A 44767-nucleotide genomic window follows, 5' to 3' on the forward strand; every position below is an offset into this window, starting at 1 on the left:
CATTAATTTAGGACTCGGTAGAGCGCAAGGAACCTATCAAGGGATAACTAGAGAAGGGTTGTATTGGTATAATGAGCAAGGAGAGCGTTATTTAACTCCAGAAGAGCAATTGTTATCAGCAAGGCAACAGATAGCACAATTAACCGAAAAACTGAGGGAATTGGGAATCGATCCCAGTAGCTTGGATTCATGACCACTCACTCTTAACTGACATTAACCCATTCCCGATCGCCTATGACTGAAGACAATACGATCCGCATCCGAGGAGCGAGACAGCATAATCTCAAGAATATCGATCTGGAATTACCGCGCGATCGCCTCATTATCTTCACTGGGGTGTCCGGATCGGGGAAATCTTCCCTCGCTTTTGATACCATCTTTGCCGAAGGTCAACGGCGCTATGTGGAGTCCCTGAGTGCCTATGCGCGGCAATTTTTGGGTCAGGTGGATAAACCGGATGTGGACAGTATCGAGGGGTTGAGTCCAGCTATTTCTATCGACCAGAAATCAACCTCCCATAACCCCCGCTCTACGGTGGGGACAGTGACCGAAATTTATGATTATTTGCGCTTGTGGTTGGGTCGTGCGGGAGAACCCCATTGTCCTATTTGCGATCGCTCCATTGCTCCCCAAACCATCGATCAAATGTGCGATCGCATCATGGAGCTTCCCAACCGTACTCGCTTCCAAATTCTCGCTCCTGTGGTGCGCGGTAAAAAAGGAACCCATAAAAAACTGCTCTCTAGTTTAGCCTCCCAAGGATTTGTGCGGGTGCGCATTAATGGCGAAGTCCAAGAATTTTCCGATACTATTGAACTGGAGAAAAACCGCAAACACGATATTGAAATTGTCATCGACCGACTCATCATCAAACCCGGATTAGAAGAGCGATTAACCGACTCCTTAAGTACCGCGCTCCATCACGGGGAAGGGATGGCGATGATTGAAGTTATAGGAGATTCAGAACCCGAAACTATCCTATTTTCGGAAAACTTTGCCTGTCCCGAGCATGGCGCTGTCATGGAAGAATTATCCCCGCGATTATTTTCCTTTAACTCTCCCTATGGCGCTTGTCCCGACTGCCACGGTTTAGGAAGTCACCGCCAGTTTTCCCCAGCGCTGCTGATTCCTGATACAGATGCTCCTTTATTTCGCGCGATCGCACCCTGGTCAGAAAAAGAAAATACCTATTATTTATCCCTACTCGACAGTGTGGCAGAAGCCTATAATTTTGAATTAACCACATCGTGGAAAAATCTGACTTCTGAACAACAAGAGATCGTTCTCCATGGCACAACCGAAGAAATCTATCTCGAACCCCAATCCGACTATCGGCAAACTTCCGGTTATTATGCTCGCTTTAAGGGAGTTCTCCCTATTTTAGAGCGGATTTACCATGAAACCGGCTCAGACTTACAAAAACAGAAGCTCGAACCTTATCTAATTGATAAAATCTGTACATCTTGCCAGGGAAAACGGCTGAAGCCAGAAGCCTTATCCGTCCGCTTAGGACAATATCATATTCACGATTTAACCCAGATTTCCATAGCCGATTGTTTGGATAAAATTAAGCAACTTCATCTATCCGAGCGCCAAGCGAAAATCGGCGAACTCGCTCTCAAAGAAATTCAAGCTAGACTGAAATTTTTAATCGATGTCGGTTTAGACTATCTCACCCTAGACCGTGCTGCCATGACCTTATCTGGAGGAGAAGCGCAACGCATCCGGTTAGCCACCCAAATTGGAGCTGGGTTAACGGGAGTGTTATATGTATTAGATGAACCCAGTATTGGCTTACATCAACGGGACAATTCTCGCCTCCTGCAAACCTTAACCCAATTGCGCGATTTAGGCAACACCTTAATCGTCGTCGAACATGATGAAGAAACGATTCGCAATGCCGATCACTTAGTGGATATTGGCCCCGGTGCAGGGGTTCATGGTGGCGAAATTATCTCTCAAGGAACGCTACAATGCTTACTCAATAATCAGCTATCCTTGACGGGGGCATATTTATCCGGTAAACGAACAATTGAAACGCCAAAACAACGCCGAGAAGGGAACGGGCGATTGCTCCTAATCAAAAATGCCCATAAAAACAATCTCAAGCATATCAATCTAGAAATTCCATTAGGTAAACTTGTCAGCATTACCGGAGTCTCTGGTTCCGGGAAATCCACCTTAATTAATGAACTGCTTTATCCCGCACTCCAACATCATTTAAACCGGAATATTGCCTTTCCCCAAGAATTAGACAAAATCACTGGGTTAGATGCCATTGACAAAGTGATTGTCATCGATCAATCTCCCATTGGTAGAACCCCAAGATCCAATCCTGCCACTTATACCGGTGTTTTTGATTCCATTCGTGCTATTTTTGCTGAAACCATTGAAGCCAAAGCCAGAGGATATAAACCCGGACGTTTTTCTTTTAATGTTAAAGGTGGACGCTGTGAAGCCTGCGGAGGACAAGGGGTAAATGTGATTGAAATGAACTTTTTACCCGATGTTTATGTGCAATGTGAAGTGTGCAAAGGAGCCAGATATAACCGAGAAACTCTGCAAGTGAAATATAAAGGGTATTCCATTGCAGATGTTTTAAACATGACCGTTTCTGAAGCCTTAGAAGTCTTTCAAAATATCCCCAAAGCCGTTAACCGCTTGCAAACCTTAGTCGATGTCGGATTAGGATATATTCATCTCGGACAACCGGCTCCCACCCTCTCTGGAGGAGAAGCTCAACGGGTGAAATTAGCCACAGAATTATCCCGCAGAGCCACAGGAAAAACCCTCTATTTAATTGATGAACCCACCACCGGACTCTCATTTTATGATGTCCATCAACTGCTGAATGTTTTACAGCGCTTAGTGGATAAAGGTAATTCTATTATTGTGATTGAGCATAATTTAGATGTGATTCGTTGCTCTGATTGGATTATTGACTTAGGCCCAGAAGGAGGGGATAAAGGAGGGGAAGTCGTGGTAACGGGAACTCCAGAAGAGGTCACACAATGTTCTCTGTCCTATACAGGGTTTTATTTGCGAGACGTTCTAGGCTAGAACTCGTAAAGTGAGCCATTCCATATTGAGATTTTAATTGATTTAATAGCGGGGAACGGAAGGATCAACTAAATAAGAATAGGCATCAATACCACCAGATAGGTTTTTAAGATCGGTAAATCCCTGATTTATGAGCCATTGGCACATTTGTTGGGATCGCATCCCATGATGGCACATCACCACCGTTGGCTTATCTTTGTCAAATCGGGCATGAATTGCTTCTGACCATTCCCGAAACTGACTTAAAGATAGCACTTCAAATCCTTCAATCTGAGCCAGATCGACTTCCTGTGGTTCGCGCACATCAATAAATTGCCAGTTGGCTCGCTCTTCGTCGCTCAAGTTCGCTAATTTTTCCACACTAAATTCTTCAATCATCATAGGTTGGTATTCCTAAAACTGACTTAACTATTCTCGTGGGAAGATTCCCGAATTTGCCGTCGAGTTGGAGAACGTTCATCTCCAATGATATCAGAAAATAAAGCAATCCGCTCAGACATCTGTTGTTGCACATTTTTGGCTTCTTCTTCTGATTCAAAGGGCGAAGATGACCGAGAAAAAGACGGGGAACGCTGCGTTTGAGCTGCCTCTTTTTCTGCTTGCCATTGTTTAAGACGTTGCTGAGAAACCTGCTGATGGTTTTTCATATACTGAGACCAGAATCCAGTATTTAGTTCATCCATCGTGCGTACAATTGACCAAAACTCCATTAACATTAAGTTATGGAGCATTTGATCGTTACGTTTCAAAACCCGGATGGATTCAGTAATTTGTCGGTAAAAATCCCGTTGGGAGTCTGAAGACTCATTCTCTCGACTCAATCTCATTACCCACCTTATTCCCTGATACTTGGGATTATCATAGATCAGAATTCGATCGCCGTGCAGTGGGAAGTTTGCAAGAATATGGCAAGATAGGGAAAATGCTGGTGAACTCGACACGCTCGATCCCTCTATGCTTATTCCCTTAAATCGCAGCCGGTTTGAACAACTGATTCCTCTTATCGGGACAGGCAATCAATACAAATACTGCTGGGGTAAGTTTCCTGACCTCCTCAGACGCTTACTCGCCTCAGTTTTGGGCGCTCTGGTGATCTTCTTTGGCCGGCTCTCAGCTTTGGGAGATAGTTTTGAGTTACTCTTATTTTTGATTGGGATTACGATCGGAACCTATTGGTTATGGGGGCCGATTTTCTGGGCTAGTCGCCGCAATGCTACATACCGAAGATTTCCCTATAGCGGATTCTGGCGCGGTCAAGTCTTAGATGTGTTTGTGACTGATGAATTAATTAATACAGAAGAAACGGTAAATAATCGTGGAGATTTAGTGATTGTCGAAAACCGGGAACGGCGTTTAAATCTGGATTTAGTTGATGAAACTGGCTTTGAAACCCGTTTTCAAGTGCCTATCCGTCGCCAATACCGAGCTATTGATGTGGGTATGATTGCGGAAATGGTGGTGATGTCTAATCAACGGGATTTAAGCCGGATTAATCGCATATCTGATGTTTATATTCCTCAGCTTAACTTGTGGGTGAGTGACTATCCCTATCTACGCCGTGATGTGTTTTTAGATGTGAGCAAAACCCTACGCCGGCAGTCTATGCGCTCGGAAACTCGCCCGATGCGCCGTCGGCCTATTCCTCAACAGCGCAATGATGAGTACGATCTTTAGTCTGGGCTTTTGAGCTGTTGAGAGCGCAAGGTTTGTAAATCTCGAACTTGTTCGGTTACATGGATTAAAATCTGATTTAAGCTGGTTAGGGAGTCTAACTCTTTTCCGGAAAACTGAGTATCTCCATGGGCTTGATCGCGGATCTCATTTAATTTCTTCTGTAATTGTTGGGCGATGGTTAATGCGTCTCTGCCCATGGTGGTTAATTGCTGTCGTTGGTGAAACTTTAAAGCGGCTCCCCGCAAGACTTGTAGTGTTGCTTCTTCCCCTTGTTTTCCTGGCATTACCCGCAAACGCAATAATAATCGTTCTTCCTGATAGTAGCGTTCGAGTTCTACTTCTTTCACTGTTTTGACGGGAATTAGGGGTAAGCGACTGAGTAATTTGAGTTCATGAATTACCCCCTGAAACAGTTCTAAGGGTAGGTTGTCTAAAACAGATTGTATGATGCCGTTTAAGCTCCATAAGACTCGCCCATGGTGAGGATGACGTTCAAAAAATAATCGTCCAATACCACCGACTAAAACTCGACTGAGTAATTCTTGCCATAAAACAGAGGGAGGAAGCGTTGCCAGCACGTCAACAGGACTGCATAAATACTGGGCTTGGATTTTTAACTCGGGTAACCCTTGCGTGGGGTTGGGTTGATCGACTGGAGGAGAAGGTTTGGGGGTAGGGTTAGACTCAGGAGTTGCTCCTTTGACTAAGGCGATCGCATCTTCGGTATCTAAAACTAAGGTGGGTCGGTTTTGCCAATGCTCGGATTCTGAGGTACTCTTAGACGCTGAAGTGGGCTTTGAAGAAGGCTCAGGTAAGGCAGGAGGGGATTGTTGTTGAGTACTGATATGATTGAGATAGGCTTTAAGGATAGATTGGTGTAAGTCTGAGGAAATCTTTTGAGTGACAATGGAACATCGAAGGTACGATAGGATTTGACGGCAATACGTGAGAGCGCTATTGTCTTCTGGATCGACCATTCCTAATCTGACTAAACTTCCTTCTACGACTAGAGGTAAGACTTGATGATAAAGGCAGGCTTCAAAGGAGAGAACCCGATCGATCAAAGGAAAGAGGCGATCGGTATCAATATTAAGAGTAGAAATTGAAGAAGAATGATTAAAGGCAGGAGGGGGTAAGCTCATGATCGGTGCTGGCAATAATGAGGATGGGTGTTCGCGGTAGATGTTACAACTTGGAATATTTCCTTCATCCAAGAACTTCGACAAAAGCAAATTCAGAAGAACGAAAGTACACTTAGGTATATACTTAAGTAGCCAGTTACACCCTGATCAGAGGATTTGAGTTTTGCACAAAAAGTGTTTAGAGATTCCGCAGAGATTGAGCGGCTAAATATAGCTTACTCCATTCTGCAATGACTTGACTGGTTTTCCAGTTTAAGATTTCAGCAATTTCATGGGGTAGAGTTCTGGCTCTGAGCAGTTCGAGTAACTGTTTTTGGGTGGGGGTAAGGCTGTCTAGATAGGTTTGCCATTGGCTTGGGGTTAAGCCTAAGCTGTGGTCTTGAAGGGAGATATCTAACCAATGACTGACTAATTCTGGGTTCTGTTTGATGGCAAAGATGCGAATAGCATGATAGCTTACTTTCTCTCGTAGGCGATAAACTTGTTTTACAGATAGATCGAGTAGGGGCGCAATTTCTTCTTGGGTGCGTCCTTGAAGATAGAATTTTAGCCAATTGGCGGCTTTTTCCCCTAGAGCTTGGTGTAGGTAGGCTTGAAATTCTTTGGCGACGGCTCTTTGATAGCGTTGTTGTTGCAGATAAGTTTGAGTGTCTTGATATTCGACGATCGCCTGGCGATCTAAGAGACTGATTGGATCGTCGCTCTCTTCTGAGCTGAGTTCTTCGGAAATGAGTCGCACTAAGTTACCGGTGGGAATATTTGTCATTCCTCCGCGCTGGCTACGCCGCAGATAGTTGAGAAACCGATAGAGAAGCAGGGGTTGATTGCGAATGGGGCGCAGGCAGTATTCTTCTAAGGTGGCTAAAATGAGGGTATTTTGTAACCATCGCTGGGGGATAATTTGTTGGATTAAACCCATTTGTTGTTTGAGATAGCGATCGCTCTGTAATAATTCTTGAATGACTTCTTGCAGCACATCCACTACACTGCGTTGGCGATCGCGACTTAAGGCTACCCAGGTGCGAATTTTATTGCGAATCAAAAATAAGCTCGCTAACCGCTTCATCAGTTTTCTGTAAGCGACTTCTGGCGCTACGCCTAAGTACCGGTCTCGTAAAATTCGATAACGGTAGTCCATGGCTGCTACAGCAATCTCCCAATCTTCCGGATTGAGATCGAGCAAGCGATCGGGATTTTCCCCGATTAACCAGTCAATAATACTCTGATGCACCTCCTGAGAATACTCAGAACATTCAATTTTGAGGCGCGATCGCCAATCATCGGTTAATTGTTTCAGAACGCTCATCAGACTCACCGCTTAGAGACGCTTTTGCAAAAAGAGACGCTTCGGTTTCCCCAACAGAAAGTTACTCCAACTGAGTTCTACCTGTTGCAGACGATAGCCCACCTTATAGTAGAGACACCGTGCGGGATGGTTATTCTCTAAAACATGGAGATAAATTTCTTCACATCCCCATTTCAACGCCGTTTTTTCACAATGGTCTAGCAGTTCTTGAGCCAACCCTTGATGACGGTCTTCTGGTTTAACCGCTAAATTAGAAATATAAGGATATTGGGCAAACTGATTCCAGTCTGACCAAGACCGTAAAGAGACTTCTACCATTCCCGCTAACCTCTCTTGTCTAGTGACTCCCCCATTACCTGAGTGTTTTTGGGACACTGCCACCCAACAACTATAGTAGGGAGAAGCGTTGCACCATCGTTGTTTTAGGTCTTCATAGATTCCCCAACGAATCAGGAGACTTAACCAACGAAACCACACTTTCCACCCTTGGAACGTGTGGAAACACTCGGCTAAAAGGTCACTGAGACCTTTGAGATCTTGGACTTGAGCCATACGGATGGCATAGCGCTCATGCATTCAGAATAGGGAATGGGGGATAGGGAATAGGGAATAGGAAAAATCCTATGTTTCCGATCTCTGGATTAGGGATAGGTCTCGATCAAAGGCGATCGCCTGCATATGACAACGCAGGGGTAGACTAGAGTCTTGGAGTTGTTCTTCCAGGGTTTGGAAAACTGGACGACCGGGCAACCCTAAAGGAAGACTACCATAATAGGGTAGGAGTAATCCGATCGCCATTACCCAAAATAGGGGGGTAAACTCTAGGGGAGTGTGAGATCCTATTTTAGAAAGTTTGTAAGGGTTCAGGGGTTGGTGAAAAGTTAGGGGAAAAGGATTCATCAGAAGCTCCTGAATTTTGATCGTTTAAGTAGATGGTGCGGATATCAGTGGGTAAAGCTGCTTCTAGGGCAGCGAGTCCTTGTTGTAATTGGGTTTTCACGCTGAAGGGAGAAATGGATTCTCCTTCAGCTTGTAAATAGGCAGCTATCCGGGTTTCACTCCAGTGGAAGGTCTGAGAGAGTAGAATCATTAACCGCAGAACGGGTTCTAATTGATCCATCGCTTGTTCAACATAGCACCACAGAGGGGGAGAACACTCCTGAAGGTTGTAATAAATAGATTCAACCGGGGGCAACTCCATATTGTTGATACAGAAAGCCGTGAAGTTAATCAGTGCATTTTGTAAGGTTAGAGGCCGATCGCCAGGCTGGGTATTAGCGGAGTGTAAATGGAGTCCTCCTAGTTCATAATAGATATGTCGCCAGGTGCAAGCAAATAGGTAATCAGCTTGTACTGGCGATCGCGCTGAATGGGAAATAAGAGTATAAACGATGGGATTATAGCGACAAAAGATGGCTGTGAAGTATCGCCCTGACTCTGGATGGCGCTGAAATAAGGTGAGCAATTCTTGATCGCTGTAGTGAGTCAGGGACTCAATTAGGGGATGCTGAGTTTCGAGAAACTGGGGCAAATGCATGGCTATGAGGCTTCACGCTTGCAAACAGGGCATAGGGACTTGACCTCCTCACCTGGCTCAAGGCACGGTGATTCCTAAACCTCACGATTTAGGTTTCTGCTTCTCCCACATCTGCGTACACGACTAACTCTTGTTAGTTATGTTCCCGTCTTACGTCATGTCCACAGACTTTCGACCCAATGAGAGAGTCCCGATTCCGCAGAGCAATGCGGTACGGAATTTTAAAAGATACATGTACTTGTTGCTTAGAGCTTTTACCCAACCAAGCGTTCCTGGTCAGAACCCCATAACCCTAGTTTTCAAGATGTTAATATCGAATGCTTGGTTTTTGCTTTTCGATATCCTTCTACTTTAGCAAAAAGAAGTCAAGCCGTACTCTAGTTTATTGCGGCATACGCAAGAGCGATCGCCAATCGGTTATTATCAAGATTCTGGGCAACCCTAACCCTACATTTAATGAGTTAGTCCAGTTTCGCAACCAATACATAATTAAAGGATAAGGATTTCTATTGCTGATAATGGGCTGGGAATTAGGGAGGACGATCTCCAGAAAATATTCAATCCTTTTTTTACAACTAAACCAGTGGGTCGAAGTACAGGCCTTGGATTATCGATAAGTTATCAAATTATTACTGAACAACATGGTAGAGAATTACACTGCAATTCTAAATTGGGCAAGGGTACAGAGTTTGTGATTGAGATTCCGATACACTAGATCTGTGCCACGTTCCCACTCAACCCATGGATATTACCGCACAACTGAATCAGATTATTCGCGCTATTCAAGGACGACAGCTCCAGGAAGCGGCAAACCTTTGCGGGCAGATATTACAGCAGTATCCGCAAAATGGGCAAGCGTGGCATCTATTAGGGGTAACGTACTATAGCGCAGGGGACACAGAAAAGGCGATCGCCGCTTATGAAAATTCCCTCACAGTTGATCCCAATCAACCGCAAACCCATAATAATCTCGCTACTGCCTTAGCTCAAAGCGATCGCCCCATAGAAGCACTCAAGCATTATCAACAGGCGATCGCCCTTGCGCCCGACTATACCGAAAGTTACTATAATCTCGCCAAAACTTACAAAACCCTGGGGAATCTAGATTTAGCTCTTCAGAATTATCAACAGGCACTGCACCTTAATCCTGACTATACTCAAGCGCGGCAAAATTTGGGCAATCTCTATTTAGAACAGGGAGAATATGACCTAGCTATTGTGGAGTTAAAACAGGTTATTTCCCAAGTTCGAGATCGGGCCAGCATTCACCATAGTCTCGCCTTCTGTTACCATCAAAAAAATGATCGAAAAAAGGCAATTTCCCATTACCAAAAGGCGCTAGAACTTAATCCCCAATATACCTCGATTCATGCCAATCTCTCGTCTCTACTCCATCAGGAAAACCAGATCGAGCAAGCCATTCCCCACTATAAAACTGCCTTAAGCCACGCTCCCAATTCACCCAAACTCCACCACGATCTGGCTGTTGCTCTGGGCGCTCAGAAGCAGTTTGAAGTGGCAACCGATCACTATTATCGATCGCTAGAACTCGAACCTAACTCACCAGAAGCGCATAATAATTTAGGGGTAGCCCTGAGTCAACAGGAAAAATTTGAAGAAGCGATCGCCGAATATCATCGAGCGCTAGAACTTAATCCTCATTATCCAGATGCCTATAATAATCTCGCCGTTGCTCTGGATAAAATAGGCGAATATGATGGGGCGATCGCGGCTTATCAAACCTGTATTTCCCTAAAACCTGACTACGCTGAAGCCCACACCAACCTCGGAATAGCGCTCCTACTCGCTGGGGATTTGAGCAACGGTTGGGCAGAATACGAATGGCGCTATCAATGGCAAACCGCCAGCAATCATAGACCCGTTTATCAACCCCGATGGAATGGAGATCCATTTGTAGGACGAACTTTACTATTGTATTGTGAACAAGGTTTTGGAGACTGCATCCAGTTTTTACGCTATTTACCTCTCGTCCAAGAGCGCGGAGGAAAAACAATCTTGGAATGTCCTCGACTGCTGATGGGTTTGTTTGAAACCTTTATAGAAGAACATGCCTCAGATCCCAAGAAAAAGGTCAGGTTAGTAGCACGGGATCGACCCTTACCCAATTATCATATCTGGGCCCCGTTAATGAGTTTGCCCTATATTTTTGGAACCACTTTAGATACTATTCCTGCATCTATTCCCTATCTTCGCGCTCCAGTTAGGGCAGATTCAGAAAATTTATCGTCTTACCCAGAGATAGATCGACTCGTTCCTACCGTGGATAAGGCTATCCGAAAATCAGATCATTTCAAGGTAGGGTTAGCCTGGGGAGGAAATCCCAATCATGGTAACGATCGCCAACGCTCCTGTCAATTCACCGATCTTCTGCCCTGGTTAGACATAGAAGGAATTGACTTTTACAGCTTGCAAAAAGGCGATCGCGCCCAAGAACTTGCAGGAGTAGAAAACATAACCAATCTTGACCCCATTATCCAAAACTTTGCCGATACCGCCACCCTAATTGACGAACTCGACTTAATCATTACTGTGGATACCTCCCTGGTGCATCTCGCGGGAGCCATGGGCAAACCCACATGGTTATTACTCTCCTTCGTCCCCGACTGGCGCTGGATGCTCGATCGCGAAGATAGCCCCTGGTATCCCACCGTCCGCCTCTTTCGGCAACCTGCACGCGGAGACTGGCATTCTGTAATTACTGCGGTTAAAACCCAATTAGTTACCTGTAGGGAGAGGTTCACCCAGGATGTACAAGAGTCGCCCAAATCTCAATTAACCCGCCCCACTACCACCCAGGACACAGAATTAATTGCCTCCAGCGTCAGTGCAGGGGCGGGTTCACCAAACGACTTATCTAACCCAGATCTGCGTGAACCCGCGCCTACCGGCGATCGCAACATCCCCCGAAGCGGAATAGGTATCACTTGGCAACTAGGAAACCATACTGGATGGGGAATATACGGACTCAATTTAGCCCTACAACTGGTGAAAAACCGAGAAACATTCCCTCATTTACTGGTTCCCCCTGGAAATATCCAGAACTTGCACCCCTTGCATCAAGTTCTCTTGCGTCCGGTATTTGAGGAGCAAAAAATCCTTCAGCGCTTCTTAAACCAGTCCTTGGGTAAAGCACTAAAATCTGATTTTCCCATCTTTCATGGTTTAGGTCATGGGTTGGGAAAGTCACCCTTAATGGAGCATGTGTACGGTCATTCTTCAGTAGGGATTGTATTTATTGAAGATACCCACCTGGAGCAACAGGCGATCGCCAACGCCAAAACCTACGATCGCCTAATTGCCGGTTCCAGTTGGAACGCCGAAGTTCTGACCAGTGCTGGAATTTCCCATGTGGAAACTATTTTACAAGGCATCGATCCCACCCTATTTCACCCCGCCGCTAAACTGGGAATTTGGGGTCAAGACCGCTTCGTGATTTTTGCTGGGGGTAAACTCGAATACCGCAAAGGACAAGACCTCATCATTGCCGCCTTCAAAGCCTTTCACCACCGCCATCCAGACGTTTTGCTAGTCACCGCTTGGCATAATGCTTGGCCCAGTTGGATGGTAGGATTAGACACCACTGGGAATGTGGAAGGATTACCTCAAATTAGTCAAGATGGCGTGTTACAAATTATGCCATGGTTGCAGAAAAATGGCATCCCGGCTGAGGCGGCGATCGCCCTCGGTCCCACTCCCAACCACCTCATTCCCCAAATTCTCCGAGAAGCTGACGTAGCTATATTTACCAGTCGTGCAGAAGGAGGAACCAACTTAGCAGCCATGGAATGTTTAGCCTGCGGTATTCCCACCCTTCTTTCTGCAAATACCGGCCATTTAGACTTGCTCAACCGAGGTGCAGGTTACCCCTTAAAAACTCAATATCCCGTAGCTTCTCATCCCCATTTCCAAGGGACAGAAGACTGGGGAAACTCAGATATTGAAGAAATTTTAGAAACCTTAGAATGGGTTTACCACAACCGCACACAAGCCAAAAAACAGGGGAAACAATTTGCCAAGATTATGCAAGCATTGACCTGGGAACAACAAATCCAGAAACTGTTATAGCCCATTGCGCTGTCATGTATATCTAGCCAAAATCAATGAAAATAATTGTATTGAAGTCAATGATATTTGCTTTGAAACCCTTGTACCCAGGCAAGACCCAATAAATAAAAAAATGAAATCACATGAACCTTTTGAATACTCACTCGTATTATATCATACAGAAATCCAGGAATGTTGAATGTTAGTTTAATACCGAAAAAAAGAGGATAAAATATGGTATTTTACCCTCTAAATTTGTGTCAGCTCACTTGAAGCTGACAGGATTTCTTGGTACAATTGAGCGAAGATTTTTAGTTTTTGTAGTCTGTACTAGACCCTTTTACTCCTTTAGCGTTCGGGAAGCGATTCCGTTATTCCACAATAGTGCCTACGGCCCATCTAAAACGGCATCTTGGATATCTTGACGACTCAGGGAATATTTAAAAGCTCTTTTAATATTACTGCCATCACTAGCTGCATTTAAGTAACAAACAATTAACTGTTCGGTTTCTAAATAAATTTGTGCGATCCAACTGTCATGTTTTAATCGCCAACAGTGGAGTTCTTCCCTATCTTGTTGACCGCCAAGTTGAGATAACCATTGTTCAATTTGTGGAAGGGGATGGTTGTATAGGGGGGTGTCAGAAGTAGGGAGGGACATAGACAGAGAAAAAGATAAAAAGCGATAAACCTATGGAGATGGAGGTAAGGATAGGGTGGGTGAAATCAATTCAGGATTCACCCAGGCAATCGCGATCGCCAATCCTAAACATAGCATAAACGTCAGTCCCAGAATAAACAGGGCAAACAGTTCCCCCGACGACAGGGGGCGATAATGCTCCGCATCGCTGACGCGATCGCGCGAATCGAGATAAGCGGAAGAACGATAATCCTGTGGGGAATTCCCCGATCGCAAATCCACAGGAGGACGCACCACATAAAACCGAGAATAGCCCATCGTGCGATCGTATATCCTCCGACGCTCCGGATTACTTAACACCGCATACGCTTCATTCAGCTCATGAAAACGCCGCGTTGCCACCTCTGGATCTAAATCCGTCGTATCGGGATGATAGCGCTTGCTCAACTCCCAATACGCACGCCGAATTTCCAACGCAGAAGCCAAAGGATGAACCCCTAATCGAGTATAGTGAGTCGATAAAACCGTTTTTTGACGTTGATCGGAAGAACTAGAAGAAGAATGATTCACGGATGAGCGTTTAGATAATAAAACTGAACAAATTTAAGGGATTTTGAATGAGCTTAAGCAAGGATGGGGTTATTGTATCAGATGCGATCGCCTATGAGTTTACCCTGCCAGATAAGCTGAAGTACCATGATTGAAGCCCTTACAGGAGTATTACCCCAATGACCTCAGTTAAACTCTCTATTGGTAATTATGCCCCCGTTTTCATACTGCCTTGTCAAATGGGGGGCAAATTTGACAGCCGTCACGCCCAGGGTGCTGCCATGCTCTGGCTATTCTTTCCAGAGATTACCAGCCCAGAGTCTCAAAAACTCCTGTTAGATCTGCAAGCTCTACAGGAACAATTCAAACCCTGGGATCTCACTGTCATTGGCATCAGTACAGATCCCCTAGAATCGCTGATGGAATTTACCCAAACCCATCAATTTCCCTTTTTCCTGATTTCTGACCAAGCAGCGGAAATGATTCAGGGGTTAAACTTAGTGAAGCCTGATTTACCTCCTGGACAAATCCAATCGAAATTTTGCTCTCTTTTAATTCATCCCAATTGTAAAATCCTCAAAATTCATGAGGCGTTTGATCCTTCTACCCACGCCACCCAACTCTTAGAAGACTTAAAACAGCTTCTCGCCCCACAAGAACCTCAGCATCTCACACAAATTGCCCCAGTCTTGTTAATTTCTAATGTCTTACCCCCTGAATTTTGTCAAGAATTAATTGAAGTGTGGCGAACCCAAGGTCATGGAGATTCAGGATTCATGGTGCAACAGAATGGAAAAACCGTAGGTGAGTATGATTATACCCATAAAATCCGTAAAGATCACTTTGTTAGCGATCCAGATTTAATCAATCGCCTACGCTACTTTATGATTCACCGAATTCGTCCAGAAATCCTTAAGGCCTATCATTTCGATTTCACCCGCTTTGAAGATTTTCGTATTGCTTGTTATGAATCGAGTCGGGGGGGATTTTTCCGCAGACATCGGGATAACACGACTGCCGCAACTGCCCATCGTCGATTTGCCATGACTTTAAACTTAAATACTGAAGAGTATGAAGGTGGATATTTGCGCTTTCCAGAATATGGGCCACATTTGTATCGCCCAGAAACGGGTAGTGCAGTAATTTTTTCCTGTAGTTTACTCCATGAAGCAACGGATGTGACGGATGGAGATCGCTTTGCCCTACTTTCGTTCTTCTATGGTGAAAAAGAAGCCCAATTACGGGAAGAAATGATGCAGAAGTCAGCCGCAATTTCCTCTTAACTTTCTTAGGTCACTGACCGAGATTTTTAAGATTTAGTCTAATTTGCTTTTTTGAATATGATGCTCAAACTCAAACTCTGGGAAACTCAACTGCTCAAAGTCATTATAATTCGGGCTATTCAAGTCTATCGGCGGGGAATTTCGCCCCTATTTCCTCCCAGTTGTCGATTTTATCCCTCTTGTTCTGAGTATGCTTTGACGGCTGTGGAACGGTTTGGGGCAATGCGGGGTTTACAATTGGCAGGAGCGCGGGTTTTAAAGTGTAATCCGTTTTATCCCGGAGGTTACGATCCGGTTCCAGAAGCACCAAAAGTGAGCGATTAGGAGTTGTGTCTCTATGGTATTAAAACCTTATCAACAGATTCGGATTGAAGATCATCAAGAACCTCTAGTACCGATTCCTTTGGAGTCCTTTGCGGTGGCTACTCCCCATCCTTATGAGAAGTTGGGCGCACCCTATGGGGATAAATCTCCCTATTGGTTACGCAAAACAGTTAGCGATCGCCTCTGGATGGCTCAAAAGCAACTACAAACTCATCATCCAGGTTGGAAAATTGAGATTTTTGATGCCTACCGACCGATCGCCGTTCAAGAATTTATGGTTGAATATAGCTTCATCCAACTAGCTAAAAACCAAGGCTTCAATCCGGAAACCCTCACCCCAGAGCAACGGCAAATCCTTCTAGAGGAAGTGTATCAATTTTGGGCAGCTCCATCGCTCGATTCAGCAACCCCTCCACCCCATAGTACGGGGGCAGCCGTAGATGTTACTCTGGTGGATCAAACCGGAATCGAGCTGAACATGGGATCGCCTATTGATGAAATTTCTCCTCGTTCCTTTCCCGATTGTTATGCCCAAGGGAAAACTCCGGATGAGCAGAGTTATCATAAACACCGTCAACTCCTGAATCGAATTATGGAGTTTGCTGGGTTTAAGCGTCATCCCCGTGAATGGTGGCATTTTTCCCATGGCGATCAATTGTGGGTATGGCTTAAAGTTCAGGAAGGTAGTTGGCATCAGCAGGAGGCGATCGCCCACTATGGAAAAGTACTCTAGTAGGGAGTCGGCAGCAGGGAACAATAGAGTCAGATGTATGCTCAGAGTGTTCTATTTCGCTACAATAAGAGAGAATATGGGAGGCCTCAGATGTTAGAGATAATTGCGATCGTCATCTTTTCCGTTGCCACCTTTGCACTAGCCTATCTTCTAGGGTTAATTGGTATGGCCTTAACTGCTCTTTTTTTCATCCTTGAAGATATCCCTGGATGGGTGTGGACAGCCGTTTTATTAGCATTGACTGTAGCCACGTATCGCGGCTTAAAATACTAAACATAGCGCTCCAGGCTAGGCAATAGGCTTGCTTTGCAAAAGCTTGTATTACTTAGGGATTCATTTTTAATGGTTTGGGAAACAATTACTAATCGGAATATCTGGGTAAGCCTGGGTTTCTTCAATCTCTAGACTTAGATCCCGTTCATCCATTGATAAATCATAGCGAATTTTTACCACTGCTTTTAACTCTAAATTCTCTACATTCACATTATCCCCTAAGGCTTGCAGTCGCAGGGCTTCTAATAGAATTGTTTCAGACATTGGGGGCAAACTTCCATTCTGATTATTAATTAATCTTGCTCCAGTATTCGTATACAAAGGAACCCAACGATTTTCCTGCAAAGCATAGATCTGATAAACGGCATTCGCATATCGAGTCAGAGGTTTATTGACAACCTTAAGTTGAATCAGTAAGCCGCCTTGTCTAGCCGAAGTTAAGCGTGATAAACTTAGTTGAGTTGTCCAATCTTGCTGGGTTTGAACTGGAGAATAAGTCGCCACAAAATTAGAGGGACAACGGAAAGACTTATCGACGATCAGTTGGGCGAGGTAGGGTGGGAAGAGTTGATCTGGATATAAGGTTTCAAAGGTTTGTTGAATCTCAATCAGATTCGGTAAAGGCGTGGAGAAATCTTTCATTAATTCTCCTAAAAGAATCTCTTCATAGGTGGTATGGGAAAGAGGTTGAACGGGATTAAAACGACCATCAGCCTCAATGATAATTTCTTGCCCTTCCTGCACAGAAACTGCTGCTAAATTTGGTAACTTAGGATTGCTTAATTCAATTTCTCCTTCTAAAACGGCATAATGGGTTTTATTCTCTTCTAGTCTCTCGAGTAAATAGGTTGCATCCCTGACTCTCGACTGAACACTGGAGGTACATCCACTACTGCCTCCATTAACCAACACCCGTCCCTGTTGGAGTTGAAAGCATTGGCTCCCCAGGACAAGAGCTGAATGGGTTCCCAAGCGGGCGATCGCCCCCGTGTTCAATTTCAGTTCGACTCTCGCTCCTGTCGTTTGAATCCGTTCCCCTAACTTCGCTTTCTCGTTTCTCCCCACCAGACGACGATTAATCAACACCTGTTGACCAACAATTTCGGCGATCGTTGCTTCCGTAATCCGAGCACTTTGGGCAATACTGGGAGATAAGGAAGGTTGGGAAATAATGGCTAAACTCACAGTTGCCAAAAATACCCAGATCCACCGAGATAAGCGCCCAGATTTTCTCAGTTGTCTAACCAACGCAAAAAGTTTACCGATCATATATTTGGGTTAATTGACATCTTGAACATCCTGGGTAATATCAAATCCTTAAATTTTTGCATCAATTTACCCGGGATAGGCAATTGGCTGAGAGCCAATTTTTAAATGCATGTTCATAGGGAAATGATATAACAGCTTAAGACAGACGATCAACCCTCACCAAAGTTCCCCAAATACTTATCGATCAATAGCCCTAACTTTTTGCGTGTTGCTTCTGGCATAGCTCCGGGTTGAGTGACAATGGCATATTTTAAGGCAGAATGGGCATCAGAAACGAAAGGATTCTCATGGAGCCTGCGTACGGTTTCTTGAATCACTTTTTGGGCATTTTCCGCGTTATGATGTAAATTATCCAAAATCATTTCAACGGTTACATGATCGCGATCTGGATGCCAACAATCATAATCAGTGACTAAATTCAGACTAGCATAGGCAATTTCTGCTTCTCTCGCCAGTTTTGCCTCTGGAATGTTGGTCATGCCAATGACTGTTGCGCCCCAACTGCGATAGAGTTCAGATTCGGCTTGAGTGGAAAAAGCCGGCCCTTCCATGCACAGATATGTACCCTTTTCATGTAGGGTAATTTCCGGTAAGTCTAAACTTTCAATTGCTTCTTCTAGAACTTGACTCAATTGGTGGCAAACGGGATGGCCAAAGGCTATGTGAGCAACAATTCCATCACCGAAGAAGGTTGAGGTTCGATGTTTTGTACGGTCAATAAATTGGTGCGAAATTACTAAATCACGGGGTTTTATTTCTGCTTTCAGAGAGCCAACGGCTGAGGCAGAAATGAGATATTCAATTCCTAATTTTTTCATCGCATAAATATTGGCTCGAAAAGGGACTTCTGAGGGCATCAAATGATGACCTCGACCATGACGGGAGAGAAACACGACCTGAGCGCCTGAAAGCTGACCAACAATCAGAGCATCTGATGGAGCACCAAAAGGAGTTTCGATTTCGATTTCTTGCACATTTTGCAGGGCTTCCATCTGATAGAGTCCACTGCCACCAATAATGCCAATTTTAGCGCGAATTTCTGTTGAGTGAGTCATAGAAAAGAAGAGTCAAAAAAAGGACTTCTGACCTACCTTATCATCAAACTTGGATCATTTATAGTGCTTTGCGCTAGACAATCGCCAATAGAGGAGGAGCGCATTTTATGTTACTCTGTAGTTCAAGTTATGATAAGCGTTCGCCAAGCGCGAAATGGAGTTTTATCGCTGTGACCCTCAATCCTCCTGATACCCTAAAACAAAAACCACAAACTGCCCCCAAAGCCGGTCAACCTGCGACTCGGATTTTTGTATCTACGTTCATCACCATTTTCTTAGCCGAGATTGGGGATAAAACTCAAGTTACAACCCTGCTGATGACCGCAGAATCCCATGCTCCTTGGATTGTTTTCCTGGGTGCGGGTAGTGCTTTAGTTTTAACCAGTTTTCTAGGGGTTTGGTTAGGTCAATGGTTAGCCTCCCATCTAACTCCCCGTCTGCTCGATACCTTGGCTGGAGGGGTTTTGTTGGTTATTTCCGTGGCTTTGTTGTGGGATATGTTACAGATTTAAAGGGAGAGGCAAAGATTAATAAAAAGAAGGAAGGTAATTGCCGAAATTGACAAGTCAGTCCCTAGTTTGTATTATAATGTAGTATAACAAGAGCCTCCTCCATGTGAAGATTCATGACTCCAAAACGTTTAATTAAGATTGGTAAATATCTGAGTAAACATCTGCGTCATCAACCTGAACGGATTGGATTAACCCTAGAATCGGGAGGCTGGGTAGAGGTTAATCAACTGCTAAAAGCTTGTCAAACCAACCAATTTCCCGTTTCTTTTCTAGAGTTAGAGGAAGTAGTCAAAACGAATGATAAAAAACGATTTTCTTTTAACGAAACCCAGACCAAAATTCGCGCTAATCAAGGTCATAGCTATCCCATTGACTTACAACTAGAGCCGATAGAACCGCCCGAAATCCTCTACCATGGCACCTACCAAAAAGCCATTCCATCGATTCTCAAACAAGGACTACTCAAACAGTCCAGGCATCACGTTCATCTGTCCTCAGAGATAGCAACCGCGATCCAAGTTGGTCAACGGCGAGGTAAACCCATTGTCTTAGAAATTGCAGCCCAAACCCTGCACGATCAAGGCTATTGCTTTTACCAGTCGGAGAATGGGGTGTGGTTAGTAGACAGTGTACCACCAGAGTATCTCAAAATTATCCCCAACCCCAAGAAAGAGAAGCCGAAGCTGATAACCGTGTAACGGTTGATTCTTGAGAAAACGCCTTTTTTACTCGTAAACTATGGACTCTTTTTATTTCGATTATCCTCAAAGCTCTCCGAACTATAACAACCAAGCTCAAAGTCGAGGCTTATTAAGCAGTGGCTGGCGACCCTTAAATCGTCAATTTGATTGGGAGCATTTTTCCTATTTGCTGGCCAATGACTTTTGGGAACTCAACAACAAAACCATGGGCGCTATCAGTGACCTGGCTGATGCTCTAGGTCGCAACCAATATGCTTGGTGGGCTAATGTTTTTAACCTCTTTTCTGAAAACACGCGCTATAACCTAGAAGAATATTGGGACTATATTACCCCCCAACCCCCGTTTCCCGACTATCGCTATAAAGACGTACTCATGACGGAAACCCCTGTAGTACAATCGGTAAGTCGCGATCGCATTCCCATTGATTTTGTCCTCAACCGTCTACAAGAAATCACAGTCTTCAAAATCCTTGCCGTCCTCGACCAACCCAACGTAATTACACAATACTATCTCGATCGCTATTTCTACTATCCCATCAATCGCTTTAGCCAAAAAACCGGCATCAACTCCTCCTCTAGCCAATCCTCCAAAGACTTTTGGGAGCGTCTAGAAATCCTAGGAACCGTCTATGCGTGCTGGGAAAACGCCAAAGTATGGCTACAAATCGAAAACCTGGGACGAGGGAAACGGCGCTATACCCTGATTGCCGACAATATTGCCCCCCTTGTCAATAAAGCCACCTATAACCTCGCCGTGATGCTCAGTGGCTATCAAAGTCGAGTCGGACAAGTACAAAGTCACTTTCCTATCCGCACATTTCCCACTGACATTCAAGGATTTACTGACCGCGTACAACAAAGCATCCTCGACCAAAAACAATTGGCTATCCTTGTCCATGGTGAACCCGGAACCGGGAAAACCGCATGGACGCAAGCTGTAGCCAAAGAAATTCTCATGCCCCTAGGATACGTGATTTTCATTCTCGATCATGATGCCGTAGAAAACTTTGTTCCTCCCACCTACCTCGAAAAAATTTGTCTGGTCATTAACGAAGCAGATAACCTTGCTCAAGACCGTGCTGTCACCGCCAAGCAAGACAACACTAAAACCGAACATATCTTGAGTTTATTAGATGGAACCCTTTATCAAAGTGTCATTGATGAAGACGGGATTCAACTACAACAGTGCCTCGTGGTAATGATGACCTGCAATACCACAGAGCGACTCGATCGCGCTATGCTCCGTAAAGGTCGAGTCGATCTGATGCATCACTTTACCCATCACTTTGTCTAAATCTTTCAACTAGGGCGGGTTGACTAAATTTGATGATTGTAAGTTCTTCAGAGTGGATATGAAAACGTTACCGATTGCATTGCAATACTCAAAAGTTGTGCAGTTTTGTCAGAAATATCATATTCGCAAATTGGCGTTGTTTGGCTCGGTACTGCGAGATGACTTTACCGAGCAAAGTGATGTGGATGTTTTAGTTGAGTTTCTATCTGGAAAAACTCCAGGATTGGCGATTGTAACGATGGCGGATAAACTCACTACTTTATTGGGGCGGGTGGTAGATTTGAGAACACCTGGTGATTTGAGCTGTTATTTCCGAGATGCAGTCCTAACAGGAGGCGATACTTACTTTATGACCAAGACTGTTTTTAACGATAGCTAGAATAGCTATAGCAGCGAAAGCGAAGGCGAGAGTTAGGGCATTTTCTATTGCCTATTGCCTCAAACAATAACCTAACTGTCCTAACCAACTCATTGACTGCTATAAAAGCTGCCCCTATCCCCCCATTCCTCCATCCCCCCGCAAAGCGCTGTAATTACGATATGTTCGGTTTAGCCCTCCATACCACTAGCCCCCAACTCGGTTTAGCCCTCCAAGACGAAACTGGCAATACTCGCTCTCAAACCTGGAATCTCGGCCGTGAAACCTCAAGCCAACTCCACCATTTACTGGCAACCTTCATTCAACCCCTCAGTTGGCAAGACTTGAGCTGGTTAGCAGTTGCCAAAGGCCCTGGGGGCTTTACCGGGACTCGCCTCGGTATGGTTACCGCTCGCATCCTCGCCCAACAGCTTAATTTACCCCTGTTTGCCATATCCACCCTAGCTGCTGTAGCTTGGTCTAGCCGAGAACAACATCCAGTCATAGCCGTCGAAATGCCTGCCCAACGGGGACAGCGCTTTGGGGCAATCTATCAGGTCAATTCCTATCCCATTATCCCCCTGATTCAAGATCAAGTCTTTACCCCTGAAGGATGGCAAAAGACCTTAGAGCAGCATTCCTATCCCTTGATTCAAACTCCAACCAACTTAGGCGAAACCGTCTTAAGCGTGTTGGAGTTGGCAGATTTAGAGTGGAAACAGGGAGAACGCCCTAATTGGACGGAGGCACTCCCTTTTTATGGACAACATCCGGTAAATTGACATACTTGGTGGAGCTTTGAGCTGTTCTAGCTATCGTTAAAAACCGTCATTAATGTACCTCATAGTAGAGAAAACTGCTGTAAGTTTCAGCATGGAACTATGTCCTAACCGACTCTTTCTTTGCTATAGAAAAATGGTTTTCCAGAAATACAAATATAGTCGATTCAAATAAGAATGAGACAAGGACAAATGGTATAGTGGCACTATGTCTCACTGTTAATCAAATCGACTATAAAAAGAGTGCAAGTAATTCAATATATTACTCTCACTCTAAAATTCAGATAGCTCTAAATTGCTCTGGATTAACTCTCTCTGTTGCTTTTGCCTAAACCAGCCATACCTAATGCAGCTAATCCCAAAATAGCAGCAGTAGTCGAAGGTTCAGGGATAGGCATTCCATTGCCAGTAATTCCACGAACAGCTATCACTACATCATTGAAATCTCTATCTGACCATCCTCCTTCATCAATATGAACACCGAAGAGGTCTTCAAATCCTAAAATAACCCAATTTTCCTGCTCAACATCATCAAAATATTCGTAGGCAACAACATGCTGTAGTCCATCAGGATTTAAGGAAGCATCAGCACCATAGACATGACCATTATCATTCTGTGCGCCGTCAGCTTTAATCATGAAATTCAGAGAAGTGTTACCCGTAAACGTTCCCAAGCTTACACCTTCTCCTAACGCCATGGGGCCATTTGCTTCTGGGATGATACTATTTGGGGAAGCAATGTCATCAAAAACCATTTGTTCTGCTCCACCATTGGCTGAGTAAAACAATTGGTTACGGAATATAGCACCTTCATTGATGAAAAATACATCAACGGAATCTGCACCTTCTGTCCACTGAAGGGTTGCTGGGTCTAACTCTAGGAGACTGGCAGCACTATCTTCTATTTGCAACCGTTCCTGTCTCACCATGCCGTTAAATGTATTAAATAAATCCGATCTTAAGGATAAACCATGGGCAGACGGGGCATATAGTAAGCTCATACTTGTAGCAGTAGCAAGCGCTAAGTAGTGAGTATTATTGAATTTCATTAGCTAAGCTCCGATTTTTTAGGCATTGGAAATAAACCAAGACTAAGTATAAAAATAAATACAGGGAGTTGTCATCAGTAGCTTAACTTAACTTTGAGCTAGACTTTTATGAAGATTCCATGAAATAGTTTGGTATTTACGAAAATTTATGGATTAAAGGAGAGGATTATGGTGATTTGGAGACCTAAAAACATTAATTTAAGCACACTGTATATGGTTATAGTGTCTTGCTTTTGGGTTGGTTTTCCCCTAGGAAGCCCTTCCGTAGCTCAGGTGCGCTCTTTTCAGGATTGGTGCGAAGATCGGAGGATTTCTGAGACTCAGAAGCATACAGTGTCTGTGTTATTGCAGTTAGTGGAAACTTCAGACTGTGGCGAAGCACAGCAGGCTTTAGGGGAGTTGGTTAATCTGGATTTAGGGAATCGAGAGATTGAAGATATTGCGCCTCTGTCGAGTTTGACGCATTTGCAGGGGCTGAATTTGAGTTTTAATCAGATTCGAGATATTACGCCTTTAGGAAATTTAAGTCAGCTCAGTTTTTTATTGTTATCAGGGAATAAAATTGAGGATATTACGCCTTTAGGGAGTTTAGTGAATCTCAGTTATGTAATTCTCGATCGCAACCAAATCCGCAACCTCCCCCCATCTTTCCCCAATTTACGCCAATTGACGGCGTTGGATCTGCAAAATAACCCGTTGGTGGAGAAAAAGTGCCCGGTTACTCCAGCGACGGTGTGTTTATTCAGTAATGATGCTTTGGATGTTTTTGCTCAAGCGGAACAAGCGTATCAACAGGGGAACTTTGAGGAAGCGTTGGTGACGTTTGCCCAGGCTAGGGAAGTTTATCAAGAGAGTGGCGATCGCCGCAAGGAAGCCGATAGTCTCAATCGTATGGGGGATATCTATAGCCAACTGAGCGAATATGCTAAGTCGATTACCATCCGTCGCCAAGCATTAACCATTCGTCAGTCTTTGCAAGATTTACCAGGAATTGGAGAATCCCTGACCAGTTTAGCCGATAGTTATGAGAAACTGGGACAATATCCCCAAGCGCGATCGGCTTTGCAAGCAGCGCTGGAGAATATGAAAGAGCAGGAACAAGGAGGCATTCCTCTGGAAGGAGGACTCTATGAGCTGCCCAAGGATCGAGGCGAATTGTATAATGGTTTGGCGCGGGTGCAGAATAAGATGGGAGAGTATCAAGAGGCGCTAAAGTCTGCACAAACAGCGTTAAAATATTATAACTTGCTCCCGGATGGCTATGAGGGCAAAGACTTTGGACTGGGTAATACCTTCGATCGAATGGGTATTACCTATGGCTATTTGGGACAGGTGCAAGAGGCTCAATCTTTTCTGAATCGGGCGCTTGAGTTAGGAGAACAAAGGGGCGATCGCGCGGTCATAGCCAATAGCTTAACCCATTTGGGTGAAGTTGCTAGCTCTCAAGGAGAAATGCCAACGGCTTTAGACTATTATCGCCAGGCGTTAGAAATACGGAAACAAATTGGCGATCGCGCCGGATCGGGTATAATTCTCAATCAAATTGGCGCACTCTATATCAGTCAAGATGATTATCGCAGCGCTATTCCCCCACTGCAAGAAGCGATTACCCTTTGGGAATCTCTGCGCCCTGGGTTACGGGATAGGGATAAAGTGTCTCTGTTTGAAACCCAAGTGACCACTTATGAACAATTACAACAGGCGCTCATTGCCGAAGAGCAAGCTGAAGCTGCTCTAGAAATCGCTGAACAAAGCAGAGCTAGGGCATTTGTGGAACTCCTCGCCGCTCGATTAAGTGGTAAACCCTCAGAAACCTTTGATACTCCCAATCCGCCTACTTTAGCGGAAATTCGCCGCATTGCTCAGGAACAGCAAGCCACACTCGTGCAATATTCTATTGTGGGAGAGACTCTATATATATGGGTGATTAAGCCCAATGGACTGATTGAGTTGCGATCGCAAAACTTAGAAGACTTAGGCATTACCCTAGAAGATGCCGCCGAACGTACCCGCGTTGCTGCCGTAACTGGCAGAAGTCGCGGCATTCAACAGGGCGTGAATCAGTGGGTACAAGCCACCCGTTCCGGAGTACAAGAAAATGAAACCGAACCCAGTACCGACACCCAGAAACGGCGCATTAATCGTCGCTTAAAGAAAAGCTACGAACTTCTGATTGAACCTATTGTGGACTTACTGCCCAGGGATCCACAAGAGCGAATTATTTTTATACCCCACGGCAGTTTATTTTTAGTCCCCTTTCCTGCATTGCAAGATCAACAGGGTGTCTATCTCATTGAGAAGCATACCGTACTCACTGCTCCTTCCATTCAAGTCTTGGGACTCGCTCGCCAACGGGCTAGACAATTAGCCTCCAATCTCAGCGAAGCATTAGTCATTGGAAACCCAAAAATGCCCAGCCTAGCTGAGTCCCTCGAAGCCGAACCAGAACCCCTCGCTTCCCTCCTCATTGAGAAGCATACCGTACTCACTGCTCCTTCCATTCAAGTCTTGGGACTCGCTCGCCAACGGGCTAGACAATTAGCCTCCAATCTCAGCGAAGCATTAGTCATTGGAAACCCAAAAATGCCCAGCCTAGCTGAGTCCCTCGAAGCCGAACCAGAACCCCTCGCTTCCCTCCCCGGAGCCGAAGCTGAAGCCATCGTAATTGCCGATTTACTGGGCACTGAAGCCCGGATTGGAGCCGAGGCAACCGAGCCAAACATTACCGAGCAGATGGAAAGAGCATCTTTGATTCATTTAGCCACCCATGGCTTATTGGATGAGCTAGAAGTTCTAGGATTTCGCACGCCTGGAGCTTTAGCCCTAACTCCCACAGGAAATACACGCGCGACTGATGGATGGCTAACTTCCGAGGAAATTCTGGATCTCAATTTAAACGCTCAGTTAGTGGTTCTCAGTGCCTGTAATACGGGACGAGGAGAGATTACTGGAGATGGCATTATTGGCTTATCGCGCTCTTTAATTGCGGCTGGAACTCCTAGTGTATTGGTTTCCTTGTGGGCAGTTCCTGATGCTCCTACCTCCGAGTTAATGCAGACCTTTTATCGGGAACTCTCGACAACGAATAATCGTGCGACTGCTTTGCGTCAAGCCATGTTAACTACGATGGAAACCTTTCCGAATCCACAAGCTTGGGCTGGGTTTACATTGGTGGGAGATGGGCAGTAGTCATGGGGAGTTGGGCACATAGCTTGAAGTCTTGCCCCTAAATCATGCAAGCTCTTGCTATTCGTGCCTATTCCCTAGCGCCAAGCGCTATATTATGATTTTTGTGTATCACCCAATCCAGGCTACGATCGATGACCCTGCCTAAATCTGAAAACCGAGAACTATTAGAGCGCTTAATTTTTGAGGAGCAAATTCCTGAAGATTGGGCGAGGGATGTTTGGGATATGAGTCCCACGTTGGGCGAGACGGCGGCTAAGTTAGTGGATGGGTTTGCTGCTGTGATTGAGTGTTGCTCAGATGAGAAGCTAGATAATTTGGTGCGATCGCTCTATCGTAATCAACTAGAAGAATAATTACGGTCACTCTACCCTATATGTCACCCCAACAACTCGGATTAATTATTGGTGGACTCCTTCCGGCCCTATTGTATGGCGTAGCCGGAATATTTGCTAAAGTCAGTACCAGTGCAGGAATGCCTGTAGGCGCTCATTTGATCTGCATTGGTGTAATGGTGAGTCTGGTGGGAGCCATCATGCAGCAAGTCCTACCTGCCCCCCTCCCATCAACTGGTGCAATGATTTCATCCTCCATGCTTGGCATACTGTGGGGCTTAGGAACGGGGTTTGTCGCCCTAGGGTTAATCAAATATCAAGCTCCTCTGTCTAAGCTGGTTCCCCTCTACAACATGAATACTTTAATTACGGTAGTGTTGGCTTTAATCATCTTTCTGGAATGGAAAACGGTCGATCCACTTAAACTCAGTGTGGGTGCAATTTTAGTGATTGTCGGTGGTTTGCTCGTTTCTAAAGCCTGAATTAATGAATAATTAATTCAATCCAACTGGGGGTTTCCTATTCCCTATTCCCTATTCCCTATTCCCTAAACATGACTGAACTGAAAAACGCAACTGTATTACTAACCGGTGCATCGGGAGGATTTGGTCAGGAGTTTATCAAACAATTGGTTAAGGCAGAAAGTCGATTAATTTTAACAGATATCGATCAAAAGGCGATCGCCAAAACGCTGGAAACCCTGGATATTCGCTCGAGCGATCGAATTCGTGCTACTCTAGAGACCGATCTCACCTCTAGGGCGGGATGTGAGGATCTTTATCAACAGGTCAAAGCGCTCAATCAGCCGATTGATATTCTGATTAATAATGCTGGGATTGCCCTATTTGGGCGCATTGATGAAGTACCGACTCAAAAATGGGAACAACTGATGGAGCTGAATTTGCTTACTCCCATGCGGTTAACCACCCAATTTTTGCCGGAAATGATTGAACGCAAAACCGGGCATATTGTCAATATTTCCTCGGTTGCCGGTTGGTATGCACCGGGTGGTTTAACCCATTATGCCACCAGTAAATTTGGCTTGCGCGGCTTTAGTGAGGGTCTGCGAGATGAGCTGAAACCCTACAATATCAAGGTTACGGCGGTGTATCCTTATTTTAGCCGGACTCCAATTCTGCGATCGCCTCGCTACGGCACTCTAGCGGCAACAGTTCCTGGTTTCCCCGAAAGTGAAGCCACGAATCCAGCCATGGTGATTGCCAATGTTCTCGAAGGAATTATCAAGAATCGAGCCGCAGTTTTTCCCGATCCAACGGCTAAAGCAATTCATGTAATTAAGCGCTATTCACCCGCCCTATTAGAGTGGCTTACTCAGCGATTAACGCAGAAAATTTCTAAAGGTTGAATGAACCCTGAATAAAGCGCTAGAGCAGAGAAAGAGTCGGTTAGAACAGCGTTCAACACTGAAACCTATTCCCCATTCCCTATTCCCCATTCCCTATTCCCCATTCCCTAGCGCGCAGCGCTATAACTTCATCAAGCTAAGAATAATTTATAGGCAGGATTGTTGTTTTCGTCCCAATAGTGATAGCCTAAAGTGTCTAAAAACGCTTGCCATTCTGCCATTTCTTGGGGCGGCACTTGCATTCCCACGACAATACGCCCATAGTCTGCGCCGTTATTGCGATAGTGAAAAAGGCTAATATTCCAGTTGGGACTCATCGAGGCAACAAATTTCATCAGTGCGCCAGGGCGTTCGGGAAATTCAAAGCGGTATAATAATTCATGTTCTGCTAAGGCAGAGCGCCCGCCAACCATATGCCGCAGATGCATTTTTGCCAGTTCATCATCGGTTAATTCTAGGGTTTTAAACCCTGTCTCTTCAAAGGTCTTGGCGATTTGAGCGGCATCTTCTCGGTCTTTGATTTGCACGCCGACAAAGATATGGGCAGAAGTGCGATCGGCGATGCGATAGTTAAATTCAGTTAGGTTGCGTGTACCTAAACAGTCACAGAAGCGGCGCAAACTTCCGGGTTTTTCGGGAATGGTGACGGCAAAAATGGCTTCTCGGCGTTCTCCAAACTCGGCTCGCTCGGCAACAAACCGCAGGCGATCGAAGTTCATATTGGCACCACAGGCAACGGCAACGAGGGTTTGTCCTTGGATATTTTCCCGTTCTACATAGGCTTTAGCGCCGGCGATCGCCAATGCTCCCGCTGGTTCGACAATAGAGCGGGTATCTTCAAACATATCTTTGATGGCGGCACAAGTATCATCGGTTTCCACCACAATAATTTCATCCACATATTCTTGACAGAGGCGGAAGGTTTCTTCTCCCACTTCCCGCACCGCTACCCCATCGGCAAATAAGCCCACTTGGGGCAATCTCAAACGCTTTCCGGCTTTCAGGGATTGATTCATGGCATCGGAATCCACCGGTTCTACCCCAATAATTTTAGTTTCTGGATGCAGGCGTTTCACGTAAGCACCAATGCCAGAAATGAGACCTCCACCACCAATCGCTACAAAAATTGCATGAATCGGCTGTTGATATTGGCGTAAAATTTCCATCCCGATTGTGCCTTGTCCGGCAATTACATCCGGATCGTTAAAGGGATGAATAAATGTTAACCCTTTCTGGGCTTCGAGTTCGCGGGCATGACCATAAGCTTCATCGTAGGTTTCACCGTATAATACAACCTCTCCACCGTGCGATCGCACTGCGTCCACTTTCACCTGGGGTGTAGTCACCGGCATCACAATCAACGCACGAGTTCCCAAATGTCGTGCAGCCAGGGCAACCCCTTGGGCATGATTCCCCGCAGAAGAAGCAATCACCCCTTGCGCTAACTGCTTTGGGGGCAGTTTTGCCATTCGGTTGTAAGCCCCCCGCAGCTTAAACGAAAATACTGATTGCATATCTTCCCGTTTCAGCAGCAAGCGATTCCCCAATCGCCGAGAAAGGTTGTTCGCCACTTCTAGGGGCGTTTCTTGGGCAACATCGTACACGCGAGCGGTGAGAATTTGGACAAGATAATCACAAAACATGGATCTGGGACACGGGCTGGAGGGTAAGGGTAGAATATTTCACTGTATCACGTTCCGATTCTCTGGGCAAAATTGGCAACAAGGGTTAAGATTTTTAGGGTAGCCCACAGTTTCCCTATTAGCTATTGGTGGAAAAAATAATTAATCCGATGAAACCTACCTCTATTTATTTACCAGAAGAGACAGAAGCAATCCTTCAAGAAATGGTGAATAAAACTGGAAAATCGATTCCTGAAATTATCCAAGAATTAGTCACCGATCATTTCACTCCTATCCCCAAAAAGTTACCCAAATCAATTGGGATGGGAGCCAGTGGAAGAAGCGATTTATCCTCTCAAACAGAACCATTATTGTGGACAGAAGAATAATTGCAGATACCCGTGGAATTATTGCTTTTTTAGATCGCGACGGTGGATGCTAGTTTAGTGATTCTAGCAGAACGATATCAAATCACAAGAATTTTAACTTTAGACAGGAAGCATTTTAACTTAATCCAATCAGAACAAGTGAAATATTTAGAAATATTGCCTTGGTTTTTCTGCTACAGCACTGTTTACATTCATATGAGAGGTTCTCTAAACAATGACATCCAAACCACTTGAAGGGAAAATTGCCCTCGTTACGGGAGCATCTCGTGGATTAGGAAAAGGTATTGCCATCGGATTAGCCGAAGCTGGCGCAACGGTTTATATTACTGGCAGAACTCTGCATACTTCCGAGGAAGGCATGGGGAGTTTAGAAGAAACCCAAAAAGAACTTGAAGCAGCAGGTGGGGTAGGTATTCCCGTACAAGTGGATCATGCTGAGGATGAGCAGGTGCGCTTGTTGTTTGAGCGTATTGCTGATGAACAAAACGGACAGTTGGATCTATTGGTGAATAATGCTTATGCTGCTGTCTCTATGCTGAAAGAAACCTATGGCGAACCCTTTTGGGAATTGGAGCCGAATTTGTGGGATCGGGTGAACCAAGTGGGACTGCGGGGACATTATATCGCCAGCGTGTATGCGGCAAGAATGATGGTTCCTCGGAAACAGGGACTCATTTGTACTCTGTCTTCTTGGGGGGGATTGTTTCCGATATTTGGGGTGTTGTATGGGGTAGGCAAAACGGCGTGCGATCGCCTGGCGCTAGAATTAGCTCTAGAGCTTAAACCCCATAACATTACGTCCTTATCCATTTGGCCGGGAATTGTAGGTACAGAAAAATTCACCCAATTTGCCCAAGAGCAAGCATCGAGCGGAACACTACCAGAAAGAGGCAATCCGTTTGCTGATGGTTTTAACTGGGAAACTCCCTTATTAACTGGCCGCGTGATTGCCTGTTTAGCTGCGGATTCTCAGATTATAAGACGCACGGGAAAAGTGCAAATTGTTGCTGAACAAGCCCGACGCTATGGTGTAGTAGACCGAGAGGGCAATCAACCCGCATCTTTGCGGTCTTTACAGTTTATTTTACCCATGATTGCGCCCCAATTACGCGATCGTTCTACTTGGGTTCCCAATATCTATGTTCCCTGGTGGATCTTGATGTCTGGAGTACTCAAATCTCCTCAAGCTTAATTCCGAATTCCTAATAATGTTTGTAATTGGGAATCTATAATTTAGCCATTAATCCTTCTACTCGTTCCTTAATTTCCCCACGCACTCGTCGAAACGTTTCTAGAGGTTGACCATCGGGATCGTCGAGTTGCCAATCTTCAAAAATCTCTTGCAAAACCCAATCTTGGGGTAAGTTAACTCCACAGCCACAGAGGGAAATGACGGCATCATAGTCTTCAGCTTTGAATTCACTAATGGGATTCGAGGTTTGATCGGTAATATCAATTCCAATTTCTTGCATCATTTCAATCGCTGTGGGATGGACTCTAGAGGCTTCTAAACCGCAACTGGTCACTTCAATTTTGTTGTTGCCTAGAGTGCGAGCAAATCCTTCTGCCATTTGGGAACGACAGGAGTTTCTTTTACAGACAAACATGACTTTTTTCATAATGAATAGAGCGCTTTGCGTTCTGATAAGGGGATAGGGGAATGGGGGGATGGGGGGATGGGGAGATAGGGAGAGCAATCCCTCAGTTAATCATATTTGGGAGAGAGAGTGCGATAGACAATGACCGCAAGTTGGGCCCCAACAATGGGAGCGATCCAGTAGATTCCTTGGTAGTCCCAGAGACCGGAAACAAAAGCGGGGCCGAGCGATCGCGCGGGATTCATGCTTGCGCCAGTAATTGGACCCATAAATGCAGCTTCTAACCCCACAGTTAAGCCGATCGCCACTCCTGCAAATCCCGGATGAGCGCGGCGGTCTAAACCCGAACCCAAGATAACGAACATCAAGATAAAGGTGAGAATGGTTTCTAAGACCAGTGATTGCATTGCATTACCGTTGAGCGGTTGTGTGGCTCCCAGATCGGCAACCAGACCGATAGTATAGCGTAATACACAGGATGCGGCGATCGCCCCCAAACATTGACTGATGACATAGGGTAAGACCTTTTTTCCCGGAAACGATCCCATTGTCCAAAATCCCAAAGTCACCGCTGGATTAATATGGGCTTCACTAATATGGCCCGTGGCATAAATCATTGCCGCAACCACTGCACCGAAGACAAAACTAACTCCTAAATGGGTTAATGTACCCCCAGTTATGTCATTAACCATAACTGCGCCTGTGCCAGCAAAAACAAGAATAAATGTGCCTAATCCTTCAGTTAACGATTCCCGCCAATAAGGGGTTATTTTGGTCATCTTCAATTAATACTTAGCTTGCTTACGCATAAGCTCAGAAATAGAGAGGCCAAACTGAGATTGACCTTCAAAAACCGTGCCTACTTCCCCTTGATTATAGGTCACTTCATTAATATGATAAGCTTCCTCTGGTAAAGGCACATAACCCACTTCCTCAGCAATTCCTGGGGCTTGTTCTAAAAAGTAGTACACAAATTCTCTCATTGCTGGGTTGTTTTGAGCTGCCGTCAGATTAATATAGATAAACAAAGGACGAGCTAGAGGCTGATATTCACTTTTTTCCACTGTTTCCCTAGATGGAAAAACCGGCCCCTGACCACTATCAACACTCAGGGCTTTTAGCTCATCTTTATTTTGTTCGTAATAGGCTAATCCAAAATAACCTAAACTATTGACATCTGAGCTAACTTGTTGCTCCAGTAACCTATCATCTTCACTGGCAATATAATCGCTACGGCTCGAACCTGCACTCCCCGTAACTGCTTCAGTAAAATAATCATAGGTTCCTGAATCTGTCCCCGGCCCATACAATTTCAAAGGAGCGTTCGGCCAAGACGATCGAATTTGATTCCACCGAGTGATTTTCTGTTGGGCTTCCGGTTGCCAAATCTTTCGTAATTCATCAATCGTAATGTTTTCAATCCAATTATTTTGGGGATTAACCACAACAGTAATGGCATCAAAAGCGATCGGAAGCTCAATATAAGATACTTTTGCCTGTTTGCAAGCTTCCATTTCCGATAAACTAATGGGTCTAGAGGCATTATTAACTTCTGTTTCTCCTGCACAAAATTTCTTAAAGCCTCCCCCTGTCCCCGAAAATCCTACAGTTACCTCTACGGGAACACTCTGGGTTTCGTTAAAGCGATCGGCAGCCGTTTTAGTAATCGGATAAACGGTACTTGAACCATCAATATTAATGGGTTGGTAAGATTGAGGGTTAGAGGATTGACACCCATTTAATAAGGAGGTAGCGGCCAGAGCTAATATAAAGAACCCTAGGAAGGGTTTAACTGTTTTAATAAAAAATTGCATAATTTCCCCACTCTACCATTAGATACCCGCTTTTTATGATTTCAAAAAATGGTCAAATGTCAAGTTAAGATATGGTTAATCATAGGTTTATTTACGGTTAAATATTATTCAAGAGTCTCTAAAAATGGAGGAATGGGGCAATCTAAGAGAATGATAATCGTGCGTAACAATTCAGCTTGTTTAAGATTGACTTCGCGATCGTATAAAACGGTATGAGCGCAAGCATCTACAATGCGCTGCTTTACTTTTGGAGTAGTGTTGATCAGCCTTTTAAGACTTCTACGAATACTGCTCAGATTCACCGGACTCAGTTGGTTAGGAAGCGTTTTGTTAGACGCACCACGGAGTCGCTGCAATCCAGATTGAAAGGCCTCAATAGCTTGTTGCTTATCCTGATACCCCACTTTAGCTAATCCTGACAAAACGACCAGGCAATCATTCCAAGTTTCATGAGTAGATGGGGGTTTTGAGGGATGGTGAGGATGGAAATAGGGCGCAAGACGATGGAATAAAACGGCTTGTAGAGTGTATTCTGATAAGGATAATTTTCCGCCAGTATTAATCAGGGTTTGCAGTTGTTGACTCAAATGTTGATAACAGTCGGTTGACAGATGTCTGAGTACGGGAATGGTTAAATCAATTAAGGGTAAACGGTAGCGAGGATTTAAGTGTTCAAAACAGACGACAATCTGCCAAAGACGATTGAGTATTTCTGAGGGTTCGGTGGCTTTTAGGTGGGCAATTTGTTTCTGCCTAATCTCTCTGTTTTGTGAGTTTAAGAATAGTCCATAAATTATCGCCCGACAACCGCGATCGTCTTTGAGTGCTGTTTTGAGCCGTTCTGGCAATTGCGCCAGCAAGGATTGGGCATAGTTGAGATGGGCGCTGTCTGTGTTGCCAATCTCCTCTACAATTGATTCTAGATCGACATGGATGGTTGTCTCTTGCAATCTACTTTGCAATCCACCTTGCAATCCACCTTGCAATCCGCTAATTCCTGGAGTCTCTGGTGATTCTAGAGCGGCGGTTCGTTCCTGTGCTGGTGGAGGAGCCTCCCCTTGTAATGTGCCAGTGGGCAAATTTTCCAAGCGTTCAATGCGCTCTGTCAGGGAGGGATGGGTGGCAAAGAGGCGGCTATTGAAGCTGCTGATGGCTTCCCCAAAAAATAAATGACTGGCTTCTTCGGCGGTGGGAGTCCTGATTTGAGATCCGTCTCTTAAGTCTCCAATTTTACGCAGAGCGTTGGACAGTCCTAGGGGATTGCGGGTTAATTGGACGGCAGAAGCATCGGCTAAAAATTCTCGCTGACGGGAGATGGCGCTTTTAATCATTCGTCCGCAGATAAAGCCAATATATCCAATGGCTAAAACGGCGAGACTAGCAATAATCACAAGACCTTGCTTTTTTCGATTCACTCGAGGACCATTAGAAACCATGTGTAATATTTGTCGCCCTATAATGTGAATCAGTAAGATTCCCTGGATGACTCCCATGAGATATAAGTTGAGGCGCATATCGCCATAAATAATATGGCTAAATTCATGGGCAATTACGCCTTGAAGTTCATCTCGCTCGAGTTCGGTTAAGCATCCTTTGGTTACGCCAATGATGGCATCATTAACGGTAAACCCGGCGGCAAAGGCATTGATCCCGGCTTCGCGATCCATGATGTAGACTTGAGGAACGGAAACTCCGGAGGCGATCGCCATTTCTTCGACGACATTGAGCAGTTGTCGCTCTAGTTTATCGTAAGTGCCCGGATGAACCAAACGCGCGCCCAGACTAGAGGCAACGACTTTACCCCCGCCTCGCAATTGAAGGATTTTTGTCCCACTCCCCAACCCAACAATGAGCAAGACATTGAAGGCAACGATCGCTAAGATCTCTGGAGAATAGAGGGATTGCTGAGTTTGCACTTCTATGTAGACAACGATCGCTACCACAGCATAGATTGCCAAAATCATACCGATAATGGCGATCGCAAATAGGAAAATCAGATAAACGGTTTTCCGCTGTGCCTGCTCTTGATGTTCAAAAAAGTTCATCTTTTTCTAGGGCGCATTTATAATTTATCCAGCATATCCATAAATTGATTGTGACAGTCTATAGCATCACTTCTTTCATTTTCCCAAGTTTTACTTCCTAATACTTGTATTTGTGCTTTGTCAAAAGATAGATTATTAGCTTTTGCCCAAATTACACATGAAGAAGAGAGCGAGCAACCTATTTCCTTGAGGTAACTTAAAACTTCTTCTTTAGTCTTATTTTCCATTAACATTTGGCGGCAATGTCTGGCTAAATCATCTCTTCTTTTTCTTGAATACTTGGAAGACATAGTAACCAACCAACAAAACAACACAATAAAAATCTATCGTTTTCTAAAACGAAATAGTCGGCGCATTTTTTACATTGGGATCGGTTTCTTTAAGCAACTGCGCTGCCCGAAAATTAAAGAAACTGGCGATCGTATTACTGGGGAACTCCTCACGCTTGGTATTGTAGAGCGTCACCGCATCGTTAAATGCCTGCCGAGCAAAAGCAATTTTATTTTCAGTCGATCGCAACTCTTCTATCAACTGAGCCATATTTCGATCTGCCTTCAAATCTGGATACGCCTCAGCTAAAGCAAACAGCCGTCCCAAAGATCCCGTTAGCATTGCCTCTGCATTGCCCAACGTCTGCATCGCAGTGGGATCGCCTGGTGCTTGAGAAGCTTGGGACGTGGCACTTACCGCCGCGTTTCTAGCTTGAATCACAGCGTCTAAGGTTTCCCGCTCGTGCTTCATGTACCCTTTCACCGCTTCCACCAAATTGGGAATTAAATCATAACGGCGGCGCAACTGCACATCAATCTGGGCAAAAGCATTCTGATATCGATTGCGTAACTTAACTAAAGAATTATATGAGCCAATGACGATAGACGCGAGAAGTGCCACTAACGTCCCTAGAACCGCTAGGGTTAGGAGTATTTGTACCATAACCTGACAACCCTTTAATATGGCTTAATTATACTACAGATAACATACCATTTGCCTAGGGTAAATAGCGATCGCGTCAATCTAGTCAAGATCCTCCCATAATTACCTCTGTTCGTTCTCAAAGTAATATAGTGCTTCACACTCTAGTCATAGCTTACGAAGCAGTCCGTTTAAACAATTTTCTTCAGCTCCAATGCCACACCATTCAACTGTTGGATACCCTCACCGATCTGTGTCATAGAACTGGCATTATCCTTTGCTCCAGCATTGATGCTAGTAATGGACTCAATAAGCTGTTCAACCGCAATGAGCTGTTGTTTTAAGTTCAAGGTAATTTGCTGGTTACTATGAACTACATTTGTAACTGAAGTGTTCACATGTTCAAACGTCTGGGTGGTGTCCTGAGCAATTCTAAAACAACTTTTCACACTCTCTTTACCTTGTTGAGTAATTTGAGTTGTTCCATGAATAGCTTTTTGAATTTCTATAACCAAATCATTGATGTTTACCGTAGATTCTCGACTTTGATCGGCCAGCTTACGAATTTCGACAGCAATGACGGAAAAACCATTCCCACTGTCTCCAGCTCTTACCGCTTCTACAGAAGCATTTAACGCCAACATATTCGTTTGATCGGCAATACTGCGAACCACATCTGAAACCTCGCCAATTTGATCGATTTGCTTAGTCAATTCCATGATTTTATTCGCCATTAGTTCTACCTGTTCCTGAACATTTATTACTTCTAGGCGAATATTTTCTACAGCATTTTTACCTGTTTCTAATATGGTTAATGTTTCTTGAGCTGATGCATTTGCCAGCTCTGACTGCTCTGCTGATTGAGTGTAGGATACCCCCAATTCATTAGCCGTTGTAGTTGTGTCATTAATGAAAATCGCTCGTTGTTGAGCAATTTTCTCCTGTTCTTCAATACTCCTAGAGATTTGACTTGAAGAATCAGCAATATTATTCGATATTTTCCCGATCGGATCTACTGCAATTTTATTCATCCAAATAATAGTTGTAACCCCCATCAGCATGGCAATCACCAAAGTCCCTACATGGACTAAATCAACCAGTTGATAAGCAATAGACAACTGCTTTAACCTTCGATCGAGGATTTGATTTTCAATATCAATCATATTCTCTAAATCTGTTCGGATAAAATCCATGATTATTTTCCCTTTCTTTGATTTCACTAAACGCAACAATTCCTCTTCTTGATTGTCTCTTTTGAGTTGAATGGTTTGCGCCAATTCATCTAGTTTTTCTTGGGAGAGATTTCTGATGTTTTGTAGATTAATGACTTGCTCTGAGTTCTTAGAAATCAGGTCTTCTAAGATATCAAAGTTTGTGTTTAACGTTTGAGTTGCCAGTTTGTAGGGTTCTAAAAAAGTTTCGTCATCAGTATAGATAAATCCCCTTTGGCCGGTTTCTGCATCGACGAGATTTTTCTCAATCCCTTTTAATCGGAGTTGAATATCGTAAGTATGGACGACCCAATCCTCAGTATCCCGTAAAAAACTTTGCATATAAACCGAGGCAATGGTGCTAACCCCAACAGTACTGAGAATGATTCCAAAGCCAATAACTAAAACTTGCTTAATATTCATTGAACAAAAACTTTAATATTTTGGGGTTTACCTGCGTAAGCGTATATATTAATCATATATCTGAATAAAAAGACCCAACTCTATTTTACCCGATCGCCATCTGCACCCGCTAAAATCAAAGTATCAATTAAAAAGGATGTGTCATTATACCTAACAGTGATGGATTTAATTTGGAGAATACTCAAATGTTGCCCATACCCAAACCGGCTTGGTTTCTTACCCTCGGCAGTCTAACCTTAAGCAGCCTAACCTTTAACCCTTCAGCCTCAGCGCAAACCCTAGGGTTTTCCTGCCGGGATAACCAAATTTGTCCTGTGTTCAATATCTTGCTGCAAACGACAGAAGTTTTCACCCGGACTTGTCCACCGACTTCTGATAATCCCCAAGACTATGCTAATTATTTAGGCCAATGGATCGATCGGATTCCCCAAATTCAAGCTCAGGTTAATGCTTTAAACAGAAATAATTCGTATACTCCTACATTGCCTTCTTCACCTAATCAAGTGGTGAATTTTCTCAATACTTGGGTGGATATTGCCAGAATTGCCCAAACTCAAGCGAACCGGATTGAGCAAACTCTGGATAATTGCCCTTCTCGCCTGCCTGTCCTTCCGGATGGTTCGACGTTGCCTTCTATTTCTATGGAGACTGAATTTCCTAAAGTGTGTCAGTTCGATCCGAATACATTAACTTGGAAGTGTTAAGGTTAGGGAATAGGGAATATAGAGCGCATCACTATACAGCGCTTTGCGCTGTGATGGGGGGATAGGGGGATGGGGGGATAGGGGGAGCAAACAACAGACTTGGTAGAAGCTCTGAGCTGTTCTAGATATTGTTAAAAACCGTCATTAATGTACCTCATAGCAGAGGAAACTGCTGTATTCCCCATTCCCTATTCCCCATTCCCTATTCCCTATTCCCTATTCCCCATTCCCCATTCCCCATTCCCTATTCCCCAGCACTTTGCGCGATAAGATGGGGAACTTTAGAGCGGGAGCGATAGAGTAAGAGATGGACTGAGGGAATATAGTACAAGGCGAGTAGGGTTGCACCGCCTAATCCTCCGGCGATCGCGATCGCTAAGGGCGGCCAAAATCCAGTAGGATCGAGTAACAGGGGTATGAATCCCACTATGGTGGTTAAGGTGGTGGCAATCACATGGCGTGTGGCTTTGAAGACGACTGAAACCGTGGCTTTACGGTTACCATAGCGAGCCTCTGGGTGTTCTCTCAAAGCGGCTAAAACGACGATCGAATCGTTAATTGCAAGACCAATTAATCCTAATGTGCCTAAAATTGCGGTAAATCCAAATAGGGCATTAAATGCCCAGAGTGCAGATAGGGCTAATCCTACCGCAGCGATCGCCACGGTTCCAATGACGAGGGCTAACCGAAAGGAATTAAAGGATAATATCAGGGTGGCTGACATCAGAATTGCCAAAACGCCTACTGTCGAGAATAAATTGGCGATCGCCGTTCCCCGTGCATCGGCTTCGCCTCCATAGCTGATTCGATACCCAGGAGGAAGTTGAAAGTTAATCTCCTTCAGATGGTTTTCAAATCGCTGTAACACAGTATCAGGTAAGGCTCCAGCCGTAATAAACCCTTGCACTGTGTTAATCCGTTCTCCATTGTAACGGGCAATCGTAGCTATATCCGGCACAAAGTTCACCCTCGCCAAACTATCTAGAGGAAGGGTTTCGCCAGTTTGAGGAGCCACCAAATTCAACGCCGACACCCGATCCAGATTTCCTCTAGTGTTATTGGCTACCCGCACCCGTACCGGAATATCCTCCGTTGCTTCCAGAATCGAACCGCCAACAGAACCCTGCAAACTGCTATCGAGTTGTTGGGCGATCGCCTGATTATCCAACCCTACCCGACGCGCTTGTACTTCATCGACAGTTAGCGCCAATTTGGGTAAGGCTTCCGTTAAATCTGCACTGGTATGAATCACATCCTCAATTTGGCTTAACTCCGCCCGCAATTGATTCCCCAACCGTCTCAACTCCCCTAAATCTGAGCCATACAAGCGCAACTCGATCGGCGCATCAAAGGGCGGTCCCTGTTCTAATTGTTTTACGAGAACCTGTGCTTCTGGAAACGTGGCATCGAGATCCTGTTGCAACTGTTGAATCGTTTGCCGTAAATTTTCCGTCGAGTTTAACTGTACAATCCCTTGGGCATACTGGGACGCATTTTCCCGATTGGCAACCACATTATAGAAAAAAGTTGGGGCGCTTTTACCGAGAAACCATTGCACCTCATCAATTTGAGGATAGGTCAAAATTAAATCTCGCGCTCTCAGAATTTGCCTCTGGGTTTCGGCGATCGCCGTTTGTGAAGATAACTCAAACTCAATATGGAACTGATTGCGGTTCGTCGGGGGGAAAAATTGTTGCTCTAAGGTGGGAAACTGGGAAAAGCCCCAAATCGGCAAAATCAAGGCTAAACCAATGGTTAACCAAGGGAAGCGAAACAGTTGATTTAAAGTTATCGTATAAACCTTATCTAACCATCGATTGCTAAACCCATATTGCAACCAACCCCAGTTTTGGGGCAGAGGTTGCCAATAGTGCAACCGCCCCACCAGAGTTACGATCGCTGTTAAAGATAAAAAGAGAGAACTAATAATCGCTAAAATTACGGTTGTGCCGATCGCGCCAATAAACTCCCCTGTCCCCCCTGGGGAAGTCGCGATCGGTACAAACGCTAACACGGTTGTTAAGGTAGAAGCCAGCAGGGGAATAAACAAATGGCTCACCGTTTCTTGCACAGCTTTACCGGGTGCTTTTCCTTCCTGCAAACGGATCTGTACCTCATCTACTACCACAATCGCATTATCAATCAGCAACCCCAAGGCAATGATAATCCCAGTAACGGACATTTGATGCAAGGGAATCTCTAAAATCTTCATGCACCCAAACACCATTAATGTCGCCAGGGGTAAAGCTGAACCGACAATTAATGCTGATTTCCAACCCAAGATCGCCAGAGAGACAAGAATAACCAGAGAAGAACCGAGAATCAAGTTACGGATCACACCATCTAGGCGCTGTTGCACGTATTTACTTTGATCCAAAATAGTCACCAAACCAATGCCATCGGATAGGTTATCCTGATAACGTTGTAACTGAGCTAGAGCATCTTCTGTCCAAAGATCGACGCGATAATCTGATTCCACTTTTGCCGCCACAGAAACTCCAGGATAACCATTAATGATCGCTAATTCTGTGGGGGGATCTTCTAATCCTTTGGTCAATTGGGCAAGATCTCCAAGTCGGGTAATTTGCCCTTGATTGCCCAATTGAATGGGAATTTGTCGAATCCGTTCTAAGGAATCTAATTCACTGTCAACTTCAAATAGTAACTCCGTTTCACTGCTGCGAAATTGCCCGGCTGAAACCTTCGCGTCACTAGCTAGAATTTGTTGGGCTAATTCTTGAGCAGTTAAACCCAATTGTGCCAAGTCTACTGCATTAACATCAACCTGAATTTCTTCTTCTGCCACACCGAAAATATCCACTGTATCCGTTCCCGGAATAGTTCGTAATTCGTCTTCTAGTCCTTCAGCTAGGCGACGTAAGATCGTGTAATTCGGTTCGCTCTCAAGTTCCCAGGTTAATCCCAAAATTAAGGCATTAGCAGAAGGATCGGTATCTTGATATTCTGGATCGCTTGCCCCTGCGGGTAATTCTACAGAAACATCTTCTAGTTTACTCCGCACTTTTGACCAAACGGGATCGACATCGATAATGTTTTCTTTGAGGTCAATTTTGATAAAGGATACACCGGTAGTTGAGGTAGATTCTAAAATATCAATTTCTTCAATTTCTTGCAGTTCTTGTTCTATTTTTTCAGTAACTAAAGATTCAACTCTTTGGGGTGTAGCTCCGGGTAAGAAAGTGGTCACTGCTCCAAACCGTTGAACAAGTTGTGGGTCTTCCATTCGCGGTAAGGTGAGGAAGGAAGAAATCCCCCAAACAATGATGAGGATTAAGGAGAGGATGAGGAGTTGTTTATTGCGATAAAAAATCATGGAGAATAGGGAATAGGGAATAGGTAATAGGGAATAGGGAATAGGTAATAGGGCATAGGGAATAGGGCAATTACCGATTACCCATTGTTAATTCTTAATTGATACTCACTTTTTGTCCGGAGACGATGCGGTGGGTTCCGCTGGTGATAATTCGATCGCCGCTTTGCAGGGTTCCGCGAACGAGGGTGCGATCGCCTTCCGTATGCAGAACTTCGATATCTCGACGAGCTACCCTGTAAATATTATTTCCTTGCGATTCGCCAAGGACGTAAATTGACCATAATCCGCGATCGCCAGGCAGCAGGGCAGTGGAAGGAATCCAAAAGCCTTGTATAGCTTGAGTTTCATTCCAGAGTAATTGGGCAGTTTCGCCTACTCTGAGGTCAAAATTAGGGGAAAATTCAAGAACCGCAGTAGCTGTGCGACTGGCGCTATCGAGTTCTGGGAGTAGGGTGGTGAGGGTGCCACGATAGGATTGGTTGGCGACTTGAATGGGATAGTTTGCACCAATTCTGAGTTCATTGGCGGTGTTGCTGGGAACCCCAATGCGCGCTTCTAAGCTACCTTGTTCGATCAGTGCGATCGCTGGAGTTCCAGGACTAACTACGCTTCCTTCGTCCATGAAGCGATCGCTCACTCGTCCATTAAAGGGAGCGCGAATCACGCTTTTACTCACCTCTACCTCTAAACTTTGCAAACTGGCTTCCAACTGTTGCACTCGCGCCACTTGAGCCGCTATTGTTTCTTTCCGAGTTCCCGCTAACAGAGCATCTAGATCGCTTTGCGCTTGATTGAGGCGATAGCTTAAAGCTGAAGCATTAGACTCTTCTAAATCAAAATCTTCCCGGGAAATTGCCCCTTCTAAATAGAGTTCTCTACGTCGTTCGGTTTTACGTTGAGCGAGGGACAGTTGTTGTTCGATTTCGGACACAGTAGCGCGGGCAGCAGCAATATCTTCCGCTCGCGCACCGTTGCGAAGTTCTTGCAGAGTAGCGCTGGCTTCAGCTTTTTGGGCGAGGAGTTGTTGACGCTCGGCTTCTAGGGTACGGATATCTAACTGAGCTATTTCTTGACCTGCACTGATGCGATCGCCTTCATCAACAAACAGGTTAATCACCGTTCCCGATCGCTCAAAACCCAATTCACTCCGGCGACGGGCGACAATTTCACCGGTATAACTTCGTTGAATCGTATAGCTGGAAATCAGTTCTGCACTTTCGGTTTGTACAGGTAGCGATGGTTTTTCTTCAATGATCGGTTCTGCCTGGCTGACTGGAGAACGATTTAAGAGCGATCGCCCGACAAACACCCCCAAAGGCAAGAGTAACAAGACGATTAACCATCGCCACCGCTTGGGTTGTGGGCGATCTACTGTGGCGATAGCATCCTCAGAATCCTGATTGTGTTCAGCCGTTATTAATACAACTGACTCTGATAAGCTCTTCGATGAATCGGAAAAATCAGCACTCATGTTCGCCTCCCATCCTCTTCTATACAACAAAGTGATATTCAACTTGTTGCTTATCCTCTTTCAGGTTATACTCAACTTATTGAATATGTCAATGCGAAATTTATGGCTCTTGCTCACACAATTTTGACCGTGCTTGCCCATGCTCCTCAAAGTGGTTACGATATCAGTAAACAATTTGACGAGCAAGTGAGTTGTTTTTGGAAAGCCAGTCAACAGCAAATTTATCGGGAACTGAGCAAAATGGAGGATCGAGGTTGGGTTAATTATGAAACTATTATCCAACCTGGAAAACCGGATAAGAAAGTGTATCACCTCACCGCTGAAGGGAAAGCGCAGTTATGGCGCTGGTTTGCCGAACCCACGACTCCAACCCCTGTTCGAGAAGATTTACTGGTGAAGGTGTTAGCCGGACCTTATGGCGATCGCCAATTACTTATCCGTGAAATTAAGCATCGTAGGGAAATTCATGAGCTTCAATTAAAACATTATTTAGAAAAAGAAATCCTCTATCAGGATTGCCAGAATCCTTCTGTTGGCGATCGCTTCCGCTATCTTACCCTACGCCGCGGTATCCGTTACGAGCGAGAATGGGTGGAATGGTGCGATGAAGTCATGGAGTTTCTGGAACAAATGATAGAAGATTATAATTAACACAATCTATTCTCTAGAGTGGTATTTTGTAGTTACTGAATGACAAGCATATCCCTCTTTTGTCACTCTGCCGAAAGAGGGCTAGAATAAGAGGGAAGGTAAA

42 protein-coding genes and 2 pseudogenes are annotated in these 44767 nt (G+C 44.8%); 22 read left to right on the forward strand and 22 right to left on the reverse strand.

Going from position 1 to position 44767, the window contains the following annotated elements:
- Positions 1-193, forward strand: a pseudogene (locus tag AC3A14_RS10120) (hypothetical protein); the annotation flags it as partial.
- A 41-nt stretch (positions 194-234) separates the two neighbouring features.
- Entirely contained in the window at positions 235-3060 is a 2826-nt protein-coding gene (gene uvrA, locus AC3A14_RS10125) for an excinuclease ABC subunit UvrA (RefSeq protein WP_318732465.1), read from the forward strand.
- Positions 3061-3102: 42 nt separating this feature from the next.
- Here the strand turns inward: uvrA and AC3A14_RS10130 are convergent, their stop codons facing one another.
- Together AC3A14_RS10130 and AC3A14_RS10135 are read right to left on the reverse strand one after the other, a co-directional pair.
- Positions 3103-3441, reverse strand: a complete 339-nt coding sequence (locus AC3A14_RS10130) for a rhodanese-like domain-containing protein (protein ID WP_318732464.1) — start codon at positions 3439-3441, stop codon at positions 3103-3105.
- Positions 3442-3464: 23 nt separating this feature from the next.
- Positions 3465-4001 carry a hypothetical protein gene (locus tag AC3A14_RS10135; RefSeq protein ID WP_318732463.1) on the reverse strand — a complete coding sequence of 179 codons (537 nt, stop codon included), beginning with the start codon at positions 3999-4001 and terminating at the stop codon, positions 3465-3467.
- Positions 4002-4014: 13 nt separating this feature from the next.
- Between AC3A14_RS10135 and AC3A14_RS10140 the strand changes: the two genes are divergently transcribed.
- Complete coding sequence (locus tag AC3A14_RS10140) at positions 4015-4734, forward strand: phosphate ABC transporter permease (protein ID WP_318732462.1); 720 nt, start codon at positions 4015-4017, stop codon at positions 4732-4734.
- Here AC3A14_RS10140 and AC3A14_RS10145 read toward each other — a convergent pair.
- The 5 genes from AC3A14_RS10145 to AC3A14_RS10165 all read right to left on the reverse strand — a co-directional run bounded on the left by AC3A14_RS10145 (position 4731) and on the right by AC3A14_RS10165 (position 8719).
- A complete protein-coding gene (locus AC3A14_RS10145; protein WP_318732461.1) occupies positions 4731-5876 on the reverse strand; it encodes a GspE/PulE/PilB domain-containing protein in 1146 nt (381 codons plus the stop codon). The genes AC3A14_RS10140 and AC3A14_RS10145 overlap by 4 nt on opposite strands.
- 178 nt (positions 5877-6054) lie before the next feature.
- Entirely contained in the window at positions 6055-7182 is a 1128-nt protein-coding gene (locus AC3A14_RS10150) for a HetZ-related protein 2 (RefSeq protein ID WP_318732460.1), read from the reverse strand.
- 12 nt (positions 7183-7194) lie between these two features.
- Positions 7195-7758 carry a GNAT family N-acetyltransferase gene (locus tag AC3A14_RS10155; protein ID WP_318732459.1) on the reverse strand — a complete coding sequence of 188 codons (564 nt, stop codon included), beginning with the start codon at positions 7756-7758 and terminating at the stop codon, positions 7195-7197.
- 45 nt (positions 7759-7803) lie between these two features.
- The gene (locus AC3A14_RS10160) at positions 7804-8082 is read right to left on the reverse strand and encodes a hypothetical protein (protein ID WP_318736445.1); all 279 of its coding nucleotides are present in this window, start codon (positions 8080-8082) and stop codon (positions 7804-7806) included.
- The gene (locus tag AC3A14_RS10165) at positions 8027-8719 is read right to left on the reverse strand and encodes a sigma-70 region 4 domain-containing protein (RefSeq protein ID WP_318732457.1); all 693 of its coding nucleotides are present in this window, start codon (positions 8717-8719) and stop codon (positions 8027-8029) included. The genes AC3A14_RS10160 and AC3A14_RS10165 overlap by 56 nt, the downstream gene beginning before the upstream one ends.
- 496 nt (positions 8720-9215) lie before the next feature.
- Between AC3A14_RS10165 and AC3A14_RS10170 the strand changes: the two are divergent.
- Positions 9216-9434: pseudogene (locus AC3A14_RS10170) on the forward strand (sensor histidine kinase); the annotation flags it as partial.
- A gap of 26 nt (positions 9435-9460) precedes the next feature.
- On the forward strand, positions 9461-12805 hold the full coding sequence (locus AC3A14_RS10175) for a tetratricopeptide repeat protein (RefSeq protein WP_318732456.1): 3345 nt from the start codon (positions 9461-9463) through the stop codon (positions 12803-12805).
- Positions 12806-13172: 367 nt separating this feature from the next.
- Here AC3A14_RS10175 and AC3A14_RS10180 read toward each other — a convergent pair whose 3' ends face one another.
- Complete coding sequence (locus tag AC3A14_RS10180; RefSeq protein WP_318701731.1) at positions 13173-13445, reverse strand: DUF3143 domain-containing protein; 273 nt, start codon at positions 13443-13445, stop codon at positions 13173-13175.
- A 30-nt stretch (positions 13446-13475) separates the two neighbouring features.
- The gene (locus AC3A14_RS10185) at positions 13476-13994 is read right to left on the reverse strand and encodes a J domain-containing protein (protein ID WP_318732455.1); all 519 of its coding nucleotides are present in this window, start codon (positions 13992-13994) and stop codon (positions 13476-13478) included.
- 158 nt (positions 13995-14152) lie between these two features.
- Between AC3A14_RS10185 and AC3A14_RS10190 the strand changes: the two genes are divergently transcribed.
- From AC3A14_RS10190 to AC3A14_RS10205, 4 genes are all read left to right on the forward strand, one after another.
- Entirely contained in the window at positions 14153-15256 is a 1104-nt protein-coding gene (locus AC3A14_RS10190; RefSeq protein ID WP_318732454.1) for a redoxin domain-containing protein, read from the forward strand.
- 60 nt (positions 15257-15316) lie between these two features.
- Entirely contained in the window at positions 15317-15580 is a 264-nt protein-coding gene (yidD, locus tag AC3A14_RS10195; protein ID WP_413038664.1) for a membrane protein insertion efficiency factor YidD, read from the forward strand.
- Between the two features lie 13 nt (positions 15581-15593).
- On the forward strand, positions 15594-16313 hold the full coding sequence (locus AC3A14_RS10200; RefSeq protein WP_318701739.1) for a M15 family metallopeptidase: 720 nt from the start codon (positions 15594-15596) through the stop codon (positions 16311-16313).
- 90 nt (positions 16314-16403) lie between these two features.
- Positions 16404-16586, forward strand: a complete 183-nt coding sequence (locus AC3A14_RS10205; RefSeq protein ID WP_318701741.1) for a hypothetical protein — start codon at positions 16404-16406, stop codon at positions 16584-16586.
- Between the two features lie 66 nt (positions 16587-16652).
- Here AC3A14_RS10205 and AC3A14_RS10210 read toward each other — a convergent pair whose 3' ends face one another.
- Positions 16653-17855, reverse strand: coding sequence for a FecR family protein (locus AC3A14_RS10210; protein ID WP_318732453.1), 1203 nt, complete (start codon positions 17853-17855; stop codon positions 16653-16655).
- 149 nt (positions 17856-18004) lie between these two features.
- Positions 18005-18910 (reverse strand): S-methyl-5'-thioadenosine phosphorylase, encoded by a 906-nt coding sequence (locus AC3A14_RS10215; protein ID WP_318732452.1) that lies wholly within the window; start codon positions 18908-18910, stop codon positions 18005-18007.
- Between the two features lie 170 nt (positions 18911-19080).
- Here AC3A14_RS10215 and AC3A14_RS10220 point away from each other — a divergent pair, with 170 nt between their 5' ends.
- The 5 genes from AC3A14_RS10220 to tsaB all read left to right on the forward strand — a co-directional run bounded on the left by AC3A14_RS10220 (position 19081) and on the right by tsaB (position 22557).
- Positions 19081-19422, forward strand: coding sequence for a TMEM165/GDT1 family protein (locus AC3A14_RS10220; protein ID WP_318736459.1), 342 nt, complete (start codon positions 19081-19083; stop codon positions 19420-19422).
- Positions 19423-19535: 113 nt separating this feature from the next.
- A complete protein-coding gene (locus tag AC3A14_RS10225; protein ID WP_318732450.1) occupies positions 19536-20120 on the forward strand; it encodes an RNA 2'-phosphotransferase in 585 nt (194 codons plus the stop codon).
- 40 nt (positions 20121-20160) lie between these two features.
- Positions 20161-21417 carry an AAA family ATPase gene (locus AC3A14_RS10230; protein WP_318732449.1) on the forward strand — a complete coding sequence of 419 codons (1257 nt, stop codon included), beginning with the start codon at positions 20161-20163 and terminating at the stop codon, positions 21415-21417.
- A 58-nt stretch (positions 21418-21475) separates the two neighbouring features.
- Positions 21476-21796: a nucleotidyltransferase family protein gene (locus tag AC3A14_RS10235; protein WP_318732448.1), complete on the forward strand. Its 321-nt coding sequence runs from the start codon at positions 21476-21478 to the stop codon at positions 21794-21796.
- 161 nt (positions 21797-21957) lie between these two features.
- On the forward strand, positions 21958-22557 hold the full coding sequence (gene tsaB / locus AC3A14_RS10240) for a tRNA (adenosine(37)-N6)-threonylcarbamoyltransferase complex dimerization subunit type 1 TsaB (RefSeq protein ID WP_318736464.1): 600 nt from the start codon (positions 21958-21960) through the stop codon (positions 22555-22557).
- A gap of 302 nt (positions 22558-22859) precedes the next feature.
- Here tsaB and AC3A14_RS10245 read toward each other — a convergent pair whose 3' ends face one another.
- Positions 22860-23555: a DUF4114 domain-containing protein gene (locus AC3A14_RS10245; RefSeq protein ID WP_318732446.1), complete on the reverse strand. Its 696-nt coding sequence runs from the start codon at positions 23553-23555 to the stop codon at positions 22860-22862.
- Between the two features lie 261 nt (positions 23556-23816).
- Between AC3A14_RS10245 and AC3A14_RS10250 the strand changes: the two genes are divergently transcribed.
- From AC3A14_RS10250 to AC3A14_RS10265, 4 genes are all read left to right on the forward strand, one after another.
- Positions 23817-26792, forward strand: a complete 2976-nt coding sequence (locus AC3A14_RS10250; RefSeq protein ID WP_487778988.1) for a CHAT domain-containing protein — start codon at positions 23817-23819, stop codon at positions 26790-26792.
- Positions 26793-26923: 131 nt separating this feature from the next.
- Entirely contained in the window at positions 26924-27145 is a 222-nt protein-coding gene (locus tag AC3A14_RS10255; protein WP_318701755.1) for a hypothetical protein, read from the forward strand.
- Positions 27146-27165: 20 nt separating this feature from the next.
- Entirely contained in the window at positions 27166-27606 is a 441-nt protein-coding gene (locus tag AC3A14_RS10260; RefSeq protein WP_318732444.1) for a hypothetical protein, read from the forward strand.
- A 71-nt stretch (positions 27607-27677) separates the two neighbouring features.
- Complete coding sequence (locus AC3A14_RS10265) at positions 27678-28490, forward strand: SDR family NAD(P)-dependent oxidoreductase (RefSeq protein WP_318732443.1); 813 nt, start codon at positions 27678-27680, stop codon at positions 28488-28490.
- A gap of 131 nt (positions 28491-28621) precedes the next feature.
- On the opposite strand, the gene ilvA is transcribed toward AC3A14_RS10265, so the two are convergent.
- A complete protein-coding gene (gene ilvA / locus AC3A14_RS10270) occupies positions 28622-30133 on the reverse strand; it encodes a threonine ammonia-lyase, biosynthetic (protein ID WP_318732442.1) in 1512 nt (503 codons plus the stop codon).
- A 149-nt stretch (positions 30134-30282) separates the two neighbouring features.
- Here ilvA and AC3A14_RS10275 point away from each other — a divergent pair, with 149 nt between their 5' ends.
- Positions 30283-30501, forward strand: a complete 219-nt coding sequence (locus AC3A14_RS10275) for a ribbon-helix-helix domain-containing protein (protein WP_318722896.1) — start codon at positions 30283-30285, stop codon at positions 30499-30501.
- A 214-nt stretch (positions 30502-30715) separates the two neighbouring features.
- Positions 30716-31693: an SDR family NAD(P)-dependent oxidoreductase gene (locus AC3A14_RS10280; RefSeq protein WP_318702187.1), complete on the forward strand. Its 978-nt coding sequence runs from the start codon at positions 30716-30718 to the stop codon at positions 31691-31693.
- A 34-nt stretch (positions 31694-31727) separates the two neighbouring features.
- On the opposite strand, the gene arsC is transcribed toward AC3A14_RS10280, so the two are convergent.
- The 7 genes from arsC to AC3A14_RS10315 form a co-directional block, all read right to left on the reverse strand.
- Positions 31728-32120: an arsenate reductase, glutathione/glutaredoxin type gene (arsC, locus tag AC3A14_RS10285; protein WP_318719532.1), complete on the reverse strand. Its 393-nt coding sequence runs from the start codon at positions 32118-32120 to the stop codon at positions 31728-31730.
- Positions 32121-32206: 86 nt separating this feature from the next.
- Entirely contained in the window at positions 32207-32878 is a 672-nt protein-coding gene (locus AC3A14_RS10290; protein WP_271939339.1) for an MIP/aquaporin family protein, read from the reverse strand.
- Between the two features lie 6 nt (positions 32879-32884).
- Positions 32885-33913, reverse strand: a complete 1029-nt coding sequence (locus tag AC3A14_RS10295; protein WP_318722895.1) for a PstS family phosphate ABC transporter substrate-binding protein — start codon at positions 33911-33913, stop codon at positions 32885-32887.
- A 104-nt stretch (positions 33914-34017) separates the two neighbouring features.
- On the reverse strand, positions 34018-35958 hold the full coding sequence (locus tag AC3A14_RS10300; protein ID WP_318722894.1) for a M48 family metallopeptidase: 1941 nt from the start codon (positions 35956-35958) through the stop codon (positions 34018-34020).
- A gap of 17 nt (positions 35959-35975) precedes the next feature.
- Positions 35976-36248, reverse strand: coding sequence for a hypothetical protein (locus AC3A14_RS10305; RefSeq protein ID WP_318732441.1), 273 nt, complete (start codon positions 36246-36248; stop codon positions 35976-35978).
- Between the two features lie 43 nt (positions 36249-36291).
- Positions 36292-36891 (reverse strand): LemA family protein, encoded by a 600-nt coding sequence (locus AC3A14_RS10310; RefSeq protein ID WP_318722892.1) that lies wholly within the window; start codon positions 36889-36891, stop codon positions 36292-36294.
- Between the two features lie 170 nt (positions 36892-37061).
- Positions 37062-38504: a CHASE3 domain-containing protein gene (locus AC3A14_RS10315; protein ID WP_318732440.1), complete on the reverse strand. Its 1443-nt coding sequence runs from the start codon at positions 38502-38504 to the stop codon at positions 37062-37064.
- A 185-nt stretch (positions 38505-38689) separates the two neighbouring features.
- Here AC3A14_RS10315 and AC3A14_RS10320 point away from each other — a divergent pair, with 185 nt between their 5' ends.
- Positions 38690-39208: a hypothetical protein gene (locus tag AC3A14_RS10320; protein WP_318702179.1), complete on the forward strand. Its 519-nt coding sequence runs from the start codon at positions 38690-38692 to the stop codon at positions 39206-39208.
- A 244-nt stretch (positions 39209-39452) separates the two neighbouring features.
- On the opposite strand, the gene AC3A14_RS10325 is transcribed toward AC3A14_RS10320, so the two are convergent.
- Complete coding sequence (locus AC3A14_RS10325; RefSeq protein ID WP_487778989.1) at positions 39453-42542, reverse strand: efflux RND transporter permease subunit; 3090 nt, start codon at positions 42540-42542, stop codon at positions 39453-39455.
- 94 nt (positions 42543-42636) lie between these two features.
- Complete coding sequence (locus AC3A14_RS10330; RefSeq protein WP_318732438.1) at positions 42637-44013, reverse strand: efflux RND transporter periplasmic adaptor subunit; 1377 nt, start codon at positions 44011-44013, stop codon at positions 42637-42639.
- Positions 44014-44115: 102 nt separating this feature from the next.
- On the opposite strand from AC3A14_RS10330, the gene AC3A14_RS10335 reads away from it, so the two are divergent.
- Entirely contained in the window at positions 44116-44664 is a 549-nt protein-coding gene (locus AC3A14_RS10335; protein WP_318732437.1) for a PadR family transcriptional regulator, read from the forward strand.
- The last annotated feature ends 103 nt before the right edge of the window (positions 44665-44767 follow it).

The sequence above is a fragment of the Roseofilum sp. genome (assembly GCF_982964205.1).

Coding starts and splice junctions, on each gene's coding strand:
- AC3A14_RS10295 (WP_318722895.1), bottom strand. CDS start 33,913: ATGCAATTTTTTATTAAAACAGTTAAACCCTTCCTAGGGTTCTTTATA.
- AC3A14_RS10150 (WP_318732460.1), bottom strand. CDS start 7,182: ATGAGCGTTCTGAAACAATTAACCGATGATTGGCGATCGCGCCTCAAA.
- AC3A14_RS10290 (WP_271939339.1), bottom strand. CDS start 32,878: ATGACCAAAATAACCCCTTATTGGCGGGAATCGTTAACTGAAGGATTA.
- AC3A14_RS10210 (WP_318732453.1), bottom strand. CDS start 17,855: ATGATCGGTAAACTTTTTGCGTTGGTTAGACAACTGAGAAAATCTGGG.
- AC3A14_RS10325 (WP_487778989.1), bottom strand. CDS start 42,542: ATGATTTTTTATCGCAATAAACAACTCCTCATCCTCTCCTTAATCCTC.
- AC3A14_RS10260 (WP_318732444.1), top strand. CDS start 27,166: ATGTCACCCCAACAACTCGGATTAATTATTGGTGGACTCCTTCCGGCC.
- AC3A14_RS10200 (WP_318701739.1), top strand. CDS start 15,594: ATGGTATTAAAACCTTATCAACAGATTCGGATTGAAGATCATCAAGAA.
- AC3A14_RS10145 (WP_318732461.1), bottom strand. CDS start 5,876: ATGAGCTTACCCCCTCCTGCCTTTAATCATTCTTCTTCAATTTCTACT.
- AC3A14_RS10310 (WP_318722892.1), bottom strand. CDS start 36,891: ATGGTACAAATACTCCTAACCCTAGCGGTTCTAGGGACGTTAGTGGCA.
- AC3A14_RS10130 (WP_318732464.1), bottom strand. CDS start 3,441: ATGATGATTGAAGAATTTAGTGTGGAAAAATTAGCGAACTTGAGCGAC.
- AC3A14_RS10155 (WP_318732459.1), bottom strand. CDS start 7,758: ATGCATGAGCGCTATGCCATCCGTATGGCTCAAGTCCAAGATCTCAAA.
- AC3A14_RS10160 (WP_318736445.1), bottom strand. CDS start 8,082: ATGAATCCTTTTCCCCTAACTTTTCACCAACCCCTGAACCCTTACAAA.
- AC3A14_RS10250 (WP_487778988.1), top strand. CDS start 23,817: ATGGTTATAGTGTCTTGCTTTTGGGTTGGTTTTCCCCTAGGAAGCCCT.
- AC3A14_RS10165 (WP_318732457.1), bottom strand. CDS start 8,719: ATGCATTTGCCCCAGTTTCTCGAAACTCAGCATCCCCTAATTGAGTCC.
- ilvA (WP_318732442.1), bottom strand. CDS start 30,133: ATGTTTTGTGATTATCTTGTCCAAATTCTCACCGCTCGCGTGTACGAT.
- AC3A14_RS10230 (WP_318732449.1), top strand. CDS start 20,161: ATGGACTCTTTTTATTTCGATTATCCTCAAAGCTCTCCGAACTATAAC.
- AC3A14_RS10320 (WP_318702179.1), top strand. CDS start 38,690: ATGTTGCCCATACCCAAACCGGCTTGGTTTCTTACCCTCGGCAGTCTA.
- AC3A14_RS10265 (WP_318732443.1), top strand. CDS start 27,678: ATGACTGAACTGAAAAACGCAACTGTATTACTAACCGGTGCATCGGGA.
- AC3A14_RS10300 (WP_318722894.1), bottom strand. CDS start 35,958: ATGAACTTTTTTGAACATCAAGAGCAGGCACAGCGGAAAACCGTTTAT.
- AC3A14_RS10215 (WP_318732452.1), bottom strand. CDS start 18,910: ATGACTCACTCAACAGAAATTCGCGCTAAAATTGGCATTATTGGTGGC.
- AC3A14_RS10175 (WP_318732456.1), top strand. CDS start 9,461: ATGGATATTACCGCACAACTGAATCAGATTATTCGCGCTATTCAAGGA.
- AC3A14_RS10280 (WP_318702187.1), top strand. CDS start 30,716: ATGACATCCAAACCACTTGAAGGGAAAATTGCCCTCGTTACGGGAGCA.
- AC3A14_RS10255 (WP_318701755.1), top strand. CDS start 26,924: ATGACCCTGCCTAAATCTGAAAACCGAGAACTATTAGAGCGCTTAATT.
- yidD (WP_413038664.1), top strand. CDS start 15,317: ATGCTCAAACTCAAACTCTGGGAAACTCAACTGCTCAAAGTCATTATA.
- AC3A14_RS10305 (WP_318732441.1), bottom strand. CDS start 36,248: ATGTCTTCCAAGTATTCAAGAAAAAGAAGAGATGATTTAGCCAGACAT.
- AC3A14_RS10205 (WP_318701741.1), top strand. CDS start 16,404: ATGTTAGAGATAATTGCGATCGTCATCTTTTCCGTTGCCACCTTTGCA.
- AC3A14_RS10225 (WP_318732450.1), top strand. CDS start 19,536: ATGACTCCAAAACGTTTAATTAAGATTGGTAAATATCTGAGTAAACAT.
- AC3A14_RS10180 (WP_318701731.1), bottom strand. CDS start 13,445: ATGTCCCTCCCTACTTCTGACACCCCCCTATACAACCATCCCCTTCCA.
- AC3A14_RS10275 (WP_318722896.1), top strand. CDS start 30,283: ATGAAACCTACCTCTATTTATTTACCAGAAGAGACAGAAGCAATCCTT.
- AC3A14_RS10315 (WP_318732440.1), bottom strand. CDS start 38,504: ATGAATATTAAGCAAGTTTTAGTTATTGGCTTTGGAATCATTCTCAGT.
- tsaB (WP_318736464.1), top strand. CDS start 21,958: ATGTTCGGTTTAGCCCTCCATACCACTAGCCCCCAACTCGGTTTAGCC.
- AC3A14_RS10330 (WP_318732438.1), bottom strand. CDS start 44,013: ATGAGTGCTGATTTTTCCGATTCATCGAAGAGCTTATCAGAGTCAGTT.
- AC3A14_RS10190 (WP_318732454.1), top strand. CDS start 14,153: ATGACCTCAGTTAAACTCTCTATTGGTAATTATGCCCCCGTTTTCATA.
- uvrA (WP_318732465.1), top strand. CDS start 235: ATGACTGAAGACAATACGATCCGCATCCGAGGAGCGAGACAGCATAAT.
- AC3A14_RS10335 (WP_318732437.1), top strand. CDS start 44,116: ATGGCTCTTGCTCACACAATTTTGACCGTGCTTGCCCATGCTCCTCAA.
- AC3A14_RS10235 (WP_318732448.1), top strand. CDS start 21,476: ATGAAAACGTTACCGATTGCATTGCAATACTCAAAAGTTGTGCAGTTT.
- AC3A14_RS10245 (WP_318732446.1), bottom strand. CDS start 23,555: ATGAGCTTACTATATGCCCCGTCTGCCCATGGTTTATCCTTAAGATCG.
- AC3A14_RS10140 (WP_318732462.1), top strand. CDS start 4,015: ATGCTTATTCCCTTAAATCGCAGCCGGTTTGAACAACTGATTCCTCTT.
- arsC (WP_318719532.1), bottom strand. CDS start 32,120: ATGAAAAAAGTCATGTTTGTCTGTAAAAGAAACTCCTGTCGTTCCCAA.